At 70.1% G+C, this 57671-nt stretch carries 48 protein-coding genes and 6 pseudogenes (1 of these 54 only partly in view); 26 read left to right on the forward strand and 28 right to left on the reverse strand.

The features are described 5' to 3' along the window. Positions 1-1263: the 5' portion of a prolyl oligopeptidase family serine peptidase gene (locus IE242_RS09945; protein WP_189857425.1), read on the reverse strand. Its footprint begins 21 nt before the window's first position; only the first 1263 of its 1284 coding nucleotides appear in the window; it begins with the start codon at positions 1261-1263; the stop codon falls past the left edge of the window. Between the two features lie 342 nt (positions 1264-1605). Here IE242_RS09945 and IE242_RS09950 point away from each other — a divergent pair. After that, positions 1606-1916 (forward strand): annotated as a pseudogene (locus tag IE242_RS09950) (transposase); the annotation flags it as partial. 79 nt (positions 1917-1995) lie between these two features. Here IE242_RS09950 and IE242_RS39140 read toward each other — a convergent pair. The 4 genes and pseudogenes from IE242_RS39140 to IE242_RS09970 all read right to left on the reverse strand — a co-directional run. Continuing rightward, positions 1996-2337 (reverse strand): annotated as a pseudogene (locus IE242_RS39140) (erythromycin esterase family protein); the annotation flags it as partial. 993 nt (positions 2338-3330) lie between these two features. Further along, positions 3331-4404: an alkene reductase gene (locus tag IE242_RS09960; protein WP_189857431.1), complete on the reverse strand. Its 1074-nt coding sequence runs from the start codon at positions 4402-4404 to the stop codon at positions 3331-3333. A 317-nt stretch (positions 4405-4721) separates the two neighbouring features. Further along, a complete protein-coding gene (locus IE242_RS09965) occupies positions 4722-5201 on the reverse strand; it encodes a MarR family winged helix-turn-helix transcriptional regulator (protein ID WP_189857433.1) in 480 nt (159 codons plus the stop codon). Positions 5202-5235: 34 nt separating this feature from the next. After that, the gene (locus IE242_RS09970; RefSeq protein WP_189857435.1) at positions 5236-6150 is read right to left on the reverse strand and encodes an NADP-dependent oxidoreductase; all 915 of its coding nucleotides are present in this window, start codon (positions 6148-6150) and stop codon (positions 5236-5238) included. A 340-nt stretch (positions 6151-6490) separates the two neighbouring features. Here IE242_RS09970 and IE242_RS09975 point away from each other — a divergent pair, with 340 nt between their 5' ends. The 11 genes and pseudogenes from IE242_RS09975 to IE242_RS10025 all read left to right on the forward strand — a co-directional run bounded on the left by IE242_RS09975 (position 6491) and on the right by IE242_RS10025 (position 16318). After that, a complete protein-coding gene (locus IE242_RS09975) occupies positions 6491-6973 on the forward strand; it encodes a serine integrase family protein (RefSeq protein ID WP_229858605.1) in 483 nt (160 codons plus the stop codon). Between the two features lie 182 nt (positions 6974-7155). Then, positions 7156-7357: pseudogene (locus IE242_RS09980) on the forward strand (IS110 family transposase); the annotation flags it as partial. A 22-nt stretch (positions 7358-7379) separates the two neighbouring features. Next, on the forward strand, positions 7380-9116 hold the full coding sequence (locus IE242_RS09985) for a lanthionine synthetase LanC family protein (protein WP_229858696.1): 1737 nt from the start codon (positions 7380-7382) through the stop codon (positions 9114-9116). 293 nt (positions 9117-9409) lie between these two features. Then, positions 9410-11293 (forward strand): ABC transporter ATP-binding protein, encoded by a 1884-nt coding sequence (locus tag IE242_RS09990; protein ID WP_189857439.1) that lies wholly within the window; start codon positions 9410-9412, stop codon positions 11291-11293. A gap of 60 nt (positions 11294-11353) precedes the next feature. Beyond that, positions 11354-11665, forward strand: coding sequence for a hypothetical protein (locus IE242_RS09995; RefSeq protein WP_189857441.1), 312 nt, complete (start codon positions 11354-11356; stop codon positions 11663-11665). Then, positions 11662-13047, forward strand: a complete 1386-nt coding sequence (locus tag IE242_RS10000; protein ID WP_189857443.1) for a phosphotransferase — start codon at positions 11662-11664, stop codon at positions 13045-13047. The genes IE242_RS09995 and IE242_RS10000 overlap by 4 nt, the downstream gene beginning before the upstream one ends. 41 nt (positions 13048-13088) lie before the next feature. Continuing rightward, complete coding sequence (locus tag IE242_RS37565) at positions 13089-13379, forward strand: class I SAM-dependent methyltransferase (protein ID WP_229858608.1); 291 nt, start codon at positions 13089-13091, stop codon at positions 13377-13379. Positions 13380-13467: 88 nt separating this feature from the next. After that, a complete protein-coding gene (locus IE242_RS10010; protein WP_229858611.1) occupies positions 13468-13863 on the forward strand; it encodes an SMI1/KNR4 family protein in 396 nt (131 codons plus the stop codon). Between the two features lie 72 nt (positions 13864-13935). Beyond that, a complete protein-coding gene (locus tag IE242_RS10015) occupies positions 13936-14169 on the forward strand; it encodes a transposase (RefSeq protein WP_373299498.1) in 234 nt (77 codons plus the stop codon). Positions 14170-14266: 97 nt separating this feature from the next. Beyond that, entirely contained in the window at positions 14267-14632 is a 366-nt protein-coding gene (locus tag IE242_RS10020; RefSeq protein WP_189857445.1) for a VOC family protein, read from the forward strand. Positions 14633-14788: 156 nt separating this feature from the next. Then, positions 14789-16318 (forward strand): MFS transporter, encoded by a 1530-nt coding sequence (locus tag IE242_RS10025; RefSeq protein ID WP_189857447.1) that lies wholly within the window; start codon positions 14789-14791, stop codon positions 16316-16318. 401 nt (positions 16319-16719) lie between these two features. Here the strand turns inward: IE242_RS10025 and IE242_RS10030 are convergent, their stop codons facing one another. The 4 genes from IE242_RS10030 to IE242_RS10045 all read right to left on the reverse strand — a co-directional run bounded on the left by IE242_RS10030 (position 16720) and on the right by IE242_RS10045 (position 21356). Next, positions 16720-18579, reverse strand: coding sequence for a M20/M25/M40 family metallo-hydrolase (locus IE242_RS10030; protein ID WP_189857449.1), 1860 nt, complete (start codon positions 18577-18579; stop codon positions 16720-16722). A gap of 54 nt (positions 18580-18633) precedes the next feature. Then, positions 18634-19404, reverse strand: a complete 771-nt coding sequence (locus tag IE242_RS10035; RefSeq protein ID WP_189857451.1) for an SDR family NAD(P)-dependent oxidoreductase — start codon at positions 19402-19404, stop codon at positions 18634-18636. Between the two features lie 65 nt (positions 19405-19469). Next, positions 19470-20405: a sulfotransferase gene (locus tag IE242_RS10040; RefSeq protein ID WP_189857453.1), complete on the reverse strand. Its 936-nt coding sequence runs from the start codon at positions 20403-20405 to the stop codon at positions 19470-19472. A gap of 48 nt (positions 20406-20453) precedes the next feature. Next, positions 20454-21356, reverse strand: a complete 903-nt coding sequence (locus tag IE242_RS10045) for a family 3 encapsulin nanocompartment shell protein (RefSeq protein ID WP_189857455.1) — start codon at positions 21354-21356, stop codon at positions 20454-20456. Positions 21357-21587: 231 nt separating this feature from the next. On the opposite strand from IE242_RS10045, the gene IE242_RS10050 reads away from it, so the two are divergent. Both IE242_RS10050 and IE242_RS10055 read left to right on the forward strand, forming a co-directional pair. Next, positions 21588-22454 carry a LysR family transcriptional regulator gene (locus IE242_RS10050; RefSeq protein ID WP_268249441.1) on the forward strand — a complete coding sequence of 289 codons (867 nt, stop codon included), beginning with the start codon at positions 21588-21590 and terminating at the stop codon, positions 22452-22454. Positions 22455-22543: 89 nt separating this feature from the next. Next, complete coding sequence (locus IE242_RS10055; RefSeq protein WP_189857459.1) at positions 22544-23146, forward strand: CGNR zinc finger domain-containing protein; 603 nt, start codon at positions 22544-22546, stop codon at positions 23144-23146. A gap of 75 nt (positions 23147-23221) precedes the next feature. Here the strand turns inward: IE242_RS10055 and IE242_RS37570 are convergent, their stop codons facing one another. Continuing rightward, complete coding sequence (locus IE242_RS37570; protein WP_229858625.1) at positions 23222-23632, reverse strand: acyl-CoA dehydrogenase family protein; 411 nt, start codon at positions 23630-23632, stop codon at positions 23222-23224. Here IE242_RS37570 and IE242_RS37575 point away from each other — a divergent pair. Together IE242_RS37575 and IE242_RS10065 are read left to right on the forward strand one after the other, a co-directional pair. After that, positions 23585-24181, forward strand: coding sequence for an AfsR/SARP family transcriptional regulator (locus IE242_RS37575; RefSeq protein WP_373299491.1), 597 nt, complete (start codon positions 23585-23587; stop codon positions 24179-24181). The two genes, IE242_RS37570 and IE242_RS37575, sit on opposite strands and share 48 nt — an antisense overlap. 64 nt (positions 24182-24245) lie before the next feature. Further along, positions 24246-25226 (forward strand): NADPH:quinone reductase, encoded by a 981-nt coding sequence (locus IE242_RS10065; protein WP_189857463.1) that lies wholly within the window; start codon positions 24246-24248, stop codon positions 25224-25226. Between the two features lie 144 nt (positions 25227-25370). Here the strand turns inward: IE242_RS10065 and IE242_RS10070 are convergent, their stop codons facing one another. Continuing rightward, a complete protein-coding gene (locus tag IE242_RS10070; RefSeq protein ID WP_189857466.1) occupies positions 25371-25736 on the reverse strand; it encodes a hypothetical protein in 366 nt (121 codons plus the stop codon). Between the two features lie 587 nt (positions 25737-26323). On the opposite strand from IE242_RS10070, the gene IE242_RS10075 reads away from it, so the two are divergent. After that, the gene (locus tag IE242_RS10075; RefSeq protein ID WP_229858629.1) at positions 26324-27469 is read left to right on the forward strand and encodes a tyrosine-type recombinase/integrase; all 1146 of its coding nucleotides are present in this window, start codon (positions 26324-26326) and stop codon (positions 27467-27469) included. A gap of 30 nt (positions 27470-27499) precedes the next feature. On the opposite strand, the gene IE242_RS39145 is transcribed toward IE242_RS10075, so the two are convergent. Together IE242_RS39145 and IE242_RS10085 are read right to left on the reverse strand one after the other, a co-directional pair. Beyond that, on the reverse strand, positions 27500-27712 hold the full coding sequence (locus IE242_RS39145) for a helix-turn-helix domain-containing protein (protein WP_189857467.1): 213 nt from the start codon (positions 27710-27712) through the stop codon (positions 27500-27502). Continuing rightward, positions 27709-28242: a WhiB family transcriptional regulator gene (locus tag IE242_RS10085; protein ID WP_189857469.1), complete on the reverse strand. Its 534-nt coding sequence runs from the start codon at positions 28240-28242 to the stop codon at positions 27709-27711. The genes IE242_RS39145 and IE242_RS10085 overlap by 4 nt, the downstream gene beginning before the upstream one ends. A 530-nt stretch (positions 28243-28772) precedes the next feature. On the opposite strand from IE242_RS10085, the gene IE242_RS10090 reads away from it, so the two are divergent. The 3 genes and pseudogenes from IE242_RS10090 (at position 28773) to IE242_RS10100 (ending at position 31283) form a co-directional block, all read left to right on the forward strand. After that, entirely contained in the window at positions 28773-29132 is a 360-nt protein-coding gene (locus IE242_RS10090; RefSeq protein ID WP_189857471.1) for a hypothetical protein, read from the forward strand. Positions 29133-29141: 9 nt separating this feature from the next. Then, positions 29142-29956 (forward strand): annotated as a pseudogene (locus IE242_RS10095) (IS5 family transposase); the annotation flags it as partial. A gap of 229 nt (positions 29957-30185) precedes the next feature. After that, a complete protein-coding gene (locus IE242_RS10100) occupies positions 30186-31283 on the forward strand; it encodes an IS110 family RNA-guided transposase (RefSeq protein WP_229858632.1) in 1098 nt (365 codons plus the stop codon). A 140-nt stretch (positions 31284-31423) separates the two neighbouring features. Here the strand turns inward: IE242_RS10100 and IE242_RS10105 are convergent, their stop codons facing one another. Together IE242_RS10105 and IE242_RS10110 are read right to left on the reverse strand one after the other, a co-directional pair. Continuing rightward, the gene (locus IE242_RS10105; RefSeq protein ID WP_189857473.1) at positions 31424-32134 is read right to left on the reverse strand and encodes a response regulator; all 711 of its coding nucleotides are present in this window, start codon (positions 32132-32134) and stop codon (positions 31424-31426) included. Further along, the gene (locus IE242_RS10110) at positions 32131-32958 is read right to left on the reverse strand and encodes a sensor histidine kinase (RefSeq protein ID WP_229858635.1); all 828 of its coding nucleotides are present in this window, start codon (positions 32956-32958) and stop codon (positions 32131-32133) included. Before IE242_RS10110 ends, IE242_RS10105 begins: the two co-directional genes overlap by 4 nt. 152 nt (positions 32959-33110) lie before the next feature. On the opposite strand from IE242_RS10110, the gene IE242_RS10115 reads away from it, so the two are divergent. Next, complete coding sequence (locus IE242_RS10115) at positions 33111-33824, forward strand: ABC transporter ATP-binding protein (protein ID WP_189857477.1); 714 nt, start codon at positions 33111-33113, stop codon at positions 33822-33824. A gap of 712 nt (positions 33825-34536) precedes the next feature. Here the strand turns inward: IE242_RS10115 and IE242_RS10120 are convergent. Beyond that, positions 34537-35091: an isocitrate/isopropylmalate family dehydrogenase gene (locus IE242_RS10120; RefSeq protein WP_308436761.1), complete on the reverse strand. Its 555-nt coding sequence runs from the start codon at positions 35089-35091 to the stop codon at positions 34537-34539. Positions 35092-35548: 457 nt separating this feature from the next. Between IE242_RS10120 and IE242_RS10125 the strand changes: the two genes are divergently transcribed. Then, positions 35549-37027: a carboxylesterase/lipase family protein gene (locus tag IE242_RS10125; protein ID WP_189857479.1), complete on the forward strand. Its 1479-nt coding sequence runs from the start codon at positions 35549-35551 to the stop codon at positions 37025-37027. Positions 37028-37259: 232 nt separating this feature from the next. Here IE242_RS10125 and IE242_RS10130 read toward each other — a convergent pair whose 3' ends face one another. The 5 genes from IE242_RS10130 to IE242_RS10155 all read right to left on the reverse strand — a co-directional run bounded on the left by IE242_RS10130 (position 37260) and on the right by IE242_RS10155 (position 44153). After that, positions 37260-38687: a non-reducing end alpha-L-arabinofuranosidase family hydrolase gene (locus IE242_RS10130; RefSeq protein WP_030583839.1), complete on the reverse strand. Its 1428-nt coding sequence runs from the start codon at positions 38685-38687 to the stop codon at positions 37260-37262. A 140-nt stretch (positions 38688-38827) separates the two neighbouring features. Beyond that, complete coding sequence (locus IE242_RS10135) at positions 38828-40474, reverse strand: glycoside hydrolase family 43 protein (RefSeq protein ID WP_229858639.1); 1647 nt, start codon at positions 40472-40474, stop codon at positions 38828-38830. 937 nt (positions 40475-41411) lie between these two features. After that, positions 41412-41837 carry a carbohydrate-binding module family 20 domain-containing protein gene (locus IE242_RS10145; RefSeq protein WP_229858642.1) on the reverse strand — a complete coding sequence of 142 codons (426 nt, stop codon included), beginning with the start codon at positions 41835-41837 and terminating at the stop codon, positions 41412-41414. 787 nt (positions 41838-42624) lie between these two features. Further along, entirely contained in the window at positions 42625-43596 is a 972-nt protein-coding gene (locus tag IE242_RS10150; protein ID WP_189857481.1) for a quinone oxidoreductase family protein, read from the reverse strand. An 83-nt stretch (positions 43597-43679) separates the two neighbouring features. Continuing rightward, positions 43680-44153, reverse strand: a complete 474-nt coding sequence (locus IE242_RS10155) for an ABC transporter permease (protein ID WP_229858645.1) — start codon at positions 44151-44153, stop codon at positions 43680-43682. Positions 44154-44173: 20 nt separating this feature from the next. Here IE242_RS10155 and IE242_RS39150 point away from each other — a divergent pair. From IE242_RS39150 to IE242_RS10165, 3 genes and pseudogenes are all read left to right on the forward strand, one after another. Continuing rightward, positions 44174-44491, forward strand: a pseudogene (locus IE242_RS39150) (mobilization protein); the annotation flags it as partial. 144 nt (positions 44492-44635) lie between these two features. After that, positions 44636-45079, forward strand: coding sequence for a hypothetical protein (locus IE242_RS10160; protein ID WP_189857483.1), 444 nt, complete (start codon positions 44636-44638; stop codon positions 45077-45079). A 308-nt stretch (positions 45080-45387) separates the two neighbouring features. Further along, on the forward strand, positions 45388-46239 hold the full coding sequence (locus tag IE242_RS10165; RefSeq protein ID WP_189857485.1) for a GAF and ANTAR domain-containing protein: 852 nt from the start codon (positions 45388-45390) through the stop codon (positions 46237-46239). Positions 46240-46581: 342 nt separating this feature from the next. Here IE242_RS10165 and IE242_RS10170 read toward each other — a convergent pair whose 3' ends face one another. From IE242_RS10170 to IE242_RS10180, 3 genes and pseudogenes are all read right to left on the reverse strand, one after another. Beyond that, positions 46582-47403, reverse strand: coding sequence for an SPDY domain-containing protein (locus IE242_RS10170; RefSeq protein ID WP_189857487.1), 822 nt, complete (start codon positions 47401-47403; stop codon positions 46582-46584). A 12-nt stretch (positions 47404-47415) separates the two neighbouring features. Beyond that, positions 47416-47712: a hypothetical protein gene (locus IE242_RS10175; RefSeq protein WP_030585059.1), complete on the reverse strand. Its 297-nt coding sequence runs from the start codon at positions 47710-47712 to the stop codon at positions 47416-47418. A 108-nt stretch (positions 47713-47820) separates the two neighbouring features. Next, a pseudogene (locus IE242_RS10180) lies at positions 47821-48114 on the reverse strand (SPDY domain-containing protein); the annotation flags it as partial. An 81-nt stretch (positions 48115-48195) separates the two neighbouring features. Between IE242_RS10180 and IE242_RS10185 the strand changes: the two are divergent. Next, the gene (locus tag IE242_RS10185; protein ID WP_189857489.1) at positions 48196-48429 is read left to right on the forward strand and encodes a hypothetical protein; all 234 of its coding nucleotides are present in this window, start codon (positions 48196-48198) and stop codon (positions 48427-48429) included. A 119-nt stretch (positions 48430-48548) separates the two neighbouring features. Here IE242_RS10185 and IE242_RS10190 read toward each other — a convergent pair whose 3' ends face one another. From IE242_RS10190 to IE242_RS10205, 4 genes are all read right to left on the reverse strand, one after another. Continuing rightward, complete coding sequence (locus IE242_RS10190) at positions 48549-53027, reverse strand: HAD-IC family P-type ATPase (protein WP_189857633.1); 4479 nt, start codon at positions 53025-53027, stop codon at positions 48549-48551. Between the two features lie 1029 nt (positions 53028-54056). Next, a complete protein-coding gene (locus IE242_RS10195; protein WP_030585071.1) occupies positions 54057-54485 on the reverse strand; it encodes a hypothetical protein in 429 nt (142 codons plus the stop codon). Positions 54486-54767: 282 nt separating this feature from the next. After that, entirely contained in the window at positions 54768-55787 is a 1020-nt protein-coding gene (locus IE242_RS10200; protein ID WP_189857491.1) for a diacylglycerol/lipid kinase family protein, read from the reverse strand. Positions 55788-56052: 265 nt separating this feature from the next. Next, positions 56053-56730, reverse strand: coding sequence for an HdeD family acid-resistance protein (locus tag IE242_RS10205; RefSeq protein ID WP_189857493.1), 678 nt, complete (start codon positions 56728-56730; stop codon positions 56053-56055). Positions 56731-57671: the final 941 nt, after the last annotated feature.

The raw sequence follows: 57671 nt of genomic DNA on the forward strand, positions 1-57671 counted from the left end.
GGTGGCCATCCACTGCCAGATGTGTGTTCCGTTGATGCTGGGGTCGTTGCGGGCGGCATATATCCACGACCAGTGGCCGTCGAACTGGTAGCCGTTCCATACGACGTGGTCGTAGAGCGTCATCAGCGAGCCGGAGATGACCTCGTGCGCGTGGGCGGTATTGGCCTGGGGATCCACAGTGGTGTCGTCGCGGGAGGCGACGAGCCAAGTGGGAGTGCTGATCTGTGCCAGCTCGCTGTCGGGGATCAGGGGTGCATTCCCGGCCGGGAAGGACGTGACAACGCCGCAGATCGGCACGGAGGCAGCGAACAGGGTGGGATAGACGGTGGTCATCTTCATGCTCATGTAGCCGCCGTTGCTGCAGCCGGCGACGTAGATCCGGTCGTGGTCGACGCGGTTCCTCCGCGTGACGTCGTCGATGATCTCGTGGATGAGGGGGGCGAAGCGGGGGCCGTCCTCCATCCAGTACGAGGTGCTTTGCGGAGCGAGGACATAGGCGCCGTTGAAGATGCGCTGTGCCTGGGGGGTGGCGAAGCCCAGGGCGCCGCGGTTGGCTCGTAGCGTGGTCTCGTTGTCGTAGTAGTTGTCGGGCAGGGAGGCGCCCTCACCGCCGCCGTGCAGCCAGACGACCAGCGGGTGCCTGCCCCGTCGGGAGGAGTGGGAGCCGGTGGGTGAGTACAGCCGGTACTTCATTCCCGAGCCGGAGATGTGGGAGCTGAACGCGTCCACCTCGGGGTCTGACAGCCGAGGGTCCTGCACGAAGTTCTGGATGACGATCGATCGGTGATTGCGCAGGGTGATCGGGGCGTGCTGAGTGAGGGTGTAGGTGAGGTCGAGCATCACGTTGCGGCCCTTGCCCGCGACGTAGCCGAGCGTGCTGCCCCCGGTCTGGCCCTCGGCATGGCTCAGTTCGAGCACGATGTTGTCGCGGTGGTCGAGCCGGACAGCGGTCACTGTGCGGTCGACGTCGTACTCGCCGAGGATGACGTCGTCGGCGGCGATGGGGATCGGGCTGGTGGCTCGGGCGTGCACGCTGAAGGTGCCGGTGGTCAGGCTGGCCGGGTCGATCGGACCGAGCCGGGCGGTCTTGAGGGTGATCGAGGTGACCTGTTCGCCGCCGTCGAGCACCTGGGCGTTCAGGGTGAATCTCACGCTGGTGGTCGCACGGTCGTCGGCATACGCGGCGACGCCGGGCAGGGACAGACCGGCGGCGGCGCCCGCGCCGGCGGCCAGAATGGTGCGACGGCTGATCGATGTTGCCATGCGGACTCCTTATGTGGTGCGAAGGCTTCATCGCGGCCTGGGCCCCGAGCCCGGCGGTGAGGCTGCCGAGGAGTTGACCGCGGCTTACCACGTGCAGGATCAGGATGGTCGGTGTCATGAGCAGGACAGAGTCGGGCGCCACCCGGCACGTTACCGGCGTCGCCTCGTAGCGGACAGGGGTCCGCCTGGTCCTGGACCGACTCGTCGGCGGCGTCAAGGCCACCCTGGAAGTCCTCACCCGCATGGAACGCTCACCATGACCCGCACACGTCCCGAAGCACCGGCGGCTCTGCCGCCCGGCCCCGGCGGTACCCCAGCGACACCACGGACGCCGAGTGGGGGATCACGGAACCTTTGCTGCCTCCGCCGGCCTGCACTCAGCCCACCGGCGGGCGCCCGGAGAAACACCCGCGGCGCAACGTGGTCGATGCCATCCGCTACGTCAACGACAACGGCTGCAACTGGCGCTCCGTGCCGGTCGCCTTCGGTCCCCTGGTGCACGGTGTTCGGGTTCTTCCAGCGCCGGCGGGCCAGCGGTGTCCTGGCCCGCATCCACGCCGAGCTGCACGAGCGGGTCCGTCTGCACGACTTGGATCAACCCTCGCACCGTCGCGGTGATCCTGGACTCCCAGTCCGTCGAGGCAGCCGAGACGGCGAGACGGTGGGCCTGGCCATGTTCTCGTTGACGGTCTCCTCCACGCTCCCCGTCGGCCGGAGCTCGCGGTAAAGGCGGCGGAACTCCGGCAGCAGCTCCGGGTGGTGCGCGGACACATAGTCCGTGACCGCGTCGAAGGGCTCAGGTCCCGCGTAACCGTTGTCCTCACCCATGAACTGCACCGGGCGGTCGGGGTGGCGAACGTTGTGGGCGCGCATCCACCTCAGCAGATCGAGATACTCGCGGGTGTTCCATATCCGGTAGGAGCTCTGGAACTCCTCCCGCATGAGCTCCCCCGGGTCGCCCTTCCCGTACAACACGTACTCGTTGAGGACCAGGCCTGTGGACCAGGGCGCCTCCAGCGCGAAGGTGGTGAAGCCTTGCTCCTCGACGAGGTACCGGAAAACGCGGTGCTTCATCGTGAAGAACTGCCGAGAGCTGTGCGTAACCTCACCCAGGCCGACGATCTTCGCCCGAGCCGATCATGCGGCCGAGCGGGCGCAGATCGCTGCCGGGGACGCCGGCCGGGCGGCGACCGTCAGCGTGGCGACCCCGAGCGTCAGCGCCAGCAGGAGCAGCAGTAACCGATGCAATCGATGTCATCTGTGGGATACAGGCATGGACCAAGGCTGCCGATGGGTGGCAGGTCCGGGGCAGCCTGCCACCTTCAGTCTTCCTCCTGGGGACAACCACAGGTCCGCTGTAGAGCAAATGCCACTCCAAGACCTGCCGCCCGCCTGCGGCGCCTCCCATGACTCGACCATCGCTGAGAAGCTGTCCTACCGTTCTGACACGGCCCCAGGCCGGTCATTCGTAGGAGGATCGAAGGGGCCTGGGCGTCCGGGGTGGGCTGAGACGCTGTCGCTGTTCGATGGCTCTTGTTCACTCGGCCGCCCCGGGCTGGTCGTGTCCCACGACGTGGTGCAGGTCGGGATGGTCTTGGTGCAGCCCCTGGCACGGGGCGAGCCATCCTGTGACGGTCATCGAGACCCGGCCAAGGCTCTCGACCAAAGGACGCACACGACGGCTCTGGACCAGTCTGCCCTGCTGGAGTTGCTCGAAGCGCTGAAGGCCGCCGATGCCGGCGACGTGGTCCGCCAGGCCCTGTGCAGGCGGTGCTGCAGGCGCTGATCGAGGCGGAGGTCACCGCGGTCATCGGCGCCGCCCCGCACCAGCGCACGAGCGAGCGCATCCCTGGGGGGTCTCCACCGCGGGCCTGCGCGAGCAGCTGTGCCACGCCGATGTCGGAACCATCGAGCGGCGACAAGCTCGCTGCCATACCCGGAGTCCCCGGACCTGCCGATCCTACGAATGACCGACGCCGGCCCGTGTTGAGAACGGTAGGACAAGCTGAGCCGGAGTGAGTCAGCAGCCGGCCGGCGGGGGAACCCGTCCCGCAGGCAGGACCTGCCCTACAGGTGCGGGTAGTCGGTGTAGCCGTGGTGGTCACCGCCGTAGAAGGTGGCGGGGTCCGGTGTGTTGTACGGACCCTGGGCGGCCAGACGAGCGGGCAGGTCGGGGTTGGCGAGGAACAGCGCCCCGAAGGCGATCATGTCCGCGGTGCCGTCCTGGATCAGGGCGAGCGCGTCCGGGCCGGTGGGCTCCGGGTGGGTGAGCGGGTTGAGGATGAACATCGAGGGCCAGGTCTTGCGCAGGCGAGTGGTCAGTGCCCGGTCGGCTCCTTCGATCATGTGCAGGTAGGCGAGGTTCAGCTCGCCGAGCCCGGTGACCAGGGTGGTGTAGGTGTGCTCCAGATCCGCCGCGTCCTTCTCGGCGATGTCGTTGTAGGGGTTTCCCGGCGAGATGCGGAAGCCGGTGCGGTGGCCGCCGATCGCTCCCGCGACGGCGGCGGCCACCTCCAGACCGAAGCGGACCCGGCCGGCGACATCACCACCCCAGCCATCGGTGCGCCGGTTGGTGTTGGGCGCGAGGAACTGGTGGATCAGGTAGCCGTTCGCGCCGTGGATCTCCACCCCGTCGAAGCCTGCGGCGATCGCGTTGCGTGCCGCGTCGGTGAAGTCGGCGACGGTGCGGGCGATGGCATCGGCGTCCAGTTCCTGCGGGGTGACGAAATCCATCGGCCCCTGGTGGGTGAACACCTGGCCCCTCGCGGCGACAGACGACGGTGCGACGGGGCTCAGACCGAGAGGAAGCAGGCTGGGATGGCTGATGCGGCCGGTGTGCATCAGCTGCGCGAAGATCACTCCGTCTTCGCGGTGAACGGCATCGGTGACCTTGCGCCAGGCGGCCACCTGCTCCGGCGAATGCAGGCCCGGCGTGTCGGGGTACCCCTGGCCGACCGGCGAGGGCTGTATCCCTTCGGTGACGATGAGGCCGGCGCTCGCGCGCTGGCTGTAGTAGGTCGCCATCAGATCGGTCGCGGTGGCTCCCGGCCCGTAGGCCCGGCTGCGGGTCATCGGGGCCATCACGATGCGGTTGGCCAGCGACTGGCCGGCCACATCGATCGGGGCGAACGCGTTCGTCATGGGGATCTCCCTGCTGTCAACAAAGGATGGAGGAGAAGAAGAGCCGGCTGCGGCGCGGCTGCGCTGCGGGCAGTTCCGGTACGCCGGCCGGAACGGCGGGTCTGCGCCCGTGTGGCGCCGGCGGGCCTACGGTGCGCCGGCGTGCGTACACGTGCGTTCCTCGACCGCCGCGGTGACGCGCCACTCATACGCGGCGTTGAGGCGTCCGTGGAGGTTTCTTGTGGCCCCGGGCGGCGAGGGCTGCCCTTGGGGTGCCCTCGCTCTGCGCGGGGTGGGGGGCGGTGTGCCGGGCGAGTGGGCCGTCCGGCCGTGCCTGATTACCCGACAGGTGCCTGCCGGCTGTGGTCCCTGACCGACTTCTCGATGGTGTGCGCACACGTGGTGAACGTCTCGACCTGGTCAGGGGTCAGATCGCGCACGGAGATCTGTTCCAGGGTGCGCCACATGTCGGCGATGGGCTCCTGCAGGGCACGGCCGGTATCGGTGAGGCTGACCACCATGACCCGCCGGTCGTGGGGAGCGGGCTCCCGGGTGACCAGTCCGGCCTCCTGCATGCGGCGCAGCGACTTGGAGACGGTGGAGTGGTCGAGGCCGACGCGCTCCAGCAGTTCTGACTGTGTCTGGCCGTCGCGGTCGAAGAGCTGCATCAGCAGCAGCTCCTGTCCCGGGTGCAGGTCCAGGGCGCGCAGCATGGCGGCGGCGTGGCCGCGGTGGGCACGGGCGAGCTGGAAGATGGCGTAGCTCAATCGCCCGTCGCGCGCCGCGTTCGGCAGCTCCGATGAGGTGGTGTCGGACATTGCTGCTCCTGATCACAAGAGTGGGGGTGGTCGGTCAGTCGACGGTGAGGACAATCTTGCCGCGGTTGTGGCCGGCGTCGCTGGCCTGCTGTGCCTTGGCGGCTTCTGCCAGCGGGTAGGTGGCGCTGATCGTGGTCACCAGTGTGCCGTCGGCGGCCTGCTGGGCCAGTTCGGCCAGCCGCGCGGCGGAGCGGCGCTGCGGGCCCTCGGCGAAGACGATGCCGAGTTCGCGGGCACGGAAGTCGGCGGTGGTGACGATCCGGCCGGTGCCGCCGCGCAGGGTGATGGAGTCCTCCAGTGCGCCCTTGCCCGCGGCGTCGAAGACGGCGTCCACCCCTTCGGGGGCGAGCTCGCGGACCCGCTGGACCAGGTTGTCCCCGTAGACCAGCGCGGTCGCGCCGAGCGAGGTGACGTACTCCTGGTTGGCCGGCCCGGCGGTGCCGATGACGCGGGCGCCGCGGGCGACGGCGAGCTGGACGGCGATGGTGCCGAGCGCGCCGGACGCCCCGTGGATCAGCAGCGTCTCACCCGGGGTGATGCCGAGCAGGTCCAGCACGCGTTCGGCACCGTCGCTCGCCACGGGCAGGGCGGCGGCGTGTGTCCAGTCCAGGCCGGCCGGCTTGGGCGCGAGGACGGCCGCGAACGCCAGGGCGTACTGGGCGTAGGAGCCGGTGTCGGACCAGCCCAGGACCTCGTCCCCCACCTTCAGGTGGTCGACGTCCTCGCCGACGGCGTCGACCACACCGGCGATCTCCCCGCCGGGCACGGCGGGCAGCGTGGTGGGGAAGATGGCCTCCATGACACCGGAGCGGATCTTGCCGTCCACCGGGTTCACGCCGACAGCCTGTACACGCACACGGACCTGGCCGGGGCCGGGCTGAGGAATGTCGATCTCCGCCTCGTGCAGAACCTCGGTGCCGCCGAACGCGTCGAAAACGATGGCCTTCATGACTGGGGTCTCCTCAAGTGGGATGCCGCGCCGACCACTTTCTGTGGCCAGCCACATAAAAGTAACACCGATTGTGTGGCTAGCCAAGTAATTGCTTCGAGGGGGATCCCGGAGGCGATCCGCCTGTCGGCGAAACGGGCCCGGCGGCCAACCTGACCCACAAGCGGGTCCCGGCCGACCAGCAGTCCACCGCCCGGAAGAACCTCGTCCCGGACAAAGACTGGCGACCGAGGACCCGGTCCTCTTCGAGGGGACGGCGTGCGCCTCCGGCCGCCTCCACCCGCCGGAGCGCCGGAGGTTCGGCGCGCTGCTGCTCGCCTGCGCACGGCCGGGCGCCACCGTGCACATCTCCGAGATGTTCCGCCCCGCGCGCGGCACCGGACACATCCTCGACATGCTCGACGTCCTCCACCTCGACCAGGTGGCGCTGCCCATCCACGACGGGGCGTTCTCCGCTATGGACCTCACCGCCCGCCACCCGCGCACCGGCGAGCCGCTGTCCGCGGTGAAGTCCATGGCGCAGACCCTCGCCGTCGGCGAACTCCAGCGCGAGCTGACCCACGACGGGCTGCGGGCCGCCGACGCCAAGGGCAACGAAGGGGGACGCCACCCCGCCGTGGCGGCCGACAAGACCGGCACCGTCCGCACCGCGTGCCTGGAAGGCCGGTCCATCACCGGCATCGCCCGCGACCACGGCGTCAGCCGCAGCGGCATCCGCACCGTCGTCGCCGACCTCCTGCCCGACCACACCGCCATCGAGAAGCCCCCCATTACCGTCTTCGTAGCCCCGCGATGGGGTTACCGGCCTTCGGAGTTGGCATGACAACTTCCCCTTGTCGAGTGCATGGCCCGGGGGGTGGTGTCACCAGTTCCGGGGGCACTGACAGACCGCTGACCAGGGGCATGACCACCGGCTTCTCCGCAGGTCGGGAGGCTCTTCGTAATGTGGATGTGGCGATCGGTGCCGTGGCAGGGCCGGGTGAGCACGACCGGAGGACACCACACATGATCGACACCGGCGACATCGACATCGACATCTACCTGGGCCTGGACGTAGGCAAGGGCGAACACCACGCCACCGCCCTCACCCCGGCCGACAAGAAGACCCTTGACCGCAGACTGCCCAACAGCGAAGCCCCAGCGCCGCGGGGTCTTCACCAAGCTGCAGGCCAGGCACGGCACCGTCCTCGGTGCGCCTGACCGACCCCCTCACCCACGACGGTGCCACCGTGCCGGGCTGGTGGACGGCGACCGGGCCGACCGGCCGCATCGACGAGAACGACTTCCCCGGCGGACACGCCAACCTCGGACTGGCCCATGGCATCGCCGGCCCCCTGGCCCTGCTCGGCCTGAGCCTGATGGCCGGTGTCACCGTGCCGGGACAAGCAGAGGCCATCCACCGCCTGTGCGCCTGGCTGGAGGACTGGCGCATCGACACGCCCACCGGATCGCGATGGCCGTACATGCTCACACGCGACGAGCTGGCCACTCGGCCGGACAAGGTCACTCACAGCGGCGCAGAGCACAGACCGTCATGGTGCTACGGCACCGCCGGACTCGCTCGGGCCCTGCAGATCGCCGCCGCGGCGACCGGCGATGCGACCGTACGCAAGGTGGCGGAAGCAGCACTCGTCAGCGCCCTGACCGACCCGGCCCAACTGGCTCTCACCGCGGATGGGTCGCTGTGCCACGGCTGGGCCGGCCTTGCCCGCATCGCGGATCGGGCAGCGTCGGACGCGGCAGACGTGGCAACGGCCACGCGGTTGCGAGGCCTGTCGGCCGGACTCGCCGACCGAGCCGAGGCCGACTATCCAGACGGTACCGGCCTGCTCGAAGGCTCCGCCGGAATGGCACTCGCCGCCCTCGCCGCCACGGGTCCGCCCGCATGCCTCCCGCTGGAGCAGCGCGTGAGGGAACTGTGTGACCTCGCCGAAGCGGCCGAGCGCCGACTTGATCCGGCGAGTGCATCCGCCGTGCACAATCTCGCCGCGCTCCTCGCCTCGGACTGCGGTCTGCCCGGCCTGGCCCGGCAGTGGTGTCACCGCCAGGCCGACATGCACCTGCGCGCCCATCCCCTGGACGCGCAGGCCGCACGTCACGCCCTGGAACCCCTCGGTAACCTCGCCCGCCTCCACGTCCGCTCGGGCGACGGAGAGCGCGCCTTCGCCCTCATCGACGCCCTGTGGAAGGCGGTGGATTCCAGAACCGATACCACCATCGACGGCATGCACCTCCCTGCCGCCCGGCTGACCGATCCCGACGAGGCACACCATGAGCTGCGCCGCTGGCTGTGGGCCCTGCTCCTGGCCACCGGAGCACGCGCCCTTGCCGTGGGCGGCCGCTGGGACGAGGCCCTCGCCAGCCTGGAACAGCACAATGGCGTCGGCCGTCGCATGTTCGACGGCCGACAGGTTGCGGTGATGGCCCGCTTGGTTGCTGGTGACACCAGCGGAGTCCGCGAACTCCTCGACTCCACCCTCCCAGGCGATACCTGGGAACAAGCGGTGACGGCCTGCCTCTCCCTGCTCTGCGACGGCGACAGCACGGCTTCGGAGGAGGTGCTCACGCCGTACCAAGCCCTCCTCGCAGCGGCGCCGGGCCCGGCCGCCGCCCACCACCAACTCACCACCGCTGTCTTCCTGACCCGTCTCGGGTTGACGATCGTCGATGCCCTTGGCGGTGTTGCCCACACCTCGGCACGGTCTGTCGTGGACCAGCTGATGTCGCTCGCCACCATCACGAGGGACGGCTACGTGGCTCGGGAAATTCTGCAGCACGAGGGCTGCGCACGTTGCCTCTCGCCGTCCGCCCAGCGAGAGCTGACAGACATCACGGACGCCGGCGCCCTGGGAGCCGGCGAGCTTCCCGGGCATCTACTCACCCGGCTCGAGGCAGCGCTGATGCTGGCCGAGGAGGTGATCGCCCGGCAACCGTCCAGTCAACGCGCCGTCGGCCCGGACCATTGAGCGAAGGGCCTCGGGCCGATGCCACCTCCCACGCACCACCGCAGTTGGATCTCGCTATGCCTCCCCGCCACGGTGAGCCTCACCTGTCACATGTGTATCGGTTGCGGCGTTTCGGCCACGCTGCAGTGCCTGCAAGCACCGGCCTCCCAAGGGCTGACGCGTTGCGCAGCCCCGACTGCCAAGCGTCCGAGCGGAATCGACCTCGTCCGAAACACCTGTGTTCGATATCGCGGCCTCTGTCGTTGACTCCCGTGCCGCTGCCTTCATCCCACCGACCGCACGGAGAGGTTCCGTTGACTTCCACCACAGCCCACGACGCTCCCCCCGTCCCACCGCCGCCACCTGCCGAGATCACCTACTCCGGCCAGTACTCCGTGAATCCGCTCGGCCAGGTCAGCTTCCGCGCCCTGTGCGCCGGGCTCCCCGCAGTACTGCGGCGTATTGCCGCCATGGCATGGCGGATCGACCACCGAGCCGTCCTCCTGCTCCTCGCCTGCCAGCTGATCACCGGCGTGTCCGCCGCGGTGCTGCTGGCTGCCACGGCCAGGGCCATGCGCCCCGTCCTCGGTGCCGGTGCGGTCTCGGACCGCCTGCACGAGGCGCTTCCGGCTCTCATCGTCGTCGCCGCTGCGAGCGCCGTCACCCGGGCTACCGTGGCCGTGGCCGCGTACGCCGAGCGGCGGATCACACCCCGGCTGACGACAGCGACCGATTCCGCGCTGGTCGAGGCCGTCTGCCGGGTCGAGGCCGCGGCGTACGCCGCCGATGGTTTCTCCGACCGCCAGGAGGCTGCGGAGATGGGTGTGACGCGTACGCACGTCATGGTCATGGACGCCCAGCGCTTCATGTCCGCCCTGATCAAGCTGATCACGGCCGGCGGCGTCCTTTCCGTGCTCAACCCCCTGATGCTGCCGCTGCTCCTCCTGGCCGTCGCCCCGGCCGGCATCGGGGCGATCCTCACCGCACGTGTCGACTACGAGATCCACTACGCGAACATCGCGGACCGCAACGTCCGCGGTATGACGCGCTGGTGGGCCACCGCGCCGAAGTACGGGGACGAGGTCCGTGCCAACGGCATGACCGACTACCTCCTCCACTGGTACCGGGCCCTGTCGGAGCGGGTCGACCAGCGCTCGCTGACGGCCGCTCCCCGGACCCTGCGCATCGCTCTGCTCTCCTCCCTCGCCAGTGGCACGTTCCTCGCCGCCACCTGGGGAATGCTCGCCTGGCTGGCCGTCACCGGACGGATCACGCCGGCCATCGCCGCCACGGCCGTCGTCGCGGTCCAGACCACCCTGGCAGCGCTGTCCCAAGTAGTCATCAACGGCGCTGCGGTGTTCCACACCAGCCTCTACCTCAGCGACATGCAGGCCTTCTTCGACGCCGCCGCCCGACAGGCGCCGAAGCGCGGCCCGCTGACCGTCGGCCCGCCGGTGGAGGAGATTCGGCTCGACGAGGTCACCTACCGGTACCCCGGCAAGGACAAGCCCGCCGTCGACGGCGTCTCCCTGACTCTGCGGCGCGGCCAGATCCTTGCCATCGTCGGCCTGAACGGCTCCGGCAAGAGCACTCTGACCCGCCTGATCACCGGCATCTACCTCCCGGACAAGGGCCGGGTCACCTGGAACGGCACCGACCTCGCCCACACCGATCCGGCCACCGTCTGGAACTGCACCGGCCTGGTCCCGCAGATCTTCGCCCAGTGGCCCCTGCGGGCCCGGGAGAACGTGACCCTCGGCCAGCCCAGGAGCCACGACGACCGCGAGGTATGGGACGCGGTGGACGCGGTCGGCATGCGCGAGGCGGTCGAGGACCTGCCCGCCGGCCTCGACACACTCCTCGCCCGCGAGATCTTCGGCGGTGCCGAACTCTCCGGCGGTCAGTGGCAACGCCTGGCGTGCTCCCGAGCCCTGTACCGGCGCCCGCCCCTGCTGATCCTGGACGAACCCACCTCACAGATGGACCCCCGCGGCGAGCACGGCATCTTCGAGAAGATCAAGGCCATCTCCGCCGACCGGATCACCATCGTCGTCACGCACCGCCTGGAGAACACGAAGATCGCCGACCACATCATCGTCATGGAGCAAGGCCGCCTCACCGAACAAGGCACCTACGACGACCTCATCCACGCCGGCGGAACCTTCGCCGGCCTGCTCCGACTGTCACGAGATCGCTGACCGCGCTCACCTCCAGGCACCTGACCCGTCTCGGCCGACCTTACGGAAGGACCGCACTGCGTGACCGCCACCGAATGCACAGACACCGCCTCCGAGCGACTGACCATGGAGGTAGAGGACACCGCTGCCAGCGTCCTGGCCGAGCACCGTTTCACGGTCTCCCGCGCCTGGACGCCTGACACCGTCGTTGGCTGTTTGCGTGACACCGACTTCGCCCGGCCCGACCTCTTCACCGACCGTTCCGTAGCTTGCGAGGCAAAAGTGCGCTGGCTCCTTGACGCGCACTCCCATAGCGGGGTTCTGAGGGAGAACGTGACGTGCACCGTGCTGCCGGTACTGCTGTCGACCCGCCACCGCGGGACCGCCTCATGAGCGACCGGCAGCACCGGCACAGCGAGCCGGTCGACGTTCACCTGATTCTGCGCCGCGACACCGCCGCAGGCCCAGAGATCCTGCTGTCCCGCCGCGCCGGGGACGTCTACGCCTCGGGCCTGTGGCATCTGCCGTCCGGACACCTTGAAGGACCGGAGGAGGACGTGGTCACCGCTCTCGTCCGGGAGACCCGGGAGGAGACCGGCGTCGTCGTCGACCACGCCGATGTTCGCGCGGCTGTCACCGTGCACCATCGCGCCCCCGGCGGCGCTGCGCGTGTCGGATTCTTCTTCGAGGGCCGACGCTGGCACGGCACCCCGCAGGTGAGGGAACACGACGTGTGCGATGCCATGGGCTGGTTCCCGCTCGACGTCTTGCCAGAGCCCATGGTCGCGTACTGCCGTGCCGGGCTGGATGCCTACCGGGCCGGTGCCCGGATCGCCGTTCACTTCCAGGAACCTGGCGACCCGATCGCCTACGACCCGGCCGTCGACCGGTTGCTCCTGGTCCCCGCCAACGATGCGGACAACGCGGCGCCCGAGGTCGCAGTGCGCGACTTCACCGAGCGGGCGGTCGGCCGCATCACCAACTGGACGGACGTCTCCTGGGCACGGGAGGGCAGCCGGGTGTGGCGGGTCCACGGCGCCGAAGGCGGCACATGGTTCGTCAAGGTCCATCAGAGCGACCGCTTCCACCAGCGCGAGGTGACCGCGCTCCGCAGCTGGGTTCCCCATCTCGGCGCGGCCGCACCCCGTCTGGTGGCCGCTGATGAGACGCTGCGGGCCGTGGTCATCACCGCGGTGGGAGGCCGGTCCCTCCATGGCGCCGTCCATCCGCCCAAGGAGCAGCAGCGGATCTTCTACAGCATCGGGCGGCTCGCGGCAGCCATCCACCGCAGCGCCCCCACCCGTCCAGCCACCGGCCCCCTGTCCCTCGGGAAGCTGGAGCGGCACCTCGACAGGGCCCGTCCCCACCTCGCGCCCGGAGATGAGAAGTTCATCCGCGAGATGGCCGAGAAGGCCGCCGACCTGCCCGTCCTCGAGACGGGACCCACGCACGGCGACTTCCAGCTCCGGAATCTCCGCTGGGACGAGATGACCAGCGCCTTGTACGTGCTCGATTTCGAACGCAGTGAAGAGGGACCGGCCGTACGGGATTTCGTGCGCCTCGCGGACGCGTGGAGCGGGCGGCCGGACCTCTTCGAGGCCGTGCTGGATGGATACGGCCGTCCCTTCACCCCGGCCGAGGAGGAGCATCTCGCCGTCCTGGCGGCGCTCGATGCCCTGTCCGGCATTCAGTACGGCACCGCACATGGAGACCTGGAGCTCGTCGAGCGCGGCCGCCGCACCGTGGCCCGCCTCCGCGCCACGGCCCGCCCTTGAACACCACCACCCATCACACCGGATCGTTGAGGAGCAGCACCGTGGGATACGTCGTCCGTGATCAGTGGCAACAGCACTATGCCGAGGGGAACGGGTTTCGGCAGCTGGGTGAGCGCGAGCGAGCGCTGTTCGCCGAACACACCCCGGTGCCTGACGGTGGCGGGCGGGCCCTCGAGGTGGGCTGCGGCACCGGAGACCTGGCTGCCTGCCTTGCGTCCCTCGGTCACGTCGTGGACGCCGTCGACTTCGCCGACAGCGCGATCACCCGGGCCCGGAAGGAGCACGCCGGTATCGAGAAGGTGCGGAAGGTACTTTGGTCTGCCTGGACATAGAGCGAGATGACCCGATGGAGCTGAACGAGGGCGGCTACGACCTGATCACCATGCGTCTGATGTACCCGTCACACTCCCCGACATACTGTTGGACCTGCTCCGCGATCAGAACGGTGGCCAGGTCAGCGACAGCCGGAGTGCCTTCCCCACAAACCGGCCGACCTCATGGGGTGCCGACTACGTTCCGTTCGACAGCATGATGGGCATCGGTCACCGCGAGCGAACGCTGTCCATGCTCGACAGCCCGTACCTGGTCGAGGAATGGGGCCTGCCCGCGGCAGTGGTGCTGGTTGCGGGTGACGGGCATTACTGGATTGGGATCGACTACCGGACCTGCGGCCGAGACAGGGAACCGTCCGTTACCTGGTTCGATGCGGACGACAACTCGGAACTGGTCCTCGCACCGGACTTCCGCTCCTTCATCAAGGGACTCACCTCCGCCCGGGAGTTCGAGAGCGAGCGGAACGAAGGCTCACCCGACTGACCTCACCGGCGAAGCGCCCACCAGCCGAGGTCAGTTCCCCGCCACGAGCCTCATCACCGGGGCGAACCATATCTGGTTCGGCACGAGTTCGCCCACGGACACGGCATGCGCCACTGCCGCTACCGGGGACAGAGGAAAGTCCACTTGCAGCATGTGTTCACGGCTATCGCCGTGAACATCGAGCGCCTCAGCGGCCTGCCACCGGCGGTGGATACCTACTCACCGCGATCACCGACTGCCTTCCATAATTCCACGGATCAACACGAGATCCCCCGGTCGAGATCCTGGCGGACCCTGGGCAGTTGACCTTGACCACGGGCACCGAGCACAGCATGTTCCGGCACGGCTTCGCGGACCGTGCGGTATGCGGGACATCGGGCGGCGCCCGTGAAATGCTGGCGGCATGCTTGACCACATCGGGCTCGAGGTCCAGGACATCGCGGCCAGCGGGCAGTTCTACGACGCCGTTCTGAAGCCTTTGGGCATCGGCAGGACGAAACAGTTCGGCGAGCTCATCAGCTACGGCACCACGGGAGACACGCTGTGGCTGGTACCCGCCACCGAGGGGGCTCCGGTCCGGGAGATGCACATCGCTTTCGCCGCTTCCGACCGGGAGGCGGTCGACGCCTTCCATGCCGCGGCGATGGCGGCCGGGGCAGAGTCCCTGCACGCGCCGCGCCTTTGGCCCGAATATCACGATTCCTACTATGGGGCGTTCGTCCGCGATCCGGACGGCAACAACATCGAGGCCGTCTGTCACGCCCCCTGACCAGTGTCGGCCGATTTCTGCCCAGTGTCGAGCCGAACACCGTCAGCGAGACAGCGAGTTGCTCCCCCATGTCAAGGTGCAGCAATCTCCGATCCGCCGCCGGTTCGATAAGCAACGTGAATACTGGCTGACCTCACACGCTTCTAGCCTTGAAGCATGACATCACCAGCTCATCAGCGGGAATCGGCGCAGCCGGACGGACTGCGCTGGATTGCGCTCGCCATCGTGATGACCGCGGCCTTCATGGACCTCGTCGATGTCACGATCGTCAACATCGCCGTACCTTCCATTCTGCGGGATACGGGCGCGTCGTTCAGTCAAATTCAATGGATTGTCGCCGGTTACTCACTGACGTTCGCGGTCGGACTGATCACCGGTGGCAGGCTGGGCGACATTTATGGTCGCAAGCGTATTTTCCTCGTCGGTGTCACCGGATTCACGCTCGCTTCCGGGCTGTGCGGCTTCGCTGTGAATGCGGAGATGCTACTCGTGTCCCGGCTCGCGCAGGGCTGCGCTGCAGCGCTGATGGTTCCGCAGGTCTTGTCCATCGTGCACGCCACCTTTCCGGCCCATGAACGCGGCAAGGTGTTCGGCCTGTTCGGTGCCATCACCGGCCTGGCCGGAGTCAGCGGACCGCTGCTGGGCGCGCTGCTCACCCAGTGGGACCTTTTCGGACTTGCATGGCGGCCGATCTTCCTGGTCAACGTGCCCGTGGGCGTGGCGTCCGTGCTGCTGGGCCGTCGTTTCATCTCCGAGTCCCGGTCGTCGCACGCGCTCCGGCTCGACCTGGTCGGCGTGGCGATCGCCACCGCAGGTCTGCTGATGCTGCTTTACCCGCTCACCCGCGGCCATGACCTTGACTGGCCCCTGTGGAGTGTGCTGTCCATGGTCGGGTCCGTCGTTGCCTTCGGAGGTTTGGTGGCCTATGAGCGGGTCAAGGCCCGCAAGGACGGATCCCCGCTGATCGAGCTTTCCCTCTTCCGAGTGAAGAGTTTCCGTGCGGGCATCCTGGTGCAGCTCGCCGCCGGCATCGCCTTCGGCGTCTTCTTCCTGGTCTGGACGCTCTACATGCAGGTGGGTCTCGGCTGGAGCGTGCTGCGGGCAGGTCTGATGGGGGTTCCGTTCTCGATCGCGGTGGCGGCGGCGGCCGGCATCTCCGTGCAGGTCCTGGTCCCGCGGTGGGGACGCGCGGTGTTGCAGGCCGGGGCGCTGGCCATGGCCGCGGGAATGCTGCTGTACGTCTGGGAGGCCGACCGGTACGGCTTGGGCATCTCTCCCTGGTGGATGGTCCCGCCGCTGGTGGTCATGGGCATCGGTATGGGGCTGATCCTGGCGCCGCTGACCGACGCGGTGCTGGCCGAGGTGCCGCGGGAGCACTCCGGCTCCGCGTCCGGTCTGATCAACACCACGCTTCAGGTGGGGCTGGCGATGGGGCTCGGGCTGACCTCGTTGATCTTCTTCGGCACCATCGGCAGTGGGCTCGCCCCGCAGTCGGTCGGTCCGGCTTTCGCCGATGCCTTCGCCCACTCTCTGAAGTGGTCCGCCGGATTGATGGCCGTGGTCTTCCTGCTGATGTACGCCCTGCCGGCCGGGCCCCGGAGCCGACGGGACGGCGATGTGGACGACGGCGAGCCGTGGGCGATGGCCACCGGAGCACCCGAGCACGACGGCGGCCTCCCTGGGTGAGGGCCGTCGGCCCCGACCGCATCGTGGACGCTGGGGGTGCGTCGGCTGCCCGACCCCGGCCGCCGTTCACGCGGTGACGATGGCACCCGCCGGCGAGCCACTGAGGATGAATGACCCGGTGCGGCTGCGGCGGAAGTGGACGTAGGCGTCGAGGGCCACGGGACCGGCGGTGCGGAACACCGCCCGGACGGTGTCGTCGACCGCCTGGGAAACCGGCCGCGGCTGACGAGTCGTTGGGGGACACGTCCACGTCACCGGTGTCGTCGATGGAAACGGGCGGTCACCGGCTGCGGTGCTCACGCCATGTACACGGACCCACCGGGCACGTCGATGGTCGCGAGGGCGCTGATGAGGCCGGCCGGGCAAGAACGACCACCGGGCCGCCTCGGTGCCGGGCCGGTTCACAACGTGCTCCACTCGCCGATCGCAGCGGCCAGCACGGCCAGGGCCTGCCTGAACTCGTCGGCATGGACACGTTCGTGTGGTGTGTGGTCGAGTGCGGAGTCACCGGGCCCGTAGGCGACCATGGGGACGCCGTGCCAGGTGGTCGCCAGGGTGTTCATGTCGCTGCTGCCTTTCTTGAGCAGGTGGCGCGGGGAGATACCGACGGAGTGGAAAGCCCGTTGGAAGGCCCTGACCAGCGCACTGCTGCGGGAGGTGACCGCACCGGGAGTCGCCCGCAGAACGTCCAGCCGGACCGGGCCGGTGTCCACGGCAGGGAGGGAGGCCAGAAGCCGGTCGAGACCGAGTGACGGGGGCACCCGTACGTCGACCACGGCTTCGCCGTTCTGCGCGTCGCCTTCGTTGACCGCGCGCATGCCGAGCACCGCGGTCAGGGCGTGCCGATCCAGTCCGTGGACCGCGGCGCGGATCGCCCGGAGGGAGTCGAGCAGGTGGTCGGCCGCTGTCCTGGCCCCCTCCCCCGCGGTGTGCCGCGTGGGTTGCCGCACGCCGAGCCGGAGCTTGACCAGGCCGTAGTACCCGATGGTCAGGGCGGCCGCGCCACTCGGCTCGCCCACGACGACCGCGTCGGCCGGGTAGTGGTCGCGGACGTGGAAGGCTCCGGCTCCGGTCACCTCCTCCTGGACCGCCCCGACAACCCGCAGCTGCACACCGTCGGGAAGGTCCGGGCGCGCCAGAGTCTGCAGATACGTCACAAGACTCCCCTTGGCGTCCACGCACCCTCGTCCGGTCAGGGCATCGCCCTCCCAGCGGGTCGGCCAGCGGTACGGCACCGTGTCGAGGTGGCCGAGCATCAGCAGCCGCCGCGGGCCCGAGCCTCGGGTCGCGACGAGGTTACCGGCCGCATCGATCTCTGCTGTGATCCCGTGGTCGGCGCACCACTGGGCGAGGAACTCCGCGAGCTCCCGCTCGTCGCCGGACACGGACGACAGCTCGACGGCGCGGGCCAGGAGCGTGAGGTCCGGTGAGCGGGCCGGTGCCCGCCAGAACCAGGTGCCGTCGCGGGCGGACAGGGTGTGGGGACCGGTGACGGCGACGTCGCAGGTGCCGCCGAGGGCGATCTCCGCAGCCCGTACTTTCTGTCGCATGCCGCCACGGGCGTACCGCTGTCCCTCGCCGGCTGTCAGGTGCCGCAGGGTGCCGGAGGCGGCATGCGCATCGGGATCGGCGAGCAGGCCGGCCGTGCCCGTGACCAGCCTGAGGTGGTCGGCGTCCAGGGCCCTGGCGACCTCGGCGGCCAGGACATCGGCGTCCACGTTCAGCGGCGTACCGCCGTCGACGTCGGCCACCGGCGGTGACAGGCACACGACGTCGAAGACGTCGAGCAGGCCGCTCAACCGGGAGGTGTCCACCCGGATCGCCGTCCCCGCACGCTGGTCGCGGACCACGCATCCGCGGCCGTCCAGCACAGCCCGCAGAGGTCCGACGGGCTCGGCGCTGACCAGGGATCCGGTGTGGCCGGTCGCCGCGAGCACCGACATGCCGCGGCGCGCCAGTCTCTCCTCGACCAGCGGCAGGGTGATCTGCCGGTACGCCGTGACGATGTGCGGCACCTCCTCCGCGGGGCAGTACCGCACCTCGCCGCCCCGAAGTCGAAGGGTGCGCGCCGGACGTCCGATGCGGCGGTAGTACTCGGCGATGGCCACCGATCCACCGGCGACCAGCAGCAGCCGCACGCCTCGCTGGTGCAGGGCGCGCACCTCGTCGAAGACCCTGTCGTGACGCAGGGTGGCACTGCCCAGCTTGACGACGTGGAGCGCGGCACCACGTGAGTCGGCGACTTCACCCAGGACCGACATACAAGTCGTCCCCCCTCGTGCTCGTTCGGCGGCCGGGAGCAGTCTTCGGCGGGATCAGCCGATACCCCGGGTATTCCCTCCGTCGGCCACCAGGACAGTGCCGGTGACGAAGCCGGCCTGTTCGCTGGCGAGGAAGGCGGCGAGGCTCCCGAGGTCCTGTGCCCGGCCGATCCGCCCGAGGGGCAGTTCGCGGGCGATCTCGGCGATGCGCCGCTCGGCCTCCGGGCCGTACTGCCGGTCGAGGATCGGGGTCCGGTGGAACCCGGGGGCCAGGACGTTGACCGTGACTCCGGCGGCACCGAAGGAGTGCACCAGTCCCTTGACCAGACCGAGGACACCCAGCCGGGCCACGGAGGACAGCCCGCTGCCGGGGTGCGGCTGGCGCACCGACTCGGAGGTGACCAAGATGATGCGGCCCCATCCGGCGGCGATGAGATGGGGGGCCGCGGCGAGGGAGAGGGCCACGTGTGGCAGCAGGTTGTCGTTGACCGCCGCCCGGTACTCCGCCACCGTGAAGCCGTCCACGGGTCCGAACGGCACTCCTCCTGAGTTGGTCACCGCGATGTGCAGGTTCCCGAACTCCTGCGCGACGTGGTCGACCCACGCGGCGACTGCGTGCTCGTCCCGCAGGTCCACCGTGCTGCCGAGCACGCGGCCCTTGCCGCAGCCGTCGACTTCCTCCTGTGCTCGCGCCAGCCTGTCCCGGTCCCTGCCGCAGATGGCGACGTCGGCGCCTTCGGCGGCCAGGGCGCGGGCGACGGCGAGCCCGAGGCCGCTGGTGGAGGCCGCGACGAGCGCGGCGCGTCCTTCCAGGCCGAGATCCACTCGCGCAACTCCTCTTCCTTGTCGTGACAGTTCCTTCTGTCCTGACGGTTTCGTTCGCGGCGTGCTCACGGCCGGGCAGACAGCAGCGGGTAGCCGTACCGGGGCAGCAAGGGGGCGGCGATGCATGTCGCGGTGGTGAGGTCGCGGCCGGGCAACTGCGTCCTCCAGCGCTCGTCCGGCCGGATCAGGGTGTCGCCCCGGTGCAGCCGGTCGGGGTTGCCGGTGACGGTGTGGTTGCCGGTGAGGCCGACCTTCCCGAAGGCGTCCACCGGTGACGGGTCGTCGAGCCCGGCGAAGCGCAGTACCTGGGTGACGACCGCCTCCGGCCGGCGCGCCAGGTCCTCGTGGCGGATGCGCAGGTACCGGTCGGCGGCGGCGCGGCCGACGCATTCCGAGGCGAGGTTGAAGGCCAGCCAGTACGCGGTGCTGCGTGCGGCACTCATCGGGCCGATGTAGTGCTTGGCGCGCCGGTACGACAGCGCGGTGGCCCGCGGATCGCGCACGATGTGCACCACCCGCGTCTCGACGTCCGTACGGCCGAGCAGGGCAGCCGCCTCGGCGGGGTACTTCGAGCCGTCGACGACGAGCCGTTCGCCTCCGCGGGTGCCGAGCAGCCGGTACACGTCGGTCATGCGGTCGAGGTGTTGTTCGGTGCCCGGGGCCGGCCGGGCGGTTCCGCACGCCTCGGCGAGACGGGCGCGGGTGTGCCGGGTGCGCAGCAGCGTGTGCTGCCGCGTCACCATCAGTCGGGCGTCGGCCTCCGGCGTGGTCCGGGCGGTGGCGGCGTGCAGCACGGACGACCAGAGCGGGCACGCGCGCAGGCCCAGGCCGCAGCCGCAGGTGGAGTTGGTGCCCGTGTGCAGTACTCCGTTCTGCCAGAGGTAGTGGAGTTCGCCGACGTGCAGCACACCGGGGAGTTCGTTGAGGACGTTGCCCAGCACGGTGCTGCCGCTGCGCATCCATCCGGTGATGTAGAGGACGCGGGGACGGTGTCCGGCCATCAACGGCTGAGGACCCTTCTCTGTCGTGGACAAGTGGCGGTCGGATGGTCAGTCCCGTGACAGCAGCAACAGATGTTGCGGCAGGTGGACCGCCAGGCCGATCCGAGTGGTCGCCTCGATGACGTCACCGCCCCGCGCGCCGATGCCCCTGCGCAGGCCGATCGACGCGACGTCGGGAAGGAGGAGGGTGGCCGCGGCCCGGAAGTCTCCGAGGAGGACCTGGCCCCGGGGAATCATCCGGGTGCGGGAGACCGTGATGCCGGCTTCGGCGAGCAGACCCAGCACGCCGTCCCTGACGAGTCGCCAGTAGGTGGAGGGGTGCACGACGATGCCGTCGCACGAGCCTCCGGTCTCCTCCACCTCGGCAGCGGCGAGAGCGATGGAATCGGAGATGTCGCCGATGTCGGGGCCGAGCGCGGCATGGCGCAGCCCCGGGAGGGTGAGCAGTCCGGGGATCGCCTTGTCGGCAGTGCCGTGCAGCAGTGACTCGTTCTCCACGACGGACAGCCGCACCAGGACCCGGTGGTCGACGAACGACGCCAGCAAGGAGGGCTCGTCGAGCAGTCCGGCGGGCAAGGGCACGGACACCGACAGATCGGTGAGCTGGGCCTCGCCCACGCGCGGTGAGAAGGCATTCTCGGGTGTGCCGCGGTACGAGGTGCCGGCCGTGCACGGATCGGCGGCAGGCGGTTCGTGGACGTAGGCGACACCGCTATCGGACACCGAGGCGCTTTTCAGCAGGTGCCGGACGGCGTAACGAGGACGTGTGGCGAAGAGCGGGAAAGCCGCCGGCAGATGGGCCCGGAACGGAACCACCCGGTCTTCCGCACCGGACGCGCCGTGAACGGCCCATGCGAATTCCTCACCCGGGCTGCGTGTCCGTAGGGCCGGGTCGGCAAGCGGGACCGAGATCCCCTGGTGGACGGCGGGTCCGGCGGTCGCACCGCGCATGACGGCTCCTCACATCCCGATTCATCATCTCGAACAATCGCCCGCACATGAACTTCTCACATCCAGTCATGACCGCGTGTGCGGGTGTTTACGGCCCCTCCTATCTACGATGGTCGATATCGAAAGTCACGCCCAGACCTCACGGATAAATTTCGATGTCGACACCGATAAGGCAGTCATGAACCCAGTCGCCCGGCCGGATTCCAGACGGAGGACGAATTGCACCGCGATTTGCAGATCAGCCGCCTGAGAACTCTGATCGCCGTGGTGGAGACGGGTGGTTTCCGGAGAGCCGCGGAAGCTCTGCACGTGACCCAGCCCGCGGTGAGCCAGCAGATCCGTCAGCTCAGCTCTCTGGTCGAAGGCCCGATTTTCACCGGGACCGGCCGGAGGATGCGGCTCAGTCCTCAGGGCGAGGAGCTGCTGGGTTACGCACGGCGCATCGTGGCACTCAACGACGACGTGATCCGCCGCTTCGTGCCGCAGCCGGGAAGCGTGCGGCTGGCGATCGGTGTCGCCGATCAACTGGCCGAGTCCCTCCCGGAGATCCTCCGGTTCGTCATCCGGAACGTTCCGCACGCCCGGGTCAGCGTGCGGACGGGGGTCAGCGAGTTCCTGGCACCCCAGGTGGCGAGCGGTCAGCTGGATCTGGCGCTGCTCCTCCAGCCGTGCCCGCCGCAGTCGGCGGCCGCGAACAGGGAGCTGGGTCACCTGTGTCTGGGATGGTTCGGGCAGCCGGCGCACGGCGAGGGGGCACCGCTGCCGCTGTCGCTCGCGACGGAGCCGTGCACCCTGCGCAACCGCATCCTGGAGGCGCTGGACGCCTCGCACGTCTCCTGGCGCATCAGTTACGAAGGGGCCGAGCTGGTGGGCCTGCGCGCGGCGGCGAAGGCCGGCCTGGGGGTGGCCTGCCTCCTGGACAACGGGGACGGGTTGTGGGGCCTGCCGCGGGCGATCAAGCCCTCGCTGCCGCCCCCTCCGGGCCCGCTCCCCGTGACCCTGGTCGCCTCCAACGGCGTGGCGGCCCGCTCCGGTCTGCTGTCCGCCGCGGAGAGGGCGTGCCGACAGGCGCTGCGTGGTTATCCGTTCGCCGACTGACGATCGGCACGACATCACGTACATGCCTGCGGCCGCATCACGGACGACTGTTTGACCGGTGAAGACAGGACACCGGTATCGTTGTCGGGATGAACCGACGAGCAGAGGTCCGCCAGCCGGGAGGCCGTGCGACGGCCCCGGGTCCCCTCGCGCTGGTGCAGTCCTTCGTCAACAGCGTGAACGTGGAGTTCGAGCGGGACGAGTTCGAAACCGTCGACGGGCTCGCCGACTGGCTGGAACGGCACGACATGCGTGTTGCGGCGGACCGTCCGGGCGAGCTCGACCGCCGGGACGCCGTCGCCCTGCGCGAGGCGCTGCGGGCCCTGCTCAGAGAGAACAACGGCGCGCCGCCCGACCGGCGGGCCCGGACCACGGTGGAGCACATCGCTCGCGACTGCCCCCTCGTCGTCGCCTTCGGCGGGGACGACGGGGCGGAGCTCATGCTGAGGCCTGCTCTGACCGACATCCGTGGATGCTTCGCCCGCGTCCTGGCGTGCAGCTTCGCGGCCGTGGCCGACGGGTCCTGGCAGCGGCTGAAGGCCTGTGCGGAACATCGGTGTGAGTGGGTGTTCTACGACCGGTCGCGGAACCGGGGCAGCCGGTGGTGTTCGATGGCCGTGTGCGGGACGCGCGCGAAGATGGAGACCTACCGGAGGTCCCGGCGGGCGGAGGCCCCGGCCCCGTCCTCCTGACGCCGGATACGCGCGGTGCGCACCCGGGGCGCCAAGGAGCGATCAAGGAGCGATCAAGGAGCGATCAAGGAGCGATCAAGGAGCGTACTCGCGGCCGAACAGGCGCCGGGCGACGGTGAGTTTGGTGGCCGCCGCGGTGCCGTCCGCGATCTGGAGTCCGATGACGTCCCGCAGCCGCCGGGCGATCGGGCCGTCCTCCGTCCAGCCGAGGTGTCCGAGGGTCAGCAGCGCCTGGTGCACGGCGTCCATGGCCGCTTTCGGCGCCCACCACTTGGCCATGTTGGAGGGCACCCGTGCGTCCTCGCCGCTGTCCGCCCGCCACAGTGCCTCGTAGGCCAGCAGCCTCGCGGCGCGCAGCAGCGTCGCGTGCTCGACCAGCGGGAAGGCGACCGACTGGAACCGGCTGATCGGCCCGCCGAAAGCCTCCCGGCGGGTGGCATGGCCGACGGCCTCGTCGAGCGCCGCACTGCCCACCGCGATGGCCATCAGGCAGATCAGGGCCCGGGACAGCCCGAAGCCGGACATCACGACCGGCTTGCGACGGCCGGCTACGACGCCCTCAACGCCGGAGACGACGCGCGGGCCTCCCGGCTGTTCGCCCACGCGCTGGCCGTCTGGCGCGGCCCGGCCCTGGTCGATGTGCGCCTGGGCCCCTCCCTGAAGATCGAGGCCGCCCGGCTGGAGGAGAGCAGACTCGGTGTCCTGGAACGCCGCATCGAGGCCGACATGCGTCTGGGCCGCCACACCCGGCTGCTGGCTGAACTCACCGAACTGACCGCACGGCACCCGCTGCATAAAGGACTGCACGCCCAGTGCATGACGGCCCTGTACCGCGCGGGCCGCTCCTGGCAGGCACTGGAGGTATACGAGCGGCTGCGTGCCCGTCTCGTCAACGGACCGGGACTGAAACCGTCGCCGCGTCTGCAAAGCCTCCAGCAGGCCGTCCTCGCCTCCCATCCCGACCTCGATCTCGCCCCTGCCCAGCAGCCCCGGCCGCAGCACCAGCACGCCGTTCCCGGCCTGTTCAGCATCTGAGCGGTCACCGTGGCGCCGGTGCCACCTGCCGGACACCCGCCGGGCGGTGCGAGAATCCCCAGCCATGCGTGCGGCCTATGTCGAACAGCTCGGCCCCCCGGAAGCCATCCGCTACGGGGAGCTCCCCAGCCCTCGCCCAGGACCCACCGACGTGCTGGTCGACGTCATGGCGACCACCGTCAATCCGGTCGACACCTTCGTGCGCTCAGGGATCTTCCGCACCCCTGTGAGTTTCCCCTTCGTGATCGGCCGGGACCTGGTCGGGACCGTGGCAGAGGCCGGGCCGGGCGCGCCCGGCTTCTCGGTGGGCGACCGCGTCTGGAGCAACAGCCTGGGGCACGGCGGGCGGCAGGGAGCGGCCGCGGAGCAGGCCGTCGTGCCGGCCGACCGCCTCTATCACGTCCCCGAGGGCGTGGATCCCCTCACAGCGGCAGCCGTCGTACACCCGGCCGCGACCGCTCACCTTGCCCTCTTCACCCACGGCCGGCTGCGTCCCGGCGACACCGTGCTCGTCGCGGGCGCCGCGGGGAACGTGGGCAGTGCGCTGGTCGTCCTGGCCGTCGAGGCGGGTGCCCGCGTCATCGCGACGGCCTCCCCCGGCGACGCGGACCACTGCCGGTCGCTCGGCGCGGCGGAGGTGATCGACTACCGTGCGCCCGATCTCGCCCGGCGCATCGCGGACGCATGCCCTGGAGGGGTCGACATCCACCTCGACACCTCGGGTACGAACGACCTGGCCACCGCCGTCGATCTGCTCGCCCACCGGGGCCGTGTCGTCCTGCTCGCCGGGCCCCGTACCTGCCCGAGGCTTCCGGCCGGCACCCTTTACATGAAGGACTGCTCGGTCGTCGGCTTCGCCATCTCGCACGCCACCGTCGCCGAACTCGACGACGCCGCACGCACCTTGAACCGTCTTCTTGCCTGCGGCCGCCTTCGCCCCCGGTCGATACTGACGGAGCCCCTGCGTGCCGCCGCCGATGTCCACGCCCGCATGGAACGCGGTGAGCTGCACGGCACCCGGACCGTGCTCCGCGCGGAGGTGTGAGCGGCACGGCGGACGGGATACGGCGCGGATCGGTGGCCTGTGCGAGCAGGGCACGCGGCGGAGTGGCCCGGCCAAGGCCCCACAAGAGGTGTGAGGGCACGGAGTCCTTGGCCCGAGGGATCCCGGAGTCGGGGCCGGCCGGTCTCACAGCCCGTGCCGGTAGAAGATGCTCGTCAGCTTGTGCCTGCGTTGCAAGTCTGTGCGCAGGGCAGTGAGGTAGGCGGTGAACTCGTCCTGGGTACGTTGCGCCCGACGGCAGGTGCGGGCATCGAGCAGCAGCTGCGCCATGCGTTCGTGGACGCGGCCCCCAGTGAGCTCCTTCAGCGGCTCGACCAGACGCAGGTACAGCGCGAGCGCGCCGGCCGGGCGCGTCTCGCGCGAAAGGTCGGCGAGCTGCTCACTGCCGGTCGTCGGCGCGGCCGGCCGTCTCCCGCCAGGCAGTGTCCAGGTCGCCGTCGCCGGGCAACGCGTCGATCGGCACGGGCCCGCGACACCGGCCAGTCGGCTCACGACGGGCGTCCACGCGCAGGGCACGGGCAGCGCCGCCGTACGCTCGCTCTCCCAGCGGTCCGCAGGAGCGGGGTCGCCGTCAGGGCCGAGAGGGTGTCCGTCGCAAGGCGGCGGAGAAATTCGAGTGCTCTCTTCGTCAACCTCACGACCGAGTCCTCTCTCCGCCGCTGCCCCACCGCGTCAGCCGTACACGCACCGCCCCGTGCGTGTCGCCTCCCGACGCAAGTGGCAGACCAACCCTCAGCACGCCCACGACCCTTCGCACGTGACCTTCGCTGCCGCAAGGTCGATACTGCCGATAGCAAGCGCCCCGCCGACCCGCGTCCAACCAGCCCGCAGATCTGACGCCCCGTCGTCAAGTCAGCATTAAGTCAGCATCAGTACCGCCAGAGACCGCTTCCGACCGCTACGGACCGCCAAGACCGACAACTCGCACCACCTCATCTGACCAGGTAAAACGCAGGTCACAGCCACACCTGCCAACCTCACCAGGAGGTACCCATGAAGATGCTCATCAACGTCTCCTAGTTTGGCGCGGCCGCAGGTCAGGACCATGCTGAGGGAACCTTGGTCAGCAAACTCCCAGCATGAGTCAGGAGACGTGCACGTTGGCGACCCAGCTCATCCGCGGAATGGGCAGCTTCTACAAGAGCTGCGCCTGCGCTCGGCAGAGCCGTTGCCCCCATCCCTATGTCATTCGCTACCGCGATGTGACCGGCCGTCAGCGTGAGGAGACGGGCTACACGACGCAGCAGTCCGCGCTCGACCGGCTGACCCGAGTCTATGAGGAGAAACGGAGCACACCGCCCCAACGGGCAGAGTTGAAGCGCGAGATCGGGAAGCAGCGCTTCGGGAAGTACGCCTCCACCTGGCTCTCTCGGCAACGCCATTACGCACAGGGCAGCGTTCGCACGGTCAAGCAGGTTCTCACCAGCCAGATCCTGCCCGTGCTCGAGACGCGCCGCATCAATACATTCACCTCGACGGTCGTCGACGACTTCGTCATGTCGATGGAGGAACGTTCCGTCGGGCTGGCCGCACAGCAGAACGCCTTCGACACTCTCAGGAAGATTCTTCTCGACGCACGCCGTCGCGGCGGAATTACCGAGGACCCGTTCGAGGGCGTCATCCCGCCCGAGTACATACCACGCAAGATCACCATTCCGACCCTCGACGAGATACACGCCCTCAAGGCCGCCGGCAGCGACGGGCTTCGCGTCGTCATCGACCTCATGTCCGGCTGCGGTCTCCGCAACGGGGAAGCCTACGCAGCAAACCTGGAGCGAATGGTTGCGGACGACGTCTACCGCGTCACCGAACAGATCGAAGGCAACACGCGCGAGCGAGTCCCCCTCAAGCACCGAAAGCCCGGCGAGTTCCGCGAGACCCCCATGCCATGGACCGTCCGGGAGTCGCTCCTCCAGTACGAGAAGGATCACGGCACCAGCGCAGACGGATACCTTCTGAGAACCCAACGCTCACCGTACTGGGCGCATACGACGCTCGAGTACCAGCGGAACGCCGCCAAGAAGCGAGCAGGCATCACCAGGAGGCTCACCACCTACGCATTGCGTCACTTCTTCGCCTCCAACTGTCTGGCCATGGGGATACCCATCACGGACGTCGCCGAATGGATGGGACACAGGAACATCAACATGACGTTCAAGATCTACCGCCACCTCATGCCGGCATCGATTGGACGCGCCGCGAAGCGCCTTAACGAGGGCCTATAGGAAAAAGGGGGCGGAATGATCCCGCCCCCCTCAATGCACTCTTTGTTGCTGTGCCCAGTCATCCAAGTCCGTGACCTTGAACCTGAGCTTTCCACCGAAGTAGTAGCGCGGCAGCCCATGACGCCTGGATTCCCGGTACATCCAGCGTCTACTCATACTGAGATAGGCCGCTGCTTCATCGACTGCTAGATACCGGCCTCGCTCCTCTTCTGCTGTGCCGTGTATCGCTTTCGCTCTTCTCATGCCGATATCGCTTCCAAAGCGGCTTGTGGAGCGCCCGGCGTTCCCAGATGAGTGCCCACGGACTTACGGCGCTCGCGTCGGAAGAGCTTCTGCACATGAGCCTCCGACACTTTAAGAACCCGGGCCATCCGGTCCACCGGTGCGCCCGACATGGCTGCTCGCCGTATCAACTCTTGCCGCTCTGCACCGCTGAGATACACGTCCCTTCCCGACAGAGCCACAGCGACGCGCGCAGGATCGCAACGGAGCTCGAACCGGTGCCGGACAGCCTTGCGCTCGGACTCTGTCATCCCTCCGCGAATACCGTCGGCATCACCGCACTCGAAGGCGGCTTCTAGGCAAGTCTTCCTGACATCACATGACGAGCAGATCCTTTCCGCCAGGGCAACGCGCTTCTCATCCGCCAGCGTTGCCGTTGCCGGGAAAAAGAGATCGGGATCCCTTGCCACATCAACGGCCGTGGCGCAGGCCGCCCTTTCTTGCCAAGTCTGATCCCCCCTGATACGGGGTACCGAGTGCTCGTTGTACATGAATGCGCTTCCTGCTTTGGTAGCTGAGGACCACGAGCGGTCCAACGGCCGTACAAAGCTTCCATGCAGACGCCGGTTCCTCAAACCGGCAATCGTCGGCTATATTGCCGTCTCCGTACGGCTGGCTGAGGCCACGTATCAATGGTTTCTCGTGACGATGCGAGGAAGCGGTCACAGATCGTACGGCTCAAGGTTCAGGCCGTCGTCCACACCGACTTACGTAAGGCCGTCAGCCAGCCCTATGGCTCGACCCCGGGCAGCCCTCAGGCCCACCTACGCGAAATCGGTGGCCCCCAACAGCGCGGCGCTTCCGCCCCCGCCAATCTGGCCCCAGGACCGGCCCTTGTCCTCTCGAAGGCCCTCGGCTACTGCGCCTCGACCGCGCCACGGGCCAGGGCGGACACCCGCGCCTCGAATCTTGCCGCAGTGACCGTTCCAGCCGTTGCCAACTGGTCCAGTCCTTCCCCGGATCCCGGCCCTCCGCGACTGGTCCCAACGTCACAGCACCTCCGTAGGCGACAATCGAGGGCGTGCCGGAGTACGCCTCGCTCACCACGCTCGACGCGCTCCTTGCCGACCTGCGGGTCGGCGAGGCGCGGCGGCGCCAGCTCGCCATGGTCCGCGGGCAGTTGGAACGGGGCCTGGCCCGGGGTGGGCTGCCCGTGGGCGCCCGGCGCAGCCTGCGGCGCCTGCTGGAGAAGGAGGCGCTGGCTCGGTACCTGCGGCTCGCGGAGTCCGGCGCGCTGCGCGCCCGCCAGGCGGCCTACCCACCCACCTCACAGGCCACCAACGAGGCCCGGCTGCAGTGCCTGGACCTGCTGCGCAAGACACACGGGCTGCCACCGATACGGCTAGGGCCTGTTGCGAAAGTAAATCTTGGTTGTAGATGATCAGGCCTTGTGGGGCGTGGTGATCTGACGAACGAGCAGTGGGCCCGGCTGGAGCCGTTGCTGCCGTGAGGCATCAAGCCGGGCCGTCCGCCGGTGTGGACGCGGCGGCAGCTGATCGACGGCATACGGTGGCGGACCCGGACCGGTGCTCCCTGGCGCGATGTGCCGGAACGCTATGGCCCGTGGGACCGGGTGTATGACCTGTTCCGGCTCTGGCAGCGGGACGGCACCTGGGCCCGCATCGTCACTCAGTTGCAGGCCGAGGCCGACGCGAAGGGCCTGATCACCTGGGACGTGAACGTCGACTCCACCGTCTGCCGGGCCCACCAGCACGCCGCCGGGGCGTCGAAAAAGGGGCCCTGCAGAAGGAGCCGCCCGGCGGCCTCGCTGTGGAGCCGGCCGACCACGGCCTCGGACGTTCCCGGGGCGGACTGACCACCAAGATCCACCTCGCCGTCGAGCAGGGACAGAAGCCGCTGTCCGTGCTGATCACAGCCGGGCAACAAGGCGACTACCCGCAGTTCGAGCCCGTCCTGGAAGCGATCCGGGTTCCCCGGCTGGGACGCGGACCGCTTTGCCGACGACCCGACCGGATACGGGCCGACAAGGCCTACGACTCCCGCCGCAACCGGGCCTACCTGCGCAGACGTGGCATCAAGGCGACCATCCCGGTCCCCTCGGACCGCGTCCGCACCCGCCGGAAGCTCGGTTCGCGAGGCGGCCGACCACCGCAGTTCGACAGGGCCGACTACCGTGAGCGGCATGCCGTCGAATGCGGAATCAACCGCCTCAAGCGCCACCGGGCCGTGGCCACGAGATACGACTGTGAGGATGGCGGTGCTGCCCCGGGCGGTGGTCTGGCCCGCGATACGACTGGCCGTGGTGCCTTGAGTTTGATCTGCCGGCCGTTGTCCGGGGCGGTGCGTCCTGGCACCGAAACGGTGGGCGTGTCCCGATAGGGGCCTTCGCGACAGGCACCGTCACAGTCCTGACCGCCGCACCGCTCCGGCGTCGGCCACCGGTGTCCCCGAGGCGATCAGGAGACAGGCGACCATGTCCAGCATGACGCAGCAGCCACCGGCCCGTCATCACACTGCCCACCAGCACGAACAGGTTCTGCTCGGCGTGGACACTCACAAGGACGTCCACATGGCCGCGGTCATCACCAGCACGGGGGCCGTGCTGGACACACGGGGGTTCCCCACGACCCGCCAGGGCTATCGCCGGCTCCTCGCCTGGGCCCGCGCCTTCGGGCGGGTGGACCGGGCCGGGGTGGAATGCACCGGCTCCTACGGAGCCGCGCTGACCCGGTATCTGCACGGCGAGGGCATAACGGTCACCGAGGTCAACCAGCCCGACAAGGCGGCCCGGCGCCGGCACGGCAAGTCCGATGCCATCGATGCGGTCGCCGCCGCCCGGGCCGTGCTCTGCGGCCGGGCCACCGCCAAGACGGCCGACGGGCCCGTGGAGACGATCCGGCTGTTCACCATGGCCAAGACCCCCCGCCGTCAAGTCCCGCTCGATGGCCCTCAACCAGCTCAAGGCCGCGCTCGTGACGGCGGATCCGGCGCTGCGGGAGTCCCTGACCGCACTGAGCAATCCCAAGCAATCCGCCGATGTGCACAGCTCAGTGCCGCCCGGAACAGCCATCCGCAGGCGGCATCCCGCCACACGCTACGGACCCTGGCCAGGCGGATCCTGCATCTCACCGAGGAGATCAACGACCTCACAGACCGGATCACCACCGCAATCGATGCCTGCGCACCCCAGCTCCTCGGCCTCTACGGCGTCGGCCCGGACACGGCCGCCGCCCTGCTCACGGCAGCTGGGGGCAACCCGCACCGCATGACCAACGAGGCGTCGTTCGCCGCCCTCTGCGGCGTCAGTCCCGTCGAAGCCTCGTCCGGGAAAGTCCAGCGCCGCCGGCTCAATCGCGGCGGCGACCGCCGGGCCAACTCGGCGCTCTGCACCATCGTCATAGCCCGCCTGCGCTGGGACACCCGCACCCGTGCCTACGTGGACAGGCGTGTCAGGGAGGGCAAGACCCGACGCGAGGGGATTCGGTGCCTCAAGCGTTATGTCGCCCGCGAGATCTACCGGGCCCTCACCACAGTCAGGAGCAATCCTCCAGCGTCAGCATCCGCGGGTTGACATCCATAGGGGCATCAAGCGCGACTACACCTACAACGGCACCCTCACCGTCACCGCGATCGTCATCTGGCTCCGGGACACCGTGCAAGAGCCATCAGAAACGACCTAGGACTCCAGGGCCTGATATTGGTGATAACGGGCTAGCAACTGCGGTCGACGGTCTCGCCGGGCGTGACGAGTCCTGTCTCGTAGGCGAGTACGACGGCTTGGGCCCGGTCGCGCAGGGTCAGCTTGGCGAAGATCCTGGCCACATGAGTCTTCACCGTCGCCTCGCTCAGTGTCAGTTCCTGGGCAAGTTCGGCGTTGGACAGGCCCCTGCCCATGAGGGTCAGCACTTCACGTTCGCGCGGCGTCAGTACGGCGAGGTCACGGTGGACAGTGAGGCTTGTCGAGCCAGGAGCGGTCCGTCCGGCACTGGAGGCGTGGCGTTCCACCAGACGGCGGGTGATCGAGGGCGCGAGCAGTGCGTCGCCGGTGTCGACCAGGCGTACGGCGGCGGCGAGATGTGCCGGGGTGACGTCCTTGAGCAGGAAGCCGCTGGCGCCGGCTGCGAGGGCTGCGTAGACGTAGGAGTCGAGGTCAAAGGTGGTCAGCATGATCACTCGGCAGCCGGGGGCCTGTGCGAGGACGCGGCGGGCGGCTTCCAGGCCGTCCATGTTCGGCATGCGGATGTCCATGAGGACGACGTCTGGACGCAGGCGGCGTACGGCTCGCACGGCCTCGGCTCCGTCTGCGGCTTCGCCGACCACGTTGATGCCGCGTGCGGTCAGGATGAGGCGGAAGCCGGTGCGGACCAGCTCCTGGTCGTCAGCGATCACCACGCGGGGGGTGGGGTCGGTGGGTGTGGTCATGGCCGGTCCAGTGGAATCCGGGCGCGGACGCGGTAACCGCCGCCCAGGCGGCGCCTGGCGTCCAGGTCGCCGCCGTAGACGGCGACCCGCTCCCGCAGGCCGAGCAGCCCGCGTCCCGCTCCGTGGGGCCGCTCCGCGGCCGGGCGGCTGCGGGGTCCGGAAGCGTCGCCCGACAGGACGCTCGGTCCGCTGTTCAGGACTTCGACGCGCAGATAGTGCTCCGCGTACCGGACTGTCACCTCGGCTTTCGCTCCGTCGCCGTGCTTGAGGACGTTGGTCAGCGCCTCCTGGATGATCCGGTAGGCGGTGACGTCGATGCCGGTCGGCAGCGGGCGAGGTTCCCCGGATATGCGCACCTCCACGGGCAGGCCGGCGAAGGCTATCCGGTCGATCAGTGGACTGAGCCGGCTCAGGCTCGGCTGGGGTGCCAGATCCTGGCCGTAGGGTTCGTCGTCGCCGCTCTGCGCGGGGGCGAGCAGGCCGAGCAGGTGCCGTAGCTCGGTCATCGCGGTCCGCCCGGCGCCCTCCACCGCACTCAGCGCGGCCTCGGCCTCGTCGGGCATGGTGGCCAGCACCTCGCGGGCGGCCCCGGCCTGCACCACCATGAGGCTCACATTGTGGCTGACGATGTCGTGGAGTTCGGCCGCGATCCGGGCTCGCTCGGCGTCGACCGCGGTCCGCGCCGCGCTCTCCCGCTCGCGCTCCAGCGACCAGCCGCGCTCTTCGATGGCCGCCCGGTGCCGCCGCCGTGCCCGGACGAGCGCCGCACTCAGGACGATCACCGCGGCGCACGCCGCCGCCAACGCCGTGACCAGCCAGATCAACCCTGAACCCCCCACCGCACAAGCCTCGCAGCCCAGCATGCCGTCCGCGTCATGCTGTGGATCCAGACACCTACATCCCCAGGATGACCCGCGGGACCGGTTACATCCGGTGAGGGACGTCACACCTGCCCTGCCGCTTTTAGGTTCATGCCATGACAACTGATCTGCACAATCGCCCGCCACGGACCGTCGTGCGGCTGGACGACGTCCGCAAGGAGTACGGCGACGCGACGGCCCTGGACGGCGTCTGCCTGGAGATCCGCGCCGGGGAAGCGGTCGCGGTGATGGGGCCCTCCGGGTGCGGCAAGTCCACGCTGCTCAACATGGTCGCCGGACTGGACCGGCCGTCGTCGGGCACGGTGCAGGTACACGGCCAGGACCTGGGAGCATTGAACGAAACCGGGCTGGCGCTGTTCCGGCGGCGGCACATCGGCATGATCTTCCAGTTCTTCAACCTGATCGACGACCTGCCCGCACTGGACAACGTCGCGCTGGCCGCCCAGCTGACCGGCGCGTCCGCCCGGCAGGCCCGGCGCCGCGCGCTGGAACTCCTCGACGAACTCGGCATAGCCGACCGCAAGGACATCTACCCGGCGGCATTGAGCGGAGGCGAGCGGCAGCGCGTGGCCGTGGCCCGGGCGCTGATGAACCGCCCGGCCCTGCTCTTGGCCGACGAGCCGACGGGCGCGCTGGACAGCCGCTCGGGCGAGCAGGTCATGGACCTGCTGATCGACCTCAACCAGATCGGGCAGACCCTGCTGATCGTCACGCACGACCCCCACCTGGCCACCCGCTGCGCCAGCCGCCTGATTGAGGTCGCCGACGGCCGAGTGGCCCGCGAGAGCACCCTGGAGCCCGCCGCATGAGCGCCGTGTGGAGGGCCGCGCGGGCGGCGGTGAAACGCCTGCGCCAGCTGCGGACGCGACGCCTTCGTCAGGTCGAACGCTCCCACCGTCGGTGGCGCCCCTGGACGGCACTTGTGGTGGAGCGCATGGTGCCGCCCGGGGAGAGGTACAGGCTGATGATCGCGGCAGCGGTGCTCAGGTGCCGCATCAGGTCATCCGCCTCGTTGAAGTCGAGGTGCTCGCGCCAGGGCTCTCTGTGAGGCCCGTTGCACCTCTGAAGAAGCAGACCCTGACCAAGCGCATCGAGTCCTTCGTCAACTGGGCCACCCGCGAAGCCCTGACCCACGGGCTCCCCGACCAGACCACGTAGACCTGAAGAACGAGTGCTACGAGCGCGTCCGCACGGAGACCCCACAGGTCCCGTGCTCGTCCGGCAGCACCTGGACGCTTTGATGCGTGCCCGGGAAGTGTTGAAGAGGGCGGCCTTCGCGCGTCACGGTTGTTTTGCGAGTCCGCCGGAACGGAGCTCCGCCCAGTCCGTGGCTTGGCGCCCACAGCTGCGCGTCGCCGTGGCCGACGCCGAAGGCCAAAGGGCCAACCGGCCGGGGCCGCTCCGTGTGCTGGTGTCTTCGCGTGGGGTAGTGCGTCCGTGCGACCATCAGCAGCTGCACGCTGAGTCTCAGGCGGGCGGCCGGAGCACGTCCGTGCGCGGTGGCTTCCAGCGCCTGGGTGATCAGCCTTCCGGGGGAGTCGGCCCCGGAGTCGGTGATGTTCTCCGTGGAGGTCCAGTGCCCGCCGCCCTTCCGCTCTCCACGTCCGGAAGTCGGCGGCGACGCGCTTGAGGACGTCGTCCCACAGCACCATGCCGTACTGCTGGGCGTTGCTCTTGGTGACGGAGAGACCTTGCGGCGGGTGCGGGTACACGCGGGATCGAAGGCGAAACGCACGATGCGCTCCCAGCCGACCTGTGGACAGGACGGACTGCACGGCAACCACCGCCGGGTCCGCGTCCCGAGAGGTTGCGGCCGCTGAGACCAGCGTACTCACCCTCGCTGTTCTCGCGGACGACGACCCCGTCCAGTTCGTTGTCGTCGGCCTTGCGCAGCGGGCTGGTGATGCCGGGCAGGAAGCGGACCGGGCGGACGTTGGCCCACTGGTCGAAGCTCTGGCAGATCTTCAGCCTCAGGCCCCACAGGCTGATGTGGTCAGGGGCGGTGGGCCAGCCGACGGCGCCGAAGCAGATGGCGCCGAAGCCCTTGAGCTGGTCCAGACCGCCGTCGGCCATCATCTTCCCGGTGGGGGCGTAGCAGTCGCTGTCCCAGGGGAACTCCTAGCGAATCTCCCGAGCGGGAGCCAGGCATCTGTGCCCAGGTCTCCCGCCGCGACGGTCACCAGGTCAGCAAGCCGGGACGCCTCCGCGTCTCATGCTGACCTCTTGCTGACCCGAGCGACTGAAACATGCCCCTGACCTGAACAGATGACCAAGCAATGGATCTTGGACATGAACGTGGCACGAAGCACGGGGGCGCTTTCGAGCGAGCAGTCGCAAGGGAGCTGAGGGGCGTGATCAGAAGGACCGAACAGTGACACCCGCACCGGGTGCGGCCTCACCCTCCGCCGCGGGTCCGTTGAACGGACCGGGGACGTCGTACGTCTCCTGCGCGAGGCACATCATGGCTCCCCATCGCTCCGACCTCTCAGGAGATTCAGTGCGATCTACTCTCCGACAAGGACCTGCCTGTCTGGTGAGCCTCCTTGTCCTGCTGGGCCTCATAGCGGCTGTACCCGCGTCGGCCGCCCCGCGCTCCTTGACCATCTCCACTGTCAAAGGTTCGGTCGCGGGAGCCTCGGCGGACGAGGTCGACCGTTTCCTCGGCATTCCGTACGCGGCTCCGCCCGTCGGTGCCGGACGCTGGCAGCCTCCGGCACCCGCCGCTGCCTGGACGGGCAACCGGTCGGCCACCTCCCCCGGCTCCCGCTGCCTGCAGTTCGGTGGCTACACGGGCCCGGGGATGAGTGAGGACTGCCTGTACCTGAACGTCTACACCCCGGCCCACCGGAAGAACCGCCCGCTGCCGGTGATGTTCTGGATCCACGGCGGCGGCTTCTCCTCCGGTTCGGGAGACACGCAGGACGGCTCGCTGATCGCGAGGACCGACAACGTCGTGGTCGTCACGATCAACTACCGCCTCGGTGTGTTCGGTTTCCTCGACCTCCCCGGACTGAGCAAGCAGGGCGCGGGCAACTACGGCCTGCTCGACCAGCAGGCGGCGCTGCGCTGGACCCAGCGCAACATCGGCGCGTCCGGCGGGGACGCGAGCCGGGTCACCATCGCCGGTCTATCGGTCGGCGGCCACTCCGTCTGCGCGCTCCTGGCCTCTCCCCCGGCCCGTGGTCTTTTCTCCGGCGCGATCATCCAGAGCGGCGGATGCCCCAGCCACACCGTCAAGCAGGCCGTCGCCCGCGGGAAGAAGTACGCGGCGGCCGCCGGTTGCTCCGCGTCCCCGGTCGGTCTGGCCTGCCTGCGCGCCAAGCCGGCCAGTGAACTCCAAGCCGCCGCGCAGAACTTCACCGGTGGCGCCCTGAGCGGCTCGCTGCCCGTGTCCGGGGTTCCCGAACTACCCGTCGCGCCGCTCAAGGCGGTACGCACCGGCCGGACCGCGAACGTCCCCCTCCTCATCGGCCACACCCGAGACGAAGTGCGCTCGTGGGCCATGCCGTTCGCGAACGCGACGAAGGAGCAGTACGAGCGAGCGGTCCGGATCGAGTTCGCGGACGAGGCCGACGCCGTGCTCGCGCACTATCCGTTCAGCGCCTACGGCGACTCGTACACCGGGGCGTACGCCTTCGGCGCACCGTGGCGTGACAGCAGCGCCTTCCAAAGGCTCGGCGGCTGTCAGTACCAAGACCTGACGGCCAAGTGCGCGAAGCGGCAACCGCGGACGTACCTCTACGAGTTCAACGACCCGCACCCGCCCACCGGCCGGCCCTCGACCGGCTTCGACCCGGGGGCCTCGCACGGCAGCGAACTGTCGTACCTTCTGCCCCGGGCGACCTCGCAGCTGCTGTCTCCCGAGCAGCAGCAGTCGTCCAGGGAGACGGTGCGCTACTGGGGCTCGTTCGTGAGCACGGGAACCCCGCAACCCCAGTGCTCGCCGCCTGGCCTTCGTACCGGGCGGGAACGTTCATGTCCCTGCTGCCGGGCGGTGAGAGCCGGGCCCTGAAGACCGAGGTGTACGAAGCGCGTCGCCAGTGCGCCTTCTGGAACTCCATCGACTATGACTGGCTCCCCGTCAACCCGGACCGACTCGCCGCGCAGGCTGGTGTTTCCCGGTCCTGACCCGGCAGGCTGCCGCTGGAACCTCACGCCGCCGCAGTGCGCGCTCCCGTGGGAGAACCCCGGCCGCCGCACGGCCGGGGTCCCCCGAGGCGCTGAGTGTCGGTCAGCGGGTCGGGTCAGCGCTGCAGGGTGAGGACACCCGGGCGCCACGGCAGCCGGTCGTACTCGCCGCCCGCGGTGGGGGACTTGCCCTGGTAGAGGAACTGCAGGTTGCAGGGGTCGATGGTCATCGTCTGGTCGGGGTTGTTGCGGACCAGGTCACCGTGGCTGATGTCGTTGGTCCAGGTGGCGCCGCTGTTGGCCTTGCCCGCGAAGGGGTTGCTCTCGCTCGCGGCCTGCGGGGTCCACGTCCCGTTCAGGCTGGAGGCCGTGAAGGAGCGGAAGTAGCGCCCGTTGGCGCCCATCGCCTCGACGATCATGAGGTACTGGTTCTGGCCCTTCACCTTGTAGACCTGTACGCCCTCGAAGAGGTTGGCCTTCGTGTCGCTCATGATCGTCGTGTACGACGAGCCGAAGTTGCCCGGGAAGTTCCCGATCGGCATGCTCGCCCGGTAGATCTTGCCGTTGTCCCCGGCGAAGAACAGGTACATGTTCTGGCCGTCGGCGATCAGGGTCTGGTCGATCGGGCCGGTGTCGGAGCCGGAGATGCTCCCGGTGAACAGCGGCTGCGGGGCGGACCAGCCGTTGGGGTTGGTGGGGTCGCTCGACGTGCGGTAGATGAAGGGCCACGCACCCCACTGGTACGCCAGCACCCAGATGTTCTTGGGCGCGAAGTAGAACAGCGTGGGCGCCACCGCGGCCTGGCTCATCCCGGTCTGGCCGGCCGACGCCATGTCCGACCAGTTCGTGAAGGGACTGAACATCATCGAGCCGTACGACGATCCCGACACGTTCGACGCGTAGACCAGGTGCTTGCCGTTGTGCGTCACGGTGGTGAAGTCCTTCACCGCGGCCCACCCGTTCGCCGGCTGCGCCAGCACACCCGTCGACGACCACCGGTACGTCGAGGGAAGCGCGCACGTGCCGTCCGTCGGCGGGTTCCCGGTCAGGCCGGTCCACTTCTGGTTGCTGCCGCCGTTGCACGTCCCGATCTGCACCGCCGTGCCGTTGGCCGTGCCGGCGCCCGCGGCCTCCAGGCACAGCCCGGACTCCACGCCGACGACCGTGCCGTCGGAGTTCACCCGCCACTGCTGGTTCGCACCGCCGGAACAGGTCCAGATCTGCACCCGGGTACCGGCCGTGGTGGCGTGGCCCGGAACGTCCAGGCACTTGTTGCCGTACACGGTCAGCTGATTGGCGTCGGTCAGCGTCCACTGCTGGTTGGTCCCGGCGCTCCAGCAGTCGTGGATCTGCAGTTGTGTGCCGTCGGTCTGGCCGGCGCCCACCACATCGAGGCACCGGTTCGATCCGACACCGCGCAAGGAGCCACTGGCAGCCGCCTGAGCCGGGGTGGCGACGAGCATCGCCGCCAGCGCGGCCAGGACCGCGACCGCGGCGGCGAGCACCGCGGACGGATGTCTGCGGCTGAAACTACCTCTGTGCATGACGTGCATGGAGTGCATGGGGTGCATGGGAATTTCCTTGACCGTGAGTGGGCGGTTCCGGCCGGCCTCGTCAGAGGTTGCCCGGACTGTCGGTGTGGTGCGGTGTGCTGCGGTGGGTGATGGGCCGGTACCGGCCCGGTTCAGGGCGTGGACAGCTCGAACCGCGTGACGCGGACCGAGCCGCCGAGCGCCCGGGTGGCATGGTTGAAGAGGGCGAACCGGTATCCCATGAAGAACCGCCAGTCGTTGCCCATCGAGAAGTCGGGGCCGAGCCGGGTGAACGTGATGCCGTCGGTGCTGTAGGAGAAGGTCCCCGGACGTGCCGCGCCGGGGCGGATGTCCGCGCTCGCACGCAGCCAGATCCGGCTGCCCGGAACGGCCGCGCTCGCGAGCTCGTAGCCGGTGCCGGTGGTGTTCCAGTTGCTGTCCATGGTCAGCCCGCCGACCCTCACCACCCGTGTGGCGCCACCCTCGCGCTTGACACCGATCCACGCGGAGGAGTCCCGCAGCAGCGCCAGTCCGGCCCGGTCGCCGTCCCGCATGGCGGAGTGGTCGAGCTGGACCGTGGCGGTGGAGGTGGGGCCCTGTATGCGGTGCGTGAGGGTGTTGCGGGCCCAGTACAGGTCGTCGGTGACCGTCGCGGTGCGCAGGGTCAGACCGTTGCCGACCGACCATTTGGTGTTGTCCGGGTTGTGGTTCCACTCCCATCTCGGGGCCAGGGCCGTGCCGGTGAAGGTGTCGACGCCGGTCATGGGGGTGACCTGGCGGGGCGGCGGCGGCACGGCCGGACTGGGGTAGGAGGTGCCCCATGCGCCGTTCACCAGTTGGACTACGGGCCAGCCGTCCGAGGTCCAGATGACCGGGGCCAGCGCGGGCACCCGGCCGCCGGGGTAGGCGTCGACGAACGCCAGGTAGTACCAGGCGCCGTTCTGCGTCTGAACCAGTCCGCCCTGGTGCGGGACGCCTCCGCCGGGGATAGGCCCGCGCAGGTCGAGGAGCACCTGCCGCATCGTGTACGGGCCGAAGGGGCCGCCCGACGATTTCAGGATGTACTGCCCGTTCGCGGGGCGGGTCAGGAAGATGTAGTACTGCCCGTTGATCTTGTAGAAGCGGGCGCCCTCGAGGGTGCCGACGCTCGACGGGGTCGTGAACACCTGCTGCGTGCGGACCTGGGTGCGACCGTCGGGGGAGAGCTGGGCCACGCTGATCGTGGTGTTCCCGTACGCCACGTAGAGCGTGTCGTCGGTGTCGACCAGCAACCCCGCGTCGTAGTAGGGCGTGCTGATCGTCGTCAGCCGGTTCCACGGCCCCTCGACGGCCGTCGCGGTGTAGAGGTACGTCCGGGCGAAGTCGATCTGGCCCAGCCAGTAGAACGTCCTGTTGCTCGGACGGTAGGCCAGCGACGACGCCCAGATCCCCCTGACATAGCCACGGGCCCCGTTCAGGTCGTACTTGGCGCCGAAGTCCAGCACCGGCACCGAGTGGCCGGCGATCTCCCAGTGCACCAGGTCGTACGAGCGCAGGACGGGCGCGCCCGGCGAGTAGTGCATGGTCGAGGCCGAGGCGTAGTAGGTGTTCCCGACGCGGATGACGTCGATGTCCGCGAAGTCCTGCCAGATGACCGGGTTCGTGTACTCCCCGGCGGCGGCGTGGGCCGGCCCCTGGGCGGGGGCGGCTGCGGCGCGGGGGGCTCCCGTCAGCGGGAGGACCGTGCCGGCGGCGAGGCCGGTGGCGGCCGTCAGCGCGTGACGACGAGAAAAGGGTTGACGAGTCCATGACATACGCATGCGGCAGGCTCCTTGCGGCTCGATGTGCGCGGGGTGCGACCCGGAGATGCCCTGCTGTGCAATGGAGCGACCCCGGCGCGTTCGTGATATCGAACAACGGTCGGAGTGTCGGGCAACCTGAATGATAAAGAACCGGCGAACGGCGTCAATACCTCTCGCAAGTTCGCGTCCAGTACCGAAACATTTCGCCAGGGAACGGTGCACGTCACACCATTGAATGGCGAGGTCGCCCTGACCTCGGGCGCCGGGGTGGATCAATCATGCGGACGGTGTCGCCACCCGGCCGACCGCGTCTGCGGCATCCTTGACACGCCGAATTTCCGAACGGAGTCCGGAATCCCACCCCCCTCTCCCCCGATGATGAGTCGAGAAGCCCAGGCAGCCGGACGATCTCTCGCCCGTACTCGCGCACACGCGCTCCCTGCAACTGACGGCCGTACAGGACGAGCGTCGTCCTCAGGTCGGGTCAGTAGGCAGGCATCAGGACCGGTGCGGGCAGCCGGCCTGAGCCATCCGGTCGGCGCTCCGGCCGCATCCGCACCGCCTGGTCCTCGACTGCGGCGACTGCGCGTGAGTGAGTGACGGGGAAGGCCGGAGCGGTCATACATGCCGGCCCGTCCCGGCGGCCGGTACCGGTCGGCCCATCGTTTGGCGGTGGTCCGGCCGACCTGGGACCGTTCAGCCGCCGCTCGACACAATGGCCGGCCGTCCTCGACCACCCTCCTGGCCGGGCGCAGCCTCCCGGTCGGAGTCAGCCGGGTATGGCCATAGCAGACGAGAGCCCCCTTGACCAGCGGACGATGTTGCGATCTCCACCGGAACAAGAAGGCCCTCGCCCACGCCGGACGCGTGCCGTCACCGACACGTCGGGACAGCACGCCTGGCGCCGCCGGTGAGGGCCGGGCGGGTCCGCCCGCCCGGCCCTCACCGCGGGCGGTCAGTTACGGAAGGTCTCGTGGGTGATGTAGGTGCCCGTCGGCGGGGTGATGGTGGTGCGGTTGGGGCCGGTCTCCCACACGACGGGGGTGTTGGCGGCCTTGACGATGTACTTGTACTCCACGCCGGTATTGGCCGGCAGGACCACGGTCGCCGACCAGGTCGGGTAGGAGGCCGAGGAGAGCGGCACCGCCTTGTCCGGGTTCCACGACCCGAGCTCCGGGCGGTTCCCGGTCACGTATACCTGCTGGCCCCACTGTGTGTACGTGGTGACGTTGAACGTCGCCACGACGGAGTCCTCAGCCGCTCTCACGGACGGCGCGGACGGCGCGGCCAGCGCCGGCGGGGCCACCAGCACCCCGAGGAACAGGGCGAGTACGGCGGCGAAACCCAGGCGCAGGCGGGTTCGGGGACGGCTGTGGTTCACGAGGAACGTCCTTTCGGATGACGGCGAAAAAGGTCTGTCGGGCCCTGACGGACGCCATCCTTATGACGTGTGCACGTCTTGCGCAAAGATCTGAAAGACTTTTCAGACATAGTGGAACGCTCAAGCAACTGACCTGTTCACGTACCTGTAGCCGAAATGAAAGGCTTGCAGAGTGCTCTCTGAAGCTGTCGGCCCCGGAGATGCCGTCGCCGGGGCGCACCGGGGAGTCGCTGCCGCGTCTCACGTGCCGTTCGTCCCGGAGCACCCCGAGTCGGCCGGAATGGCCGCCCGTGAAAACTCCGGCCGTCAGCCGGGCCGGTCAATGTCTCGATCTGCACGCGACAGGCCCTGATGCCCGGACAGCCGGCTCATGCCGGACGGCAGCCCGGACCGGGCTGGAAGGAGAACAAACCGTGCAGTGCGCCGCACAACTCAGGCCCGGCCGCGCAGGCCCGGCCGCGCAGGCCCGGCCGCGCAGGCCCGGCTGACACCGGACCCGCTGTCGGCCGGAACGCCGGAGCCACACAGACCCTGCACATCCTCGGCGTGGGTCCAGCCGCCCGCGCTGCCGCCCGCCCGCCTCCGGCAAGGCCCAGTGACACCGAAGCGCTGCCGAGCGATACGCCAGCAAGAGGAAGCAGGAAGCAGTTCCGCGCGGTGGCCACCCGCTGAAGGCTCCGCTCGGCCCCCACCGGCCTGAGGAGGCGTGGAGGCCGGCGGTCAGACCGTGACGCGGAGCTTCGCGGGTTCAGGCTCTGGGCCCGCGTTCGCGTTCCTCGGAGGACGGTCAGTTCCCGGCGTCCCCCATGTCGATCACGATCTTGCCCACCGCCGTGCCCGCGCGCAGCCGCTCCACCGCTTCGCCGAGCGCGTCCATCCCGTACCGCTCGTACGGCAGCGACAGCGCGCCCGAGGACAGGTCCGGCAGCAGGCGCAGCACCTCGGGGGCGACCTCCTCGCTGCGGGAGATCATGTTCACGGGCAGGAGGGAGACGTCGGCGAGGAAGAAGTCCGCGAGGTCGAGCGTGAGTTCGCGGCCGGCCGTGTAGCCGAGGAGCGCGGCTCGGCCGCGCGGGCGGACCAGGGTGAGGGCGTTGCGCAGGATCGTGCCGCCGACCGTGTCGATCAGTACGTCGACCTTGCCGCCGATCGCCTCCTCGGACAGGTCCGAGGCGAGCAGTGCCTTGGCGACGCCGGGCACGTGCGGCAGTTTCGCGGGGTGGCCGACCGCGCCGACCACCTCCGCGCCGGCGCGCGCCGCGAGCTGCACGGCCACGGCGCCGACCGCGCCGGACGCGCCGGTGACCAGTACCCGCTCGCCCGGCTGCACCTGGGCGATCGCGTGCACGGTCGCCCACGCGGTGCCGACCGGCGAGAAGTAGATGCAGGCGAGAGCGGAGTCGGTGCCCTCGGGCATGGCCTCCGCGGCCGCGTCCGGCACGAGCACGTGCTCGGCCCAGGCGCCGTCCCGGCTGAGGCCGAGTCCCTCGCCGCGCAGTCGGACCAGAGCGCCCTCGGGGTGCGTGTCCGAGGCGACGACGTAGCCGCTGCCCTGGGTGCCGGGGACGAACGGCAGCTCGGGCAGGATGCCGAACTGTCCGTCGAGGATGTTCAGGTCCAGGTGGGCGACGGTGGCCGCCGCCACCCGTACGAGGGTGTGTCCGGGGCGCGGCGCGGGGACGGCCCGCTCCCCGAGCCGCGGCAGAGTGCCGAACTCCTCAAGGACCAGGGTGCGGGACGTGGACGAGGAAGTGCTCACGTGCTGTGCTCTCCGTTCTTCCCCCGTTGGTCGCTGTGCTTCCCCCGTTGCCCCCGTTGATCACTGCAGCCTCCGTTTACACCTTAGCTCCGTACTTGTGCAGTACACGCAACGCGATCAGGCGCAGCACACGGGAAGCTGTTGCCCATGGCCGGACGGGCGTCCGTGGGGATGTACGGGACGGTCGACGGCAGCACGACGCGGCGCAGGATCTGGCCGCGGCCGGCTCCGAGGCCGGCCGCTGCCCGCAGCTTGGACTCGTCGACGGCCATCACGCCCGCACTGGTGTTGAGCGTGACGATGAAGACGGCCATGTAGAAGATCAGGACCACCTTCGACGTCTCGCCGATGCCCAGCCACACCACGGCCAGGGTCACGAAGGCGACCGGCGGGATGAAGCGGAAGAACTCGGTGTACGGCTCCAGGAGCTGGCGGACGATCCTGATCTGCCGGATGAGCAGGCCGACCGGGGCGCCCACCACGACGCCGAGGCCCCAGCCGATCAGGATGCGGCGGCTGGAGGCGATGACCGAATCGCCCAGGGTGCCATCGGCCACCAGCTCACGGGCGGCCGACGGAGTTGGCCGAGCAGATCCTCGCTGAACCGGGCTGGTACGCGCTCGCTGCCACTCTCGCCGACGCGGAGGCCGCCGGTCACGACCGAGCTGCACTGCTCACCGAAGCTGTGGGGCAACGCGAACTCAACACGGCCGCGTCGATCAGCGATGTCCTCGTATGGCGCCTGCGCCGGGCCGCGGACCTGCCCGCTGACTCGACCAGCATGCCTCACGACGGAGACCCGACAGAGCACTTCATGCGCCGGCCGAGGCAGCGTGGCTCACATCCAGCAGCATGGTCCCACTCGGTTATTTCACCAGCCAGGGATCGGCGATAGGCCCCGGCACGGCCTCGCGACGGCGAGGCGTTACCAAGGCGACGGCCCCGCCGATCACGGCTGTTGAGCCGGTGAATTGAAACAGGTCGGGGCGTCAGGTCACGATCACCAGGCGTACAGGATGGGACGAGGGAGAACGCCAGCATGTTCCACCGCATACGCCGCCGAGCGGCGGAGCCCAGCGAGCTGCAGCGGCGCAGCTACGAGACTTACAGGCGGATGGCCGGCCAGGTGCCGCCGGAGGTCGAACGGACGCGGGCCACGCAGCAGCCCGCTGAGCCGATATCGACAGCGGACGACTTCCTTCCGCCGGATCTGCGCGTGCCGAGCCACGACCAGCTCGACGGCCGGATGATGCCCTGGACGCAGCCGATCGTCCTCGACGGCGCGGTCGTTGCCTGCGCCGGGTGCGGCGCGTACCGGGACTGGCTCATCCTGTCCACTCGGGACCAGATCTGGCTGCGATGCCGCCAGGGACATCAACAGCAGGAGATGCGGCTCGACACCGCTTGGTACAACCGGCACGCCGGCCCTGCGGACGCGCACCACGAGACGTTCGAGGACTGCCTGCGGCACCTCGGCCACTGACTGCCGTCCCTACGACCCCATCGGGCCGCCGGGCCCGCGCTGCCCGAACGTCGCGATGTGCCGGAGGGATCAGCTCCGCCATGCGTATCCGCGGCGCCATTACCGTCCTCGGCCTGACCGTCGTCGCCGTCTCGCGCTGCCGCTGTTCGCGTCCGCGCGTGTCGCGGCGTTCGGCGTTCACCGGGCTTCAGATGCCCGACTGCCGGCGTTAGCCTGGTCTCAGGTCAGCGCTGACGGGGTGGTTATCCACCCAGACCCGTGCATGATCCTCCGATCCCGGTCGCTGACACCGCCGATCGGAGTCGATCATGCCCCTCCCACCCGTTCCCGCGCCGGACCCGCTTCCCCCGGACAGCGAGCCGGTGCGCCTGCCGCGGGAGATGCGGGTGACCGCCGCCCTGATCGACCTGGCCGACATCCTGGTCGCCGACTTCGACCCCGCCGACTTCCTGTACCGCGTCGCCGAGCACTGCATGGACCTCCTCGACATCGGCGACGCCGGCGTCATGCTGGCCACCCCCGGCGCCGGGCCCCTGCGCCTGGTCGCCACCACCTCCGAACGCGTACGCCTCATTGAGCTGTTTGAACTTGACGCCCGCGAGGGCCCCTGCTTCACCGCCTACCACGAGGCCCATCCCGTCGACCACCAGAACCTGGCCGTCCCCTCCCGCTGGCGTGCCTTCAGCGCCCGCGCGCACCGCGCCGGTTACCACTCGGTGCACGCCACCCCCATTCAGCTGCGGGCACAGACCATCGGTGTGCTCAACCTCTTCCGCCGCACTCCCGGTCCCCTGCCCGACGCCGACCGGCACCTGGCCCGGGCCCTGGCCGACATCACCGCCATCTCCCTGTTCCAGCAGACGTGCCTGGACCACCACCGCACGCTGAGCATGCAGCTGCAGCAGGCCCTCACCACCCGCAGCATCATCGATCAGGCCAAGGGCTACCTCACCTCCCACCACGGCGTCGATCCCGAGACCGCGTTCCAACGCCTGCGCTCCTACGCCCGCCACCACCAGGTCCGCATCGCCGACCTCGCTCGCGACGTGATCGACGGCACTGTCAAGCTCCCCCTCCCGACCGACAGCACGGCGCAGAGCACCCTCTCCAGGCGGAAAACCGCCCGCCCAGAGCAGGGAATCACCGACCCCGGCGATTGAGGCGAGGACGCTCAACTCGTGTCCGGACATGACATCCGTGGAAGGTGACGCAGCGACCAGCCGGCGCGGGGCACCGCCGAAGACCTTGGGGGCTTCAATGTGCCGACACATGCGAAGCCCGGCTGCCCCTGTCAGGGTGGCCGGGCTTCGCGTGTGTCGGATGGGCGCAGTGCAGCCGGGCCCCGGTGCCGAATCCGGGCGCTTCACACCCCATGACGGTCGAGGGCGCTCAGGTACGTGTAACTCGCCTTCGTTGGCGGGCGCCTTCGCGAGCTATGTGTCGGGCGAGGGCAGGGCGGTACCCCCTCTCTCCGTGCTGGGCCGAAGGCAAAACTCCGGTCATCATCCAGCTGGGACGCGCAGGATCCGATCCCTGGTGCTCTCGGGCAGCACCTGGCACAGAACCGGAGCCGTGGAGCTGAGGGAAGCAGCGAACGCGGCGACGAGGTCGTGCGGCACGCCGGCGGCGAATGACGCGGCCCACAAGCAGGGGGCACCCATCAGCGGCGCGGCCCATGCCTGCCACCCGGCCGGGCCTTCCTCACCGCACTCGGTCATGAAGATCCCCAGATCGCCGTCCTGGATCAGGGGTGGCACCTCACCGAGGCTGATGTGAGAGGTGAAAGTCGGGTCCGTCGCTTGCGCGTGGGGCTGGTCGAAGTCGCGGAGCCAGCCGTGTGCGGTGACGGCGTCGAGAACCTGCTCGGGGCCCGCGCGCGGCGCAATAGGCTGATCGCGGGCGTCGAGCGCGACGAGAAAGTCGGCAAGTGCCTCTCCGGGAACGTCGGGGGTGAAGTAGGCGGACCATCGCGCGAAGGGCGTGGTCACGTCCTCGCAAGCGGAAACCTGCCACGCAATGGGCCGCTCACCCAGGTGGAACGGCTCGTCCGGCAGCATCCACTGCGCCCAACGGAGATTGTCGGGACTGATGTGCAGGACAGTACTGCGCAGGACCTGCCGGTCCTCCGGCACCTCGTCCGGCTCCTGACGTCCTCGGACGATCGTCAGGCTCGTCCAGCCGAGCTCGGCGAGCATGTCGGCGACAGCGTCGTAGAGCCGTCCGTCGTCACCGGCCAAGTGCCGTGGACCGACCCAGTAGGCGGTCTGGGCACCGGAGGGGGTGGACGGGCCGAGCGGAAGGTCGGAGTTCAGGAGCGCCTCCAAGAAGCTGATGGTCTACTTGCCGCCGCCGGCGCGGCGGCGGGGACGCCGCGGGGGCGCCTGGACTGGTTCCTGCCAGGCCAGGGCGACGGCAGCCTCCGGCGGCAGATGACCGAGCTGGGTATCCGCATCCCGCCCTTCGGCGAGGTAGACGACGGGCTGCCCGGTCTCGTCCGCGGCCTGGACGACCTGTTCGAGGCGGTGCGCCATCGGAAAGAACGGATTGATCGCCTGCCGCACCGGGGTACTGCGATCGACGGCGGACAAGAGGTCGATGAGATCGCCGACGGTCATTTCTTCTGGATGTGCCATGGACAGCCTCCTTCAAGCGGGGGGCAGCAGATGGGGTGGCGGCCTGCGGACCGCCGGTGACGGGAGCGACCCTCCAGTGTGGAGGGCGTCCGGCCTGAGCTGCTGGCGCTATACGCGCTGGGAGGTCGCCAGCACGCGAGCGACGGCGGCGGCGGCGGCTACGATCTCGGCCGGTGTCTCCGTGTGGAAAGACACCTGGTAGCCACGCACCTTGGCCGTACCGGTGACGGCGATCTTCCAGCCTTCGCCGTCGGTGCCTGGACGGCCGAGCGGGAACCAGCCGAGATAGAAGCGTCCGTCCTTGCTGTTGACGTGTACGTCCGCCCGATCGTCCACGACGACGTTGAAGTCGTCCGCGGAGAACTGGTCCATGACGAGCGTGGGCTGGCCGGGGCCGAGCTGGTCACCCTCCGCGCGGTGCCACCGGCCGAGGTCGGCACGGCGGTCTGAGCCACGGAATCATCGCATCGGGAGTGACAGCCCATGAATCCTGACTGGACGGCACTCGGCCAGGTCGCCGCGGTGAGCGCCGGCGTCACCGTCGCCGTGGTCGTCGTATTCGCCCTGGGCGTCCGGGGCATGGCCGACAACGAGGAGACGCGCGAGCAGCGTGGCACCGCCTCGGCTCTCGGCCTCGCCCAGGCCGCTCTGTGCTTCCTCACGTGCGCGGCGGTGGTGGTGTACGGGATCTGTCTGATCGTGCCGCAGTTCCACTGACGCCGTACGGAGGCCCGGCCGACACGGCGGTCGGACCTCCTCGGTTCACGGCGCGGAGGCCATCGCGATGTCACATGGCGAAGGCGTCCGGCCAGCTGGAGCGAGGAAGTTCTTGCCACTTACCCCGTGAGGGGACCGGCTGCGGAAGCGAGGCGGGGCGTGTCCGTTGGGGTCGGGACGGCGGAGCCGGGAGTCCGGTCCTCCCCGCCATCCTGCCGGTCCTCTCCCTCCCCCTGCCGGTCGTCTGCGTTCGGCTCGCTTCCCGCGTTGGCGCCGTGCGTGCCGTCGTCCTTCGGTGCGAGGTGTCCGCGGATGCGTGAGGCCAGGGGTGGGAGCAGGAGGGAGCCCGCGGTGGCCGCTGCGGCGGCGCCCAGGGCCGTGGCCCAGCCGACGGGTCCGAGGGGGGTGCAGCCGAAGAACTGGCTGATGCCGGGCGTCTGGACGATCGCCGCCAGGGCGGCCAGGGAGCCTGCCGCGGATGCGGCCACGGCCGGGGACCTGCCGCCGACCAGCAGCGTCTGACCCAGTTGGGCGCCCACCAGTGCGACGAGGGCGACGGTGCGGGCGCGGGCCTCGCGGCCGGTGACGCGGGCCGCCCACCAGGCCGCCGCGGCGCCCAGGGCGGTCGCGGCGGCGCGGACGGTGGTCTCGTCGGTGAGTGCGGTGCCGAGGGATGCTTCGGGGCCTTCCCGCAGCAGCCGTCCGGCGGCTTCCGGGCCGCCGGGCGGCCGCAGCGCCACGGCGATCGCCGGGGCCAGATCGGTGAACAGGTTGACCAGCAGGAGCTGGCGGGCCGTCAGGGGTGAGGTGCCGGTGACGGCGGCGGCGAGGAGGGTGAAGGCGATCTCGCCGAGGTTGCCGCCCACCAGGATGGCCAGGGCCTGCCGCACCGAGGCCCACATGGCGCGGCCCTCGACGAGCACGGCGAGGATCGTCTCCAGCCGGTCGTCGGCCACCACGACGTCGGCCGCGGCGCGGGCGGAGGGGGTGCCGCGCCGGCCCAGGACGATGCCGATGTCGGCGAGCCGGATGGCGGGGGCGTCGTTGGCGCCGTCGCCCGTCATGGCGACCGTCCGGCCGAGCGACTGGAAGGCCTGCACGACCCGCACCTTGTGGAGCGGGGTGCCGCGCGCGACGACACCGATGGCGGGCAGCCGGGCGGCCAGTTCCCGGTCGTCCATGGCGTCGAGTGCGGCGCCCGTCACCACCTGGTGCCCGTTGACGATGCCGAGCTCGCGGGCCACCGTCTCGGCGGTCTGCGGGTGGTCGCCGGTGATCATCACGATCTGCACTCCGGCGTCGGTGAGCCGCCGTACCGACTCGGCGGCCGTGGAGCGCACCTCGTCGGCGAGGGAGAGGAAGCCGAGGAAGTCCAGTCCGGTGACGGAGGCGTCGGTCAGCCGGCCGCCGGGGGCGTCGCGCAGCTCGGCGACGGCCAGTATCCGGTGGCCTTCGGCGGCCAGCTTCTCGCCGCCTGTCAGGATCTCCTCGCGGGTGATGGCGTCCAGTGGGCGGCCGTGGTAAGTGGCGCACCGTCCGGCGATCTCCTCCGGGGCCCCTTTGACGGACAGCAGTCGCTGTTTACCGCAGCGGCCCCGGGTGGCGTGGAAGCCTCGGCTGGGCTCGAACGGCAGGCTGGTGGAGCGCCGCCAGCCCGGCGCCGCGTGGGTGCGGCTCACCCCTGCCGCGCGGGCGCCTTCGACGACGGCGCGGTCGGTGACGTGTTCGAAGGCGTCGTCGTGGCGGCGCGGTGTGGCCCGCAGGGCGGCTGCGAGGACGGCCCGTTGGTGCTGCTCCAGTCGGTCCAGGGGCAGGGTGTGGCCCTCGGCCGACACGGCGGTCAGGGTGATCCGGCCGTGGGTGAGCGTGCCGGTCTTGTCGAAGCACAGCACGTCGGCGCGGCCGGCGGCCTCGATGGTCCGGGGGTTGCGGACGAGCGCTCCTTGCCGGGACAGCCGGCGCGCGGCCGCGAGCTGGGCCGCCGTGACAAGGAACGGCAGTCCCTCCGGCACGCTCGCCACCGCCAGGCCGACCCCGTCGCCGATGGTGCGGCGAATGGGGCGGCCCCGCAGCAGGCCCGCGGCCATCAGCGCGCCGGCCGAGCCGAGGGCGACGGGCAGGGTGATCCGGGTGATCCGGGCCAGCCGGTGCTCCACGCCGGCCGCGGGTGCGGCGCCCCGGCCCGCCCGTGCGCTGCGCCCGGCCTCGGTGGCCTCGCCGACCGCGACCACGACGGCCCGGGCCCGGCCCGCGGCCACGGTGGTGCCTTCATAGACCATGGACATGCGGTCGGCCAGGTCGGACGCCAGGACGGGGGCGACGTCCTTGGCGATGGGCAGCGACTCGCCGGTCAGGGCCGACTCGTCGGTCTCCAGCCCGTACGCCTCGAGCAGCCGGCCGTCGGCGGGCACGACGTCGCCGGCCTTGAGGGTCACCACGTCGCCGACGACCAGTTCCTCGGCAGGCAGCGTGGTCTCCTCGCCGTCCCGGACGACGGTGGCGGTGACCGCGGCCCGCCGGTGCAGCTGGTCCACCAGCCGGTCGGTGAGATGGCGCTGGGTTCCCCCGATGAGTCCCGACAGGGCGGTCACGGCCACGATGATCCAGGCGTCCAGCACCGCGCCCACCACCGCGGACAGGGCGGCGCCGCCGCCGAGGACCGGGGTGAGCGGGTTGGCCAGTTCGGAGAGGTAGGCCCGCGCGAGCGAGGGCCGCCGGACCTCCTCACCAGAAGTTGTGCTGCGGGCCTGTGCCTCTTTGGCGGTCAGCCCGTCTTGCATGCTGCCCGTCCGGCCGAGCACCGTCTCCGGGGTCAGCGCGTGCCAGGGATGCCGCGCGGCGGCCGGCGGCAGCGGACGCCGCAGCAGCTCGGCCGCCGACCACACGCCCAGTGCCATTCCCAGGCCGGCCGCCTGTTGCACGGTCATCAGACCGCGTGCGTCGGCGCGCCGGCCGCGACGGCCGGCCAGGGTCATCGCGCCGCCCAGCACCGCCGAAGCCTCCGCGAGCCGGACGCCGCGCCGGGTGACGGTCCGCGCCGCCCGGCAGGCCTCGACCAGCACGACCGCGTCCCGCGCGCCGCCCGGGAGGAGGACGTGCGCGCCCCACGGCGGCCTCCCGTCCGGTCCGGGGAGGCCGAGGCCGACGTCCGCGGCGGCCAGTGCGGCCGGGCACCGGGACAGCAACAGCACCGCGGTGCCGTCCTGCTGCAGGTCGCGCACGGCACCGGCCAGGCGGTCGCCGCCGGGCAGGATCCCGTCGGCCTCCGACAGCGCGGCAGCGCCCGCGTGCTCGCCTGCGGCCAAGACCCTCAGCCCGGCCCGACGGGCGGCCGTGACCAGGGCGTCGGCCGTCTCGTCGAGCTCCGGCACGACGCTGATCACAGCCCGCAGCCGCCGGTCCTCGGCCAGCCCCAGAACATGGTGCACACCCTCGCGCCGCAGCCGGTCGCCCGCCTGCGCGCCGGTGCGCCCCCGCAGGCGAAGGCCGTCGACGGGGCCGAGCTCCCAGACGCCGTCCCGACGCACCCCGGTGGGATCGGCAGGGTCGAACAGGCGGTGCGCGACCGCGGCGAGATCGCCGGTCGGCGCGTCATCCTCCACAGGGCCCAGTTCGGCGAGGAGGTACCGGCCGGTGGTCAGGACGTCCGTGTCGAGGACGGCGGTGCGCACCCGGTCCAGCCGCCGCAGCGCGCCGGGGTCGGCCAGCAGCACCCCCCGCCGGGCCAGGGCCCGGCCCAGGGTGGCGGTGAAGGCGTCGCGCGCGGCCCAGGGTGCCTTGGGCAGGGCGGCCAGGGCCGCACCCGCCGCCCGGCCGGGCCGGCGTGTCAGGGCCAGCGTCCCGGCGAAGGCCGCGCCCGCCACCAGGGCAGCACGATCCGCATACCGCTCCGCCCACCCCGCGCGCAGCGGTGCCGCGCGCGGGACGGGAGGCGCCAGGACGGCGGCGGCATGCTCGGGGGCGCCGGTCAGCCAGGGTTCGGCGGTCCGCCAGGCCCGGCGCCGCGCGTCGAGTTCGGCGACCCGCAGGGCGTGTCGGGCGGTGTCCACGGCCAGGCCGACCACCCCGCCCGCGCCGGCCTGGGCAACCGCGTTCACACCGGCGAGCACCACCCCGGCGCGGTGCTCGCCGACCGCCCGCTCCAGCAGCCGCCGCAGCCGCGGCTGGGCGTCCACCACACCCGACACCGCGCCGAGTGCGGCCGGCACGGGCGTCAGGCGGGTGAGACGGGCCGTCAGGGCCAGGGGAAGGGCGGCCGCCTGCACCGCCAGCGGCCAGGCGGTCCGCACGGCGGGAGCCGCGGCCAGCGGATGCTCGGGCAGCGGGCCGGTCAGGCCGTGCTCCTCTTCGACCGCCCGCACCGTCTCCAGCAGGGCCCGCACGGTCGCCGGGTCGTCGGACGCGCCCGCGGTGGCCACCACGGCGCAGCCGAGCACGGTGTTCACGGCAGCCCACTCCACGCACGGCAGCGCAGCGAGCCGCTGCTCGACCAGTGCCGGCACCCCCGCGTCCCCGTCTGTCGCATCGCGCACGCCCCGCACGGCGATATGCGCCCGGCCGTCGAAGAACCACAGACGGTCTTCCCGGACGCGAAGCATGTTCAGCACCGACTGTGCGGCCTCCCGCACCGCACCCAGCCCCGGCAACCCCACCCTGCGCCACCCGCCCTCCGGCTCGACGCGGTGCCCCGCCCTGGGGGCACCGCGCCAGTACCCTGACCCTGGCGCTCCATGCGCGGAAAGCGGAAAAGCAGCCGAACTCCCCCACTTGCCCGCACGAAAGCACGGCACCCGTCGGCACGGACCAGCCACAGGGAACGCGCACCGACGAAGCACCGGGCGAGGAGCCGAGATGCCCAGCACCACAGCAACCGGACGGAGAACCACCGAGAAGCAAGAAGTGCACCACGAGGGAGCCGAGGAGCAACAGCCCCGCCAGGGCACTGCAGGATTGCAGATGCACACCATGCACGCTCGGTGCCCGTCCTTTATCTCACTCCGGGCGACATGTCCGCCAACGCGCGGACCGTCGCCTCGCGGAACCCGCACGCCCCGCAACGCGGGCGTCGTCGTTGCTGCCGGGCGCTGTGATCAAGCCGAAGCGGGCCCGGGTGTCGATGACCATGCCCGTGGTGGGTGAGGCCTGTCGGCGGGCGCCGGCACGGTTGCGGGCTGCCCTCCGCCGGCGACGAGCCGTCGGTTTCGCCACGAGCGTTGACCCGCCGCCTGCTTCGTAGCAGCCGCTGGTCCGAACTGGCGTGTGCGGGGCTTCCAGTGAGTCCGAACCATGGAGGCCCGTGGCTGCCCAGCGGCTGCGGGCCTCCGCCGTGTCCCTGCCGCTTGGCGTCTCCCCCGAGGACCGTGCCCGCGAAGCAACTGCTCAGAGCCTGCACCACCCCGCGCCGATGTCGACGACGCCGCGCACCGATCATCCGCCGTCACACGGAGGCGAAGCCGCACAGTCCAGGAGCCGTCTCTTCGGCCAGCGCCGGCGCGAGCGGACCCGCCACCGACCGGCACGGCAACAGGCCGACGACGGGTCAGACAACAGGCGCAGCGGGCAGATCCCGACGGGACGCGTCCGTACGTCGTTTCAGGTGGGGCGCTCGGCGCAGGCTGCCCGGGGTGCTAGCTGTGCTGGGTCAGGTCGTCGGCGTCGGCGCGGGCGACGACGGCGTCGATGACGGCGTACTCGGCCTGGTCGAGGACGTAGAGCGCCAGGTTGATCGTGTTGACGGCGTCCTCCTCGAGCATGTCCGCGCGGCGCTGTGCCTTGCGGACGTCCCGCTCCGCACGACGTTTGTCGTCGGCGGCGCGCAACTCGGCGAACCACTGGTCCACCGATGCGTGCAGGGCGTTCCACCGTTTCCGTTCCGTCTCTCGTGCGGCCGTGATGCGCTGGTCGGCCCTGGCCTTGCCTTCCGCTACGGACTTCTGCAGTTCGCGCTGTTTGGTCTCCAGCCGCGCACGGTTGTCCTCGCGTGCGGCGGCGACCACGTCCTCGACCTTCCTGGCTCGTTCCGCCAGTTCGCTGAGCTGCTCAGAGAGCGCCTTCATGACAGGCTCCCCTCATCGGATCGGCTGGTCCGGCCGGGCGTGCCCGGCAGTTCGTGGGGCCACCTGCAGGCCCGCCTTGGCTGTCGGCCCGGGATGAAGCCCACCGCTGTTGCCCGATGAAGCCGGCTACGGCGCTTGCCTTCCCGACGCTATGCTCTTCGGCTCATCTGCGGCTCACCCCCTGAGGGTGAAGTCCGTGCCGGAGCAGGTGCACGACGAGGCTACGGTGATGCCGGCCGGGCCGTACCGGTGAGGCAGGCCGGCGCGGACGATTGCTCGTGGTCACCTTGCGCGCAGGCCCCCGGGAGGTCGGCCCGCGCCGGCGGGGTCGGCTGAGGCGGCACCGGTGTGCCGTGTTCCCGAGCGCCCGGGCGCGGGCTCGCGTGGGATCCCCGGCCGGTCCCTCGGCAGCAGAACCTGCAGGCCGCCCGGTCGGATCCGGCAGGTGACGGGAAGCGGCAGCGTCACGAGTTCGCCGTCGATCCCGGCGTTGAGGTGAGGCGTGCCGTCGTACACCGCGATGTCGGCTGCCGTCCAGGCGACGACCGGTTCGCCCGTCCGCCCCGGATCGCCCTGCCGGCGCAGGTCGCGGCGCAGGCGCCGGAGCAGGTTCGGCGGCGTGTCGGGCGGACGCCGGAGCACGATGCAGCCGAGCGTCCCGGTGGTGAGGGAGAAGCGGCGCCCCAGGTAGCGGGGCGTGGCGAGGTGGTAGGGGTTGTTGGAGACCAGCACCACCTGCGGGCGCCTGATGGGGCCCTGCGGGGTGTCGATGTCGGCCTCGACCCACTGTTCTCCCTTGAGGTATCCCGGTGCGGCCGTGGCGAAGGTACGCGCCTTGTCCTCCCGGTACCCGGGCTCCAGCAGGGCGTCGGCATAGATGCCGAAGGAGACGTTGTTGACGAAGACGTGCGGGCCGGCCGTGGCGAGGTCCACCCGTGCCAGGATGCCGTTGTCCAGGGCGTTCAGTGAAAGGACTGGGTTGCGGATGTCCAGCCCCAGGTCCCGGGCGAAGTGGTTGCGCGTGCCGGCCGGGATGACCAGCAGTGGCCGGTGAGCGGCGGCGGCCACCGCGGCTACGGCCGACACCGTGCCGTCACCGCCCGCGACCCCCAGCACCTGTGTCCCTTCCCCAACGGCGCGCCTGGCCAGCGACGCCGCGTCGTGCTCGGCCGTAGTCGGCCAGACTCGTGCCCCCAGGCCCTCGGCCCGGTTGATCAGGTCGGACCGAGCAGCTTTGCCGCCGCCTGAGTGCGGATTCGCCACGATCACAACCCGGGTGCCTGTCCCTATGCCGGCCATCATCGCCCTCCTCCGCCACACGACCGGCCGTTGGCCGGCCTGTGGAAGCCGATCCAGGGTGCCGTACGACCACACTGGCGCATCCCGCGGCGCCACCGGCGGCAAAGAACAGCTGCTCGGCGCCGATGCACTCGACGTCCCCGGCCGGGCCGGCGGCCGGGCGGCTGCGCAGCGCGGCAGCGGGACCCCGGCCGGGCAGCCCTGCCGGCCGCGAGAGCGGCGGCCCCGGCGATGATGCCGGGTGCCGTGAGAGCCGGAGGCGCCGCGATCAGTGCTCGGGATGTGGCTGCGAGCCGAACGAGGGCCGCCGTCCGGCCGAGGCACCCGACGCCAGGCGGCCGGCTTCGAGGCGCATCCTGACGGCATGGCATACCTCGATCACCCCGAGGATGATGGCCATAACGCCGGCCACCAGGGTGAGCGCGGCGATCGAGGTGAACGGCGAGACGATCAGCACGATGCCCGCCAGCATGCCGATGATCCCGGAGAACAGCATCCAGCCCCGCGCCGGCATGGCTTCGGCGGAGGCGGCGGTGGCCGTGGTCATGACGCCGCGCAGCAGCCAGCCGAAACCGATCCACAGAGCGAGCAGCAGAAGGGACTCCAGGGTGCCCCGGAAGCAGAGCAGTCCCAGCAGCACGGACAACGCACCGGTGACGAAGTGCAGGGCCCGCAGGTGCCCGGGAACGTGCGTGCCGAACGCGGCGGCCAGCTGGAAGACGCCGGTGACCAGCAGATAGACGCCGAAGAGCACACCGACGACCCGCAACGTCTCCCGGGGCCAGACGAAGATCACCACACCCAGGGCGGTGGCCGCCAGACCCGTGGTGAGCAGGATCTGCCAGCCCATGTTCGCCACCGCGCCCAACGGGCCGGCGGCGGAGGCGTCCGGTGGCCCGGTACCGTACGGAGAGCCGCTGCCTGAGGAATTGGAAGATGACGTCATCGCTTCCCCTCCTCGTTGAGAAGCACTTACGCGAGTCGGTGTCTGCCCATCGTCCTTCCACCCAGCCCGGGTCGTGCCGCAGGAGACGGCACCTGCGGCGGTAGCGGCATCCCCGCGCGCACGCCGACCTGGTTGAGCGGGCGCGCTGCGAGATCGGCGCCAGATGACGAACGCCGTTCGCCCGGTGCCGACCTGGACGGCGAGACGGACGTCCGGATACGCCTATGGAAGGAGGGGCCTGATCCCTCATGCGTAGTCGGTGTCCTCACCGAGGCAGGCTCCCGCCACCGACACCGGCGAGGCACTTCCGCCTGCAGCACGGTTGCCGGTGAAAGGCACCCTTGCTGCACTGATGACCGAGGGCACCCCCATGGTGGGCTGCAGCCGCCGAGGAACAGCCCACACGCCACCGGCAGCCGCGGCCCGGGAGAAGGTCCGGCCTCAGGGCGGCGGTCCCTGGACTCCGGTAGGAAGCGCCGCCCAAGCAGGAGGACGGCCAGGCCAAGGGGCAGGTTGATCAGAAAGACCGTCCGTCAGTCAAGGCCGCACAGATCCACTCCGGTGAGGGCTGCGCCGAGCACGGGTCCGGTCACGCTGCCCGGACAGCACCGTGCCGTACGGGGTGAAGTCCGTACCGCGGGTCTTCTCGTCAAAGGTCACGTGGAGGATGGCCAGCACCTGCGGGACCATCGCCGCGGCAGCGGCGCCTTGCAGGAGTCGCGCCGCCATCAGCGGTGCGGGGCCGGTGACGGTGCCGCACCGGAGCAAGGCGAGGGTGAACACGGCGGTTCCGGCGAGGAAGCCCGTCGGCAGCCGTGGAGATCGCCCAGCCGCCCGCCTACGACGAGTCCCAGGCGAACGTCAGCGCGTACGCCGCGTGGATTCACTGCAACTGGGCGCCGGAGCGCCCCTGTACCGGCCCGGATGGACGGCAGCGCCGT

It is taken from the genome of Streptomyces poonensis (genome assembly GCF_014650915.1).
Taxonomy (GTDB): Bacteria; Actinomycetota; Actinomycetes; order Streptomycetales; family Streptomycetaceae; genus Streptomyces; species Streptomyces poonensis.

What these genes read in the sequence shown, in the direction of transcription:
- IE242_RS10085 (WP_189857469.1), bottom strand. Translation starts at nt 28,242, where the DNA reads ATGTACAACGAGCACTCGGTACCCCGTATCAGGGGGGATCAGACTTGG.
- IE242_RS10065 (WP_189857463.1), top strand. Translation starts at nt 24,246, where the DNA reads ATGCGTGCGGCCTATGTCGAACAGCTCGGCCCCCCGGAAGCCATCCGC.
- IE242_RS10135 (WP_229858639.1), bottom strand. Translation starts at nt 40,474, where the DNA reads ATGCGTATGTCATGGACTCGTCAACCCTTTTCTCGTCGTCACGCGCTG.
- IE242_RS10120 (WP_308436761.1), bottom strand. Translation starts at nt 35,091, where the DNA reads ATGATGGCCGACGGCGGTCTGGACCAGCTCAAGGGCTTCGGCGCCATC.
- IE242_RS10030 (WP_189857449.1), bottom strand. Translation starts at nt 18,579, where the DNA reads ATGTCGGTCCTGGGTGAAGTCGCCGACTCACGTGGTGCCGCGCTCCAC.
- IE242_RS39145 (WP_189857467.1), bottom strand. Translation starts at nt 27,712, where the DNA reads ATGAGAAGAGCGAAAGCGATACACGGCACAGCAGAAGAGGAGCGAGGC.
- IE242_RS10105 (WP_189857473.1), bottom strand. Translation starts at nt 32,134, where the DNA reads ATGACCACACCCACCGACCCCACCCCCCGCGTGGTGATCGCTGACGAC.
- IE242_RS10025 (WP_189857447.1), top strand. Translation starts at nt 14,789, where the DNA reads ATGACATCACCAGCTCATCAGCGGGAATCGGCGCAGCCGGACGGACTG.
- IE242_RS10200 (WP_189857491.1), bottom strand. Translation starts at nt 55,787, where the DNA reads ATGATGGCCGGCATAGGGACAGGCACCCGGGTTGTGATCGTGGCGAAT.
- IE242_RS09960 (WP_189857431.1), bottom strand. Translation starts at nt 4,404, where the DNA reads ATGACGAACGCGTTCGCCCCGATCGATGTGGCCGGCCAGTCGCTGGCC.
- IE242_RS10115 (WP_189857477.1), top strand. Translation starts at nt 33,111, where the DNA reads ATGACAACTGATCTGCACAATCGCCCGCCACGGACCGTCGTGCGGCTG.
- IE242_RS10175 (WP_030585059.1), bottom strand. Translation starts at nt 47,712, where the DNA reads ATGGCACATCCAGAAGAAATGACCGTCGGCGATCTCATCGACCTCTTG.
- IE242_RS37570 (WP_229858625.1), bottom strand. Translation starts at nt 23,632, where the DNA reads ATGGCCATCGCGGTGGGCAGTGCGGCGCTCGACGAGGCCGTCGGCCAT.
- IE242_RS10000 (WP_189857443.1), top strand. Translation starts at nt 11,662, where the DNA reads ATGAGCGACCGGCAGCACCGGCACAGCGAGCCGGTCGACGTTCACCTG.
- IE242_RS10020 (WP_189857445.1), top strand. Translation starts at nt 14,267, where the DNA reads ATGCTTGACCACATCGGGCTCGAGGTCCAGGACATCGCGGCCAGCGGG.
- IE242_RS10185 (WP_189857489.1), top strand. Translation starts at nt 48,196, where the DNA reads ATGAATCCTGACTGGACGGCACTCGGCCAGGTCGCCGCGGTGAGCGCC.
- IE242_RS37575 (WP_373299491.1), top strand. Translation starts at nt 23,585, where the DNA reads ATGGCCGACGGCCTCGTCGAGCGCCGCACTGCCCACCGCGATGGCCAT.
- IE242_RS10075 (WP_229858629.1), top strand. Translation starts at nt 26,324, where the DNA reads ATGAGTCAGGAGACGTGCACGTTGGCGACCCAGCTCATCCGCGGAATG.
- IE242_RS09965 (WP_189857433.1), bottom strand. Translation starts at nt 5,201, where the DNA reads ATGTCCGACACCACCTCATCGGAGCTGCCGAACGCGGCGCGCGACGGG.
- IE242_RS10190 (WP_189857633.1), bottom strand. Translation starts at nt 53,027, where the DNA reads ATGCTTCGCGTCCGGGAAGACCGTCTGTGGTTCTTCGACGGCCGGGCG.
- IE242_RS10130 (WP_030583839.1), bottom strand. Translation starts at nt 38,687, where the DNA reads ATGCACAGAGGTAGTTTCAGCCGCAGACATCCGTCCGCGGTGCTCGCC.
- IE242_RS10040 (WP_189857453.1), bottom strand. Translation starts at nt 20,405, where the DNA reads ATGGCCGGACACCGTCCCCGCGTCCTCTACATCACCGGATGGATGCGC.
- IE242_RS10045 (WP_189857455.1), bottom strand. Translation starts at nt 21,356, where the DNA reads ATGCGCGGTGCGACCGCCGGACCCGCCGTCCACCAGGGGATCTCGGTC.
- IE242_RS10205 (WP_189857493.1), bottom strand. Translation starts at nt 56,730, where the DNA reads ATGACGTCATCTTCCAATTCCTCAGGCAGCGGCTCTCCGTACGGTACC.
- IE242_RS10055 (WP_189857459.1), top strand. Translation starts at nt 22,544, where the DNA reads ATGAACCGACGAGCAGAGGTCCGCCAGCCGGGAGGCCGTGCGACGGCC.
- IE242_RS10160 (WP_189857483.1), top strand. Translation starts at nt 44,636, where the DNA reads ATGTTCCACCGCATACGCCGCCGAGCGGCGGAGCCCAGCGAGCTGCAG.
- IE242_RS09970 (WP_189857435.1), bottom strand. Translation starts at nt 6,150, where the DNA reads ATGAAGGCCATCGTTTTCGACGCGTTCGGCGGCACCGAGGTTCTGCAC.
- IE242_RS10165 (WP_189857485.1), top strand. Translation starts at nt 45,388, where the DNA reads ATGCCCCTCCCACCCGTTCCCGCGCCGGACCCGCTTCCCCCGGACAGC.
- IE242_RS10195 (WP_030585071.1), bottom strand. Translation starts at nt 54,485, where the DNA reads ATGAAGGCGCTCTCTGAGCAGCTCAGCGAACTGGCGGAACGAGCCAGG.
- IE242_RS10100 (WP_229858632.1), top strand. Translation starts at nt 30,186, where the DNA reads ATGTCCAGCATGACGCAGCAGCCACCGGCCCGTCATCACACTGCCCAC.